At 72.4% G+C, this 41,914-nt stretch carries 33 protein-coding genes (1 of these 33 only partly in view); 25 read left to right on the plus strand and 8 right to left on the minus strand.

Translation table 11 applies throughout. The annotated features are described in order from the left end of the window. From ACPT94_RS24205 to ACPT94_RS24240, 8 genes are all read right to left on the minus strand, one after another. On the minus strand, positions 1–771 hold the 5' portion of the coding sequence (locus ACPT94_RS24205; protein WP_425246809.1) for a cytochrome P450. The gene continues 675 nt to the left of window position 1, outside the view; the window shows 771 of its 1,446 coding nt (coding positions 1–771); the start codon lies at positions 769–771; its stop codon lies beyond the left edge, outside the window. Next, on the minus strand, positions 771–7,190 hold the full coding sequence (locus tag ACPT94_RS24210) for an SDR family oxidoreductase (RefSeq protein ID WP_425246810.1): 6,420 nt from the start codon (positions 7,188–7,190) through the stop codon (positions 771–773). Before ACPT94_RS24210 ends, ACPT94_RS24205 begins: the two co-directional genes overlap by 1 nt. 78 nt (positions 7,191–7,268) lie before the next feature. Continuing rightward, positions 7,269–8,699 (minus strand): acyltransferase domain-containing protein, encoded by a 1,431-nt coding sequence (locus ACPT94_RS24215; protein WP_425246811.1) that lies wholly within the window; start codon positions 8,697–8,699, stop codon positions 7,269–7,271. A 216-nt stretch (positions 8,700–8,915) separates the two neighbouring features. Continuing rightward, the gene (locus ACPT94_RS24220) at positions 8,916–9,227 is read right to left on the minus strand and encodes a response regulator transcription factor (protein ID WP_360338114.1); all 312 of its coding nucleotides are present in this window, start codon (positions 9,225–9,227) and stop codon (positions 8,916–8,918) included. Positions 9,228–9,574: 347 nt separating this feature from the next. Beyond that, positions 9,575–10,786, minus strand: coding sequence for an MFS transporter (locus tag ACPT94_RS24225; RefSeq protein ID WP_360338117.1), 1,212 nt, complete (start codon positions 10,784–10,786; stop codon positions 9,575–9,577). 165 nt (positions 10,787–10,951) lie between these two features. Next, positions 10,952–12,070: an NADH:flavin oxidoreductase gene (locus ACPT94_RS24230; RefSeq protein WP_360338120.1), complete on the minus strand. Its 1,119-nt coding sequence runs from the start codon at positions 12,068–12,070 to the stop codon at positions 10,952–10,954. A 107-nt stretch (positions 12,071–12,177) separates the two neighbouring features. Further along, positions 12,178–13,758 carry an MDR family MFS transporter gene (locus ACPT94_RS24235; protein ID WP_360338123.1) on the minus strand — a complete coding sequence of 527 codons (1,581 nt, stop codon included), beginning with the start codon at positions 13,756–13,758 and terminating at the stop codon, positions 12,178–12,180. Between the two features lie 30 nt (positions 13,759–13,788). Further along, positions 13,789–14,388, minus strand: coding sequence for an NADPH-dependent FMN reductase (locus tag ACPT94_RS24240; protein WP_360338126.1), 600 nt, complete (start codon positions 14,386–14,388; stop codon positions 13,789–13,791). A 118-nt stretch (positions 14,389–14,506) separates the two neighbouring features. On the opposite strand from ACPT94_RS24240, the gene ACPT94_RS24245 reads away from it, so the two are divergent. The 25 genes from ACPT94_RS24245 to ACPT94_RS24365 all read left to right on the plus strand — a co-directional run. Beyond that, entirely contained in the window at positions 14,507–15,244 is a 738-nt protein-coding gene (locus ACPT94_RS24245) for a TetR/AcrR family transcriptional regulator (protein WP_360338129.1), read from the plus strand. Between the two features lie 130 nt (positions 15,245–15,374). Continuing rightward, positions 15,375–16,226 (plus strand): hypothetical protein, encoded by an 852-nt coding sequence (locus ACPT94_RS24250; RefSeq protein ID WP_425246812.1) that lies wholly within the window; start codon positions 15,375–15,377, stop codon positions 16,224–16,226. A gap of 346 nt (positions 16,227–16,572) precedes the next feature. Then, entirely contained in the window at positions 16,573–18,060 is a 1,488-nt protein-coding gene (locus ACPT94_RS24255; protein WP_360338135.1) for an FAD-dependent monooxygenase, read from the plus strand. 13 nt (positions 18,061–18,073) lie between these two features. Further along, entirely contained in the window at positions 18,074–18,400 is a 327-nt protein-coding gene (locus ACPT94_RS24260; protein WP_360338138.1) for a TcmI family type II polyketide cyclase, read from the plus strand. Next, positions 18,397–19,677 (plus strand): beta-ketoacyl-[acyl-carrier-protein] synthase family protein, encoded by a 1,281-nt coding sequence (locus tag ACPT94_RS24265; protein WP_360338141.1) that lies wholly within the window; start codon positions 18,397–18,399, stop codon positions 19,675–19,677. Before ACPT94_RS24260 ends, ACPT94_RS24265 begins: the two co-directional genes overlap by 4 nt. Beyond that, complete coding sequence (locus ACPT94_RS24270) at positions 19,674–20,918, plus strand: ketosynthase chain-length factor (RefSeq protein WP_360338144.1); 1,245 nt, start codon at positions 19,674–19,676, stop codon at positions 20,916–20,918. Before ACPT94_RS24265 ends, ACPT94_RS24270 begins: the two co-directional genes overlap by 4 nt. 99 nt (positions 20,919–21,017) lie before the next feature. Next, the gene (locus ACPT94_RS24275; protein ID WP_360338147.1) at positions 21,018–21,287 is read left to right on the plus strand and encodes an acyl carrier protein; all 270 of its coding nucleotides are present in this window, start codon (positions 21,018–21,020) and stop codon (positions 21,285–21,287) included. Between the two features lie 191 nt (positions 21,288–21,478). Beyond that, positions 21,479–22,264, plus strand: a complete 786-nt coding sequence (gene fabG, locus ACPT94_RS24280; protein WP_360338150.1) for a 3-oxoacyl-ACP reductase FabG — start codon at positions 21,479–21,481, stop codon at positions 22,262–22,264. Between the two features lie 40 nt (positions 22,265–22,304). Beyond that, complete coding sequence (locus tag ACPT94_RS24285) at positions 22,305–23,240, plus strand: aromatase/cyclase (RefSeq protein WP_360338153.1); 936 nt, start codon at positions 22,305–22,307, stop codon at positions 23,238–23,240. 2 nt (positions 23,241–23,242) lie between these two features. Then, positions 23,243–25,231, plus strand: coding sequence for an SDR family oxidoreductase (locus ACPT94_RS24290; RefSeq protein WP_360338156.1), 1,989 nt, complete (start codon positions 23,243–23,245; stop codon positions 25,229–25,231). Between the two features lie 19 nt (positions 25,232–25,250). Next, on the plus strand, positions 25,251–26,462 hold the full coding sequence (locus ACPT94_RS24295) for an MFS transporter (protein WP_425246813.1): 1,212 nt from the start codon (positions 25,251–25,253) through the stop codon (positions 26,460–26,462). Between the two features lie 57 nt (positions 26,463–26,519). Further along, entirely contained in the window at positions 26,520–27,812 is a 1,293-nt protein-coding gene (locus ACPT94_RS24300) for an activator-dependent family glycosyltransferase (RefSeq protein ID WP_360338162.1), read from the plus strand. 27 nt (positions 27,813–27,839) lie between these two features. Next, complete coding sequence (locus ACPT94_RS24305) at positions 27,840–29,054, plus strand: nucleotide disphospho-sugar-binding domain-containing protein (protein WP_360338165.1); 1,215 nt, start codon at positions 27,840–27,842, stop codon at positions 29,052–29,054. Further along, entirely contained in the window at positions 29,036–29,617 is a 582-nt protein-coding gene (locus ACPT94_RS24310) for a dTDP-4-dehydrorhamnose 3,5-epimerase family protein (protein ID WP_425246814.1), read from the plus strand. The genes ACPT94_RS24305 and ACPT94_RS24310 overlap by 19 nt, the downstream gene beginning before the upstream one ends. Positions 29,618–29,619: 2 nt before the next feature. After that, positions 29,620–30,750, plus strand: coding sequence for a nucleotide disphospho-sugar-binding domain-containing protein (locus tag ACPT94_RS24315; RefSeq protein WP_425246820.1), 1,131 nt, complete (start codon positions 29,620–29,622; stop codon positions 30,748–30,750). 25 nt (positions 30,751–30,775) lie between these two features. After that, positions 30,776–31,843, plus strand: coding sequence for a glucose-1-phosphate thymidylyltransferase (locus ACPT94_RS24320; protein ID WP_360338171.1), 1,068 nt, complete (start codon positions 30,776–30,778; stop codon positions 31,841–31,843). Further along, positions 31,840–32,823 (plus strand): dTDP-glucose 4,6-dehydratase, encoded by a 984-nt coding sequence (rfbB, locus tag ACPT94_RS24325; RefSeq protein WP_360338174.1) that lies wholly within the window; start codon positions 31,840–31,842, stop codon positions 32,821–32,823. Before ACPT94_RS24320 ends, rfbB begins: the two co-directional genes overlap by 4 nt. After that, entirely contained in the window at positions 32,813–33,937 is a 1,125-nt protein-coding gene (locus ACPT94_RS24330; RefSeq protein ID WP_425246815.1) for an NAD-dependent epimerase/dehydratase family protein, read from the plus strand. Before rfbB ends, ACPT94_RS24330 begins: the two co-directional genes overlap by 11 nt. A gap of 2 nt (positions 33,938–33,939) precedes the next feature. Continuing rightward, positions 33,940–35,244 carry a lipopolysaccharide biosynthesis protein RfbH gene (rfbH, locus tag ACPT94_RS24335; RefSeq protein WP_360338180.1) on the plus strand — a complete coding sequence of 435 codons (1,305 nt, stop codon included), beginning with the start codon at positions 33,940–33,942 and terminating at the stop codon, positions 35,242–35,244. A 55-nt stretch (positions 35,245–35,299) separates the two neighbouring features. Next, positions 35,300–36,064: an NAD-dependent epimerase/dehydratase family protein gene (locus tag ACPT94_RS24340; RefSeq protein WP_360338183.1), complete on the plus strand. Its 765-nt coding sequence runs from the start codon at positions 35,300–35,302 to the stop codon at positions 36,062–36,064. 156 nt (positions 36,065–36,220) lie between these two features. Further along, positions 36,221–37,195: a hypothetical protein gene (locus ACPT94_RS24345; RefSeq protein WP_360338186.1), complete on the plus strand. Its 975-nt coding sequence runs from the start codon at positions 36,221–36,223 to the stop codon at positions 37,193–37,195. A 94-nt stretch (positions 37,196–37,289) separates the two neighbouring features. Then, a complete protein-coding gene (locus ACPT94_RS24350) occupies positions 37,290–38,690 on the plus strand; it encodes an NDP-hexose 2,3-dehydratase family protein (RefSeq protein WP_425246816.1) in 1,401 nt (466 codons plus the stop codon). Continuing rightward, a complete protein-coding gene (locus ACPT94_RS24355) occupies positions 38,687–39,643 on the plus strand; it encodes a Gfo/Idh/MocA family protein (protein ID WP_425246817.1) in 957 nt (318 codons plus the stop codon). The genes ACPT94_RS24350 and ACPT94_RS24355 overlap by 4 nt, the downstream gene beginning before the upstream one ends. After that, positions 39,640–40,404, plus strand: coding sequence for a 4'-phosphopantetheinyl transferase family protein (locus ACPT94_RS24360; protein ID WP_425246818.1), 765 nt, complete (start codon positions 39,640–39,642; stop codon positions 40,402–40,404). Before ACPT94_RS24355 ends, ACPT94_RS24360 begins: the two co-directional genes overlap by 4 nt. Positions 40,405–40,417: 13 nt before the next feature. Then, the coding region (locus ACPT94_RS24365; protein ID WP_425246819.1) for an acyl-CoA carboxylase subunit beta at positions 40,418–41,914 on the plus strand (1,497 nt) is incomplete at its 3' end.

A 41,914-nucleotide genomic window follows, 5' to 3' on the forward strand; every position in this document is an offset into this window, starting at 1 on the left:
GAACGGCTCGCCGGTGACCTCGTGGGTCGCCTCGAGCAGGTCGGCGACCACGCTGTCGGGGCTGCCCCCGCCGCGCCGGTGGAGGTCGATGATCTCGTCCATGACGTCGTTGAGGGTCCGCTGGTGCCGCTTGAGCCGGCGCTGGTAGGCGGTGGGCACCCAGCGGGGCAGCATCTGCTTGACCTCGCCCGTGAGGATCATGGCCTTCAGGGAGAAGCGGACCGCGGGCAGCAGCCGGTCGGCGTACCGGCGCAGGTCGACGCCGAAGAGCATGCGGCCCAGCACGCCCATCGCCAGCCACATCATGTCGTCGGTGATGTCGACCGGTTCGCCGGTGCGCGCGCTGGGTTCCCAGCGCTCCAGCAGCTCCTCCACCGTGTCGGTGATGGTGCCGGACCGCGCGCGCAGCGCCGCGCGGTGGAAGTGGGGCCGGCTGACCGCGCGCCGGGTCCGCCACTCGGCGCCGTCGGTGGTGAGCATGCCCTGGCCGAAGAAGAGGCGGAAGCCGCGGTAGAACCGGCCGCGCTCGTAGTTGCGCGCGTTGTCCTGCAGGACGTGCTTGACCGCCTCGGGGTCGGTGACCTGGTGCACGAGGTAGGGGCCCATCTTCATCCGGACCACCCCGCCGTACTCGCGCTGGAGCTCCGTCAGCAGGCGCAGGGTGTCCTTCTTGAAGCTGCTGAGCGTGCCGAACAGCACCTTGCCGGTGGGTCCGGGCGCGTGCTCGGCCCGGTCCTTCGCGAAATCCGTGGTCGTCGTCCGGTGCTCCATCAGCCGGCCTTCCTCAGCGTCTCGGGGTCGGCGGGGTCGGGGAGCGGCTGTTTGTCCGGGGAGTACAGGCGCCCGGAGTCCGCGTCCACGTAGCCGACGACGGTGGCGGACACGTCCTTCATCTGGACGACGACCCGGCCGTCGGGGGTCACGGCGACGAACCGGTTGTCGGGTGCGGTGTGCGTCATGTCGAAGGCGGGCGGTGTGGCGTAGAGGTGGAGCCGGCCGTACCGCCTGGTGAGTTCGATGTCGTTGGCCTCCTCGTACAGGTCCACCCGGCGGATGGACAGGGGTGCCGCGATGGGCACGAGCCGGTCGTCCTCCAGGTGCAGGACACCGGTGCGGGCCAGGCCGTCGAGCAGGATCGCGGGGGTGAGGAACCGGGAGAGGACGGGGTCCCGGTCGGCGACGGCGGCGCGGTAGACGGACCGTTTGCCGAGGGGGTGCAGCCGGGTGCGGGCCGTGGAGACGAAGGGTCCCGTCAGGGACACCGGGGACGCCGGTACGTGATAGGGGTCGACGACGGGGGTGTCGTCGGCGTCGTCCCAGTGCTGCCAGGCCGGGGCCTCGGGCGTCTCGGGGCGCAGCAGCACCCGTGCGGAGAAGTGGACCCTGTCCTCGACCAGCAGGACGCCGCCGGGGGCCAGCACGTCGCCGGTGACGCGGACCTCGACCACGGTGAGGTCGTCCTCGCGGTCCACGACCCGGGCGGTGATCTTCTTGGGGGTGGAGCGGACACCCGCGTGGACGCGCAGGAAGTTCTCGAACCGCAGGTCCTCCAGGGCGACGGCCCGGCGGCCGGGTACCAGGTGGCGGGCCGCCTCCGTGGCGATCTCCACCACGAACGTGCCCGGCAGGGTCGGCACGCCGCGGACGGTGTGGTGGGCGAGGTACCCGTCGGTGGCCAGGTCGAAGGCGCAGGCGAAGACGGCCGAGTCGGCGTCCGCCGACAGCGGCTCGCGCAGGTAGAACGTGCCCTTGCCGGGGACGTCGGGCACGTCGGCGCCGGATGCCAGGTAGCCGGGGTAGAACCGCTCGATCGTCTCCCGTTCGGCCGGGCCGATGTGCACCACGGAGGCCGTACGGCGGTCGGCGTGCAGTTCCTGCAGGAAGTGGTGGACGCCCTCGTGGACCGGCATGTGGGTGTAGGACCCCGCGCGTTTGAAGTAGGCCCTGGTCAGTTCGCCGGCTCCCATGCCCACGGCGTCCCAGAGCGTCCAGCCGACGGTGAACTCGTCGGCGCCGTGCGCGGCGGCATGGGCCGCGGCCGTCGCGAGGTGGTCGTTGCCGGCCGCGTAGTCGGCTTCGCCGAGCTGGCCGAAGTGGCCGAGCAGCGAACCGAAGTTGCACCAGGTGCCGGGGGGCCGGCCGGCGAACGCGCGCTTGAGGTTGCGGTGGGCGAGGACCTTCAGATCGCGGATGGCCCGGAACTCGGCGAAGTCCTTGTCCCTGATCAGGGCGGATCTGTTGCGTCCGGCGGCGTTGATGAGCAGGTCCACGGCCGGCTGCTCGGCGAGGACGCGGTCCACGGCCCGCGTGACCGCGGCCGCGTCGCGGACGTCGCAGGTCAGGTAGGTCACCCGGCCGGGGCCGCACAGCTCCTCCAGGCGGCGGACGGTGCGGCGGGCCGCGCGGGCGTCCAGCAGCCGGTCGAAGGCACGGTTGATGTCCGCCACCGTCCGGCCGCCGTCCGCGAGTCGGCTGCGGATGTACGACTGCCGGGTGGCCGCGAAGGTGTCGTCGTCCCCCTCGAAGACGTCGTCGGGGTGGTCGTCCAGCGGGTTGCTGCCGAGCAGGTAGATCCGTGGGCGGAAGTGCTCCGCCAGGGCCGTGACCACCTCGGCCGTGATGCCGCGGGCACCGCCCACGGCGACCACGACGGAGTGGGGGCCGAGACGGGCGGTGACGCTCCCCCGTCCCGGGGCGCCGGAAAGGGCCTGCTCCGGCCGGAGCGTCGGGACGTGGCGGCGGCCGTCCATGTGGACGACCACGGGGAAGGTGCGGACGGCCCGGGTCTCCCGCTCCACGAGCAGGGCGCCCTTGCGCGGCCCCCGTTCGTCGGTGGCGAGGAGGAACGTGAGGGCGTCGGGCAGCTCCAGGCCCGCGCACTTGACCAGCCCCGAGAACAGGCCGGTGCAGGGGTGCACGACGCCGTCCGTGACGGCTCCGAGGAGCAGGGTCAGGAACGACGATCCGGGGCCGGCGAGGTCGGTGTGGGCGGTCTGCAGCACCAGGAACGCCGCGTCGTGCAGGGCGGTCAGGGAGGGAGCCAGGCCGTCCGGGGAGGCGGACGGGCCGGGCTGGGGGCCGGGCGGGGGCGCCGAGCGGGTCAGGTCGGTGGCGATCCGCAGGTGACGTACCGGCCCGTGGTCCGCGAGCGCCGCGCGGATCGCCTCGGGGGTGGGCTCGGGCAGGTGGTGCCAGCGGGGCCGGGTCGCGCTGACCGGCGCGGTGCACAGGACGGTCGCGTCGGCCGGCAGGTGCCGCAGGGACGCGCCCAGGTCGGGCAGGTCGGTGAGGACGACGACACCGGGCGGCAGGAACGCGACCCGCTCGTGGGCCTCGGACGCCGTCACTTCGGTGAGCACCGCCGCGTGACGCACGGTCTGCGGGGCCTCGCCCGTGGCCAGACGGCCGGGGTCGGTGAACCGGGCGGGCAGCGCGAGCGGCGCTGCCCGGGGGCGCCGGGCGGGCGGCGGCAGCGCCTCTCCCCGGGGCCCGGCCGGCCCCTCGGCGGGAACCGCCCCCGCCGGCGCCTCCCGGGACGGGATGCCGAGGGTCAGGCGGACCGTGCTCCGCGGGGTGGGGGCCGCCCATGTGACGTCCATCGTGCCCGCGGGTCCCAGCAGGGCCTGGAGGACGCCCACGGCGCCGGCCGCGCCGAGGTAGCCGGCGGGGGAGGGCGCGGACGGCCTCGCCACCGCCGCCCGGGGCGGGAGGACGTCGATACGGCGGTCCGCTGCCGGAGTGCCGCCGACGGTCAGGTCCGCGACGTGGCCGAGGACCGGCAGTCCCGCGGCGACGGCCCGGGACTCGGTGGTCAGAGCGAACAGGAAGGCGCCCTCGGCGAGTTCGGCCTCACCGCCGCCCTCGGGAAGTCCGGCGAGCAGGCGGGCGTACTCCGGCAGGGCGTTGCCGTTGACTCCACCCGCCAGGGCGAACTCCACCCGGCCGGACCGCAGATAGCGGGCGGCCGTCTCGATGGCGGTCAGGGTCGAGGCGTGGCCGGAGTCGAGCGTGATGTTCGGGCCCTTCAGATCGAAGTGGTTGGCGACCCGGGCCGAGATGACGTTGGGCATCATGCCGGGGAACGAGTCCTCGTTCGACGCCGGTATCTCGTCGCGCACCGACTGCCGCAGTTCCGTGAGCAGTTCGGGCAGTCCGGGCAGCGACGCGGTGGCCGGGTCCTCGGTGAGCGCCGTCTCGACGTCGTCGAGGAAGCAGCGGTTGGCGTACAGCATGGCCGCCCTGGTGGGCCCCATGTGACCGACGAACACCCCGGTCGACGCGGTGGTGGCGTCCCAGAACCCGGTGAGCCGGCCCCGCAGGTCGTGGGCGCACTCCAGGATCATCAACTGGCAGCGGTCGATGGCGCGTACGGTCGCCGGGGGCAGTCGTACCCGGTGCAGGGGCGGTGTCGGGTAGGAGGAACCGAAGCCGGTGGCCGGTCCGCTGCCCCGCCCGCCGATCCACTTCTCGACGCCGTCGCGGTCGAGGCCGGGGACGTGCGCCGACCACCCGACGAAGACCACCGGGTCGTCGCCGGTGCCGGCGGGCACCGCGGGGCGCGCGAGGCTCGGGCGGTGCTCCTGTACGAGCACGTGCGCGTTCGTGCCGCCGAAGCCGAAGCCCGACACGGCGACGGTACGGGGCCGGTCCGTCGGCTCCGGCCAGGGCACGTTCTCGGTGGGGATCTCCAGCAGGCTGTCGTCCAGGCCGAACGACTCCGGTGCCCGGGTGTACCGGAACTGCCGCGGGATCGTCCCGTGTTCCATGGCCAGCAGCGCCTCGATGACCGACACCACGCCCGCGGCCCAACCGGTGTGCCCGATGAGCGACTTGTTGGAGGTGACGTACGCCGGCCGTTCCCTGCCGAAGTGCTCGCGCAGGGTGGTGAACTCGGCGAGGTCTCCGGCCGGGGTGCCGGTGGCGTGCGCGATGATCCAGTCCACGTCGGCGGGTGAGCCGCCGCCGGCGAACGCGGCGCGGACCGCCAGGTCCTGGCCGGCCGCGTTGGGCGCGTAGACCGCCTTGCCCCGGCCGTCGGAGGAGGCGCCGACCGACTTGATCACACCGAGGACCCGGTCGCCGTCACGCCGGGCGTCGCCGAGCCGCTTCAGCACGACGACGCCCGCGCCGTCGGCGAAGATCACGCCGTCCGCGTCCGCGTCGAGCGAGTGGACCGCGCCGCGCCGGGACAGGCCCTGCAGCTTGGAGAAGAGCACGGTGCCCCGCGGGGCCAGGGCGAACGCGCCGCCGCAGACGGCGATGTCGTGCTTGCCGCTCAGCAGTCCCTGGGCGCCGATGTCGATGGCGTAGAGCGAGGAGGAGCAGGCGGTGTCGATCATCTGCACCTCGGTGTCCGCGGGCAGGACGTCCGCCATCGCGAGCTGTCCGACCCGGTGCGGCAGGAACCGCTCCGGGGCGTGGGCGCCGCGCCGGTACCGCCGGGCCAGGGTGTCGTGGACCGCGTCGAGGAGCCGGTCGCGCTGCGGTGCGGTGAGGTCGAGGGACCCGGCGATGCGACGGGCCCGCGTGTCCATGCCCGCGAGGACCCCGGCCTCCTCCAGGTGCTGACTGCCGTCGGGGGTGTAGCCCACCAGGAAGGAGTGGCGGGCTGAGGGGTCGCGGTGCACGCCCCGGAGCGCCTGGACCAGGCTGTGGCGCAGCCAGGTGGTGGTCAGCTCGTGGTCCGCGCCGGCTCCTGCGCCGGTGGGCGCGTTCATCGTCTCGACGGCTTCGGCGACCGGCTGGAAGCCGGTGATGAAGACGGACGTGTCCTGGTACGCCTTGTCGAGTGCCGAGGGGTCGGTCGAGTGGAAGGCCGCGCGCTCCCAGCGGTCCTCGGGCACGGGAACGAACAGGTCCGCGCCCGTGGTGCGCAACTCCCAGAACTCCTCGGGGCTGTTGGCGCCCGCGACGACCAGTCCCATGCCGACGACGGCGATGTCCTCGCCCACCACCTCGCCCGACGCGGCCCCGCCGTCACCCACGACCGCCCCGGCCGACACGGCCCCCTCGTCACCCACCACGGCCCCGGCCGACGCGCCCACGGCGTCACCCGCCGCACTCCCCACCGACACGGCACCACCACCGCCCACACCCTCGGCAGGACCGGCCACGTCACCCACCACAGTCCCGAGCGGCGCGCCCACTTCGTCACCCACGACCGCCCCGCCAGACGCGGCCCCGTCGTCACCCACGACCGCCCCGACCGGCGCGCCCACGGCGTCACCCACCGCACTCCCCACCGACACGGCACCACCACCGCCCCCACCCTCGGCAGGACCGGCCACGTCACCCACCACCGCCCCGACCGGCACCGCCACGTCGTCACCCGCCGGGACGGCAGCACCACCCGCCGCCTGCTCGGCAGGGGCGGTGGTCCGCTCTGCTCGCGGTGCGGTCGTCCCGTCGCGCCGCGGCGGGGACAGCAGGGCGGCCCCCAGGGACAGGCCTCCGTCGGCGAGGATGGTCTGGCCGGTGATCCAGCGGGAGTCGTCGGAGGCGAGGAAGGCCACGAGGGCGGCGAACTCCTCCGGTGTGCCGAGCCGGCCGAGCGGCGTGGCGTCCCGGATCACCTCCTGCATCGCCTCGGCGTCCGGGAACGCGTCCGCGACCTCACTGACCAGCATGGCCGCGGAGGCGGTGTTCACCCTGATGCCGAGCGGGGCGAACTCGACGGCCAGATAGCGGGTGAGCGCCTCGACGGCGGCCTTCGCCGGCGCGCAGGCCAGGTAGTTGGCCATCACCATCTGCGAGCTGCCGAGAGCCGACATCTGGATGATCGAGCCGCCGCCCCGACGGGCCATCAGCGGCGCCGCCGCACGGGCGCAGCGCAGGCTGCCCTTGTAGTTGGTGTCGAGGGCCTTGTCGAGGGCGGCGTCGGTGATCCGGTCGAACGGGAGCAGCGCGCCGTTCGCCGCGTTGTTCACCAGGATGTCGAGGTGGCCGAAGCGTTCGTCGATCTCCGCGAACATCCGGTCGACCTGGTCCTGCCGTGCCACGGAGGCCCTGATCAGGTCGGCCCGGGCGCCCAGCGCGGTCAGCTCCGCCTGGGTGCGTACGGCCTCGTCGTGGGAGTGGAAGTAGTTGACCAGGACGTGGGCGCCACGCTCGGCGAGGGCCCTGGCCACGCTCCGGCCGATGTTCCTGGCGCCACCGGTGACCAGGGCGAGTCTGCCCGTGAGCTGCTGCATCGCGAGATTGCTCCTTGTCGCGCGGTTCGGGACCGGGCGCGGGCGCACAGGCCGCGGCGCCCGGTCGGGGTGAGCCGCTCAGGCGGCGGCGACCGACATGTCGCCGCGCACCAGACGGGCCTGCAGCAGGTCGACCACCTTGCCGACGGTGTCGCAGTCGGACAGCCGGAAGCCCTTGTCGGCGGGCGCGATCCCGTAGCGGGCCGTGACTCGGTTCAGGAGCTCCACCTGCTTGACGGAGTCGATGCCGAGTTCGGCCTCCAGCAGGACGTCCTCGGTGAAGACCTCCTCGGGGTACTCCAGCGCCTCCGCGTACAGCGCGCGCACCGCGGTGAGCAACTCCGCCCGGTCCGGCACCCCGGCCGCGCCGGGCGTCGCCGGCTCCGCCGGGCCCGAGGGTGAGAGGTGCTGCGCGGGCGTCGACGGGCCCGCGGGGGCGACGGCCGGCGCGGGCTCCGCCGGGGTCGCGGGCCCGGTGGCCGCAAAGGGTACGGTGCCGGTGGCCGCGGAGGATCCGGTGCCGGTGGCGGACAGCCGTGTCCGGACTCGCTCGACGAGCTGTGTGCCGTACGAGGTCCAGAACCGCTCGAAGGAGTCGGCGCCGGTGTCGGTCAGCCCGGCGAGGGCCTCCTCCACGCCGAGCCGTCCGCCCGCGTCCAGTGTGAAGGTGGACCGGACGGCGAGGTCCCCGGCGTCGGCGAGGACGCGTTGGACGCACCGGCCGAGGGAGCCGAGTCCGCCCGCCTCGACGAACGTCGTGACGCCGTTGTCGTACAGGCCGCGGATGGTCCCGCAGAAGTCGACCGGGTGGACGAGATGCCGCGCGAGCAGGTCCGCCAGGTCGTCGTCCGCGCGGTACGCCCGGCGCAGGATGGGCGAGTACACCGCCGTGCGCGGCGCCTGCCGGGGCAGGCGGGCGACGCGGGCGGCGAACGGCGCCCGCAGCGGCTCCAGCGCCGGGTTGTGGAACGCGAACGGCGACGCCAGCAGGAGGCCGCCGGCCCCCAGTTCGCGAGCGACGCGCAGCGCGGCCAGCACCGAGCGCTCGGGGCCGCTGATCACCGTCTGCCGGTCGTGGTTCTCGGCGGCCACCGCCAGGGCCGGATCGTCCAGCAGGTCGAGCAGGTGCCGGGTGCGCCGCCCGTCGAGCGCCACGGCCGCCATCCGGCCGGTGGCCGGCTCCGCGTCCCGAAGGATCCGCAGCCGCTCCGCGACGATACGTGCGCCGTCCTCCACGGAGAAGGCGTCGGCGGCGGCGAGCGCCGCGATCTCGCCCAGACTGTGGCCCACGAGGACCCGTGGCCGCAGACCGTTTTCCCGCAGAATGCGCCAGGCGGCCACATCACTGCCGTAAATGGCCAACTGGGACACGTGGTCGGGCTGTTGCAGCAGGTCGTCGACGCTCAGCGGAGAACCTTCGAGGAGTACGGCGGAGACCGTACTTCCGAAGATTTCCTCGGCGACCGCGTCAACGGCCTTGAAAATCTCGTCGACTTGCTGGTACTTCATTCTGGCGGCCTGCAGAGCCGCTCCGTCGAATCCACCCTGACCCGGAAAGAGAACCGCCGTTTCCTCTGCCGTCATCCCCGCTGTGACTCCACTCGAATCGGACCGTCAAAACATTGCGGAACACGAGATCCAAGGAGCTTGCACAAGTACTGCGGCAGTCAATCAGCATCCGCACGGGAAGCGCACCGGACGAAAGTACACTTGACTGCCGGATATCTACTGTGAGCTGAGCGCGACCCAGTGCGTGTAGGCCTGGGCCACCAGGCCGGCCTGGAGGCGGGAGTCGAGTCGCAGCTTGGCGAGGATGCGCGTGATGTGGGACTTGACCGTGCGCTCGGTGACGTAGAGGGAGGCCGAGATGCGCTGGTTCGACAGACCCCGGCCGAGCAGGATGAACACGTCGAATTCCCGGTCGGTGAGTTCTTCGACACGGCTCACCGGGTCGGTGACCCAGTTGGCGCCGCTTTCACCGATGAGTGAGCTGATGCGTCTCCACTCCTGTCCGGACTCCCCTCTGCCGTCCGCCACTTCATGCCAGGTTTCAGAGAGCAGGGCGATCAACATTCCCCCTTTGCTGATCAACGGGTACCCGCGCAGCCGGACGCCACAGAAGCGTGCGTCCTCGTACGAAGGTGTGCGGCAGACCACCGGATCTGCGTCGATCGGGGCCTCTCACGGCCGCGCGGAATAACAGCTCCGTCCGGCCTCGGCGTCGACCGTGCCTCAATGAGTCGATGGCCGCTGGACTCGGCAATTCCCATGAAAGACGGGGAACTTGAACCTGTCCCGTAAACGGAGCTTCGCCTACACCCTAGCAAGACCCGCGCGCGGATTCCATGGGGGAATGGAGAAAGCGCGCCAAGAGGGAAACCCGGTCAACGGACGCTTTCGCCCGGCGCGTCCGGCACGCGCACGGCGTCCTTCGCCGACGTCGCGGAGTCCTCCCGGCTCCGGATGATCCGGTGCGCCAGTTCGGCGGTACACAGGCCCAGGGCGAGGAACACCACGCTGATCAGACCCAGTCGGTGGGCGCCCACGAGATGGAGGCCGGCGGCTCCGACGACGCCGGACAGGCCGACCCCCAGATAGGTCGCGGTCGCGTTGAGCGCGATCGACAGGGGGGCGCCGGCGCCGGACACGGAGATCAGCCGGTGCTGCTGCGGTACGAGCACACCGAAACCGCACACGCCCCACGCCGCGACGGCGACGAGCGCGCCCGGCAGCCCGGCCCCGCTCCAGGGCATCAGGGCGAAGTCGGCGACGCAGACCAGCAGGGCGACGGTGAGCACCCGGCGGGCGCCGAAGCGGTCGGTGAGGCTGCCGGCGATCACATTGCCGAGGGTGGCGGCGACACCGAAGACGACGAGGAGGAGGGCGAGCCGGTTGCCACTGCCGTCGGTGGCCCGGTCGTAGGAGAGACTGATGTACGTGTAGACCGTGTACAGGCCGGTCAGGGTGAACAGGGTCGTCGACAGCACGGTGACGATGCGGATGTCGCGCAGGGGCGCGAGTCGTTGGCGCAGTTTGGTGGCCGGTGGCTCGGGGATCTCGGGGAGCAGCGTCGCGACGCCGAGGGCCGCGACGACGCCGAGAGCCGCCACTCCCCACAGGGAGACCCGCCAGTGGCCCGCGGCACCGATGGCGGTGCCCAGCGGGGCGCCGAGCGCGGTCGCGGCGCTCAGCCCGGCGACGACGACGGCAAGGGCCCGGCCCCGCTGCTCCGGTGGGACCAGGGCGGTCGCCGCGACGGTGGCGACCGGGGTGACGACTGCGGCGCCGACGGCGGCCACCAGCCGGCCGGTCAGCGCGACGCCGTAGGCGGGGGCGAGGGCGACGAGCACGTTGCCCAGGACGAAGACGGCGAGCCCTGTCAGCAGCAGCCGGCGCCGCGGCCAGGACGCCGTGGCCGCGGCCAGCACCGGGGAGAGCAGTGCGTAGGCGAGCGCGAAGAGGGTGACCAGCTGGCCCGCCGCGGAGGGTGAGACGTCGAGGGACCGAGCGATGTCGGGCAGGATCCCCGCGATGAGGAATCCGTCGGTGCCGATGGCGAACGTGGCCGACGTCAGCACGAACAAGCGTGGGTTCACCTGGTTCCTCCAGACTTTCCGGTCGTACGAGCACTCCGGCGGCCGCAGGACACCGGGCGTTGGTCCACACCCGGGGGCCGTGACCCGTCGCTCCGGCGCCGTCCCCGGAGCGACGGGACGCGTCGGCCCCGCGTCGGCCCCCGGTCGGTCGGGGGGCCGGGTGGCTCAGTGAAGGCTGCCGACCAGACCCACGTGGAAGGGAGTCAGCTCGTCGGTGCGCCCGGCGAGGATCTTCGCCAGCCACTCCGGGTCGCCGAGAAGGGCCCGGCCGACCGCGACGAGGTCGAACTCCTCGCGCTCCATGCGGTCGAGCAGTTCCCCGATGTCGGTGACGCGGGACTGCTCGCCCTGGAACACCTGGAGGAACTCGTTGCTCAGGCCCACCGAGCCCACGCTGATGGCGGGCTTGCCGGAGACCTTCTTCGCCCAGCCGGCGAGGTTGAGGTCGGAGCCCTCGAACTCGGGGAGGTGGAAGCGCCGCGTGGAGCAGTGGAAGATGTCGGCGCCCGCCTCGGACAGCAGACCGAGGATGGTCTCCAGTTCCTGCGGGGTCTCGGCGATCCGGGCCTGGAAGTGGTTCATCTTCCACTGCGAGAGCCGGAAGGAGATCGGGAAGTCCTCGGACACGGCCGCCCGGCAGGCGGCCACGATCTCGGCGGCGAACCGCGTACGGCGGGCGACGTCCCCGCCGTAGCCGTCGGTGCGCCGGTTGGTGTAGGCCCACAGGAACTGGTCGACCAGGTAGCCGTGTCCGCCGTGGATCTCCACGCCGTCGAAGCCGAGGGCCTCGGCGGCCGCCGCGGCGGTGGCGTAGGCCGCGACCACGTTGTCGATGTCGGCCTGGGTCATCGCGCGGCCCGACTGGGTGCCGTCCAGGGCGATGCCGGAGGGGCCGACCCGCGGGGCGTCGGGCACGGGCGGGTTGCCGGCGGTGCGGTCCATGCCGACGTGCCACAACTGCGGCATGATCCGGCCGCCCTCCTGGTGGACCGCCTCGGCCACCGCGGACCAGCCGGCCAGCGCCTCGTCGCCGTGAAAGTGCGGGACCCGGGCGCTGGTGCCCGCCGAGTCGTGACCGACGTAGGTGCCCTCGGTGATGAGCAGGCCGACGCCGCCGGCGGCCCGCCGGGCGTAGTACCGCGCCACGTCCTCGCCCGGTACGCCGTCCGGGGAGAACTCGCGCGTCATCGGCGCCATCACGACACGGTTGGGCAGGGTGAGGCCGCCCAGGGAGAAGGGACGGACCAGGACGTCCTTGACACGCTCGACCGGATTCGTGGACATCAGTGTTCGCCTTCGCTAGGAAGCCGACCGCACGGCGACGGGGGAATTGCACCGTGCGGTCGGCGGCTTGGATGGGGTGGTGGTGGCTGGGTGCGGCCGGGCCGCGCTCAGTCCGCGGGCGGAGTGCGGACGGAGTCCTTGTCCGGCGCGCTCCCCGGGGCCGCCGCCGCGGCGGTGTCCGGGTCGGGGACCGGTGTCGCGCGGATGAACCACGCCGTGCCGAACGCGATGACCGACAGCGCGGCCGCGCCGACCACGACACCGTGCAGCCCGCTGCTGACGGCGTCCTCGACGGTGTGGCGCACACCGGCGGACATGTCCCTCAGCAGGGCGGGGGTCAGTTCGCCGCCGGCGGTCAGCCGTTGCTCCGCGTCGGAGCCGAGCCGCTCGGCCAGGACGTCGGCCGTGCGGCTGCTGTGCACGGCGCCGAGGACCGCGACACCGAGGGAGCCGCCGATGGTGCGCACCAGGGTGACGGTGCCGGTGGCGGCGCCCATGTCCCGCGGGGCGGCGTTGTCGATGGTGGTGAGCAGGGTGCTCTGCATCAGGATGCCGACGCCGACTCCGGTGACGAGGGTCAGTGCCGAGGCCGCGACGAGCGGGGTGTCCGTGCCGAGCAGAAGCAGCAGCAGCGCGCCGGCGACGGTGACGGCGCCGCCGGTGAGCGGCACCACGCGGTCCAGTCCCCCGCGGTCCATCAGCCGTCCGGTGACCAGCTGGGCGGTGAGCATACCGAGCATCAGCGGCAGGATGAGCAGGCCGCTGACGGTGGGTGAGGCGCCCTGGACGAACTGCATGTACTGCGGCAGGTAGTTGACGACGGAGATGAGGACGGCGCCGACCAGGAAGCTGAGCACCTGGGCCAGGGTGAACTCCCGGCTGGTGAACAGCCGGGGCGGTGTGATCGGTTCGGCGGCCCGCTGTTCGACGCGGACGAACCAGGCCAGGCAGAGCACGATCACGACGGCGAGCGCGGCGATCTGCCAGGACGTCCAGGCGTATGTGGTGCCGGCCCAGCTGGCCAGCAGGGTGAGGGCCAGGATGCCGCCGGTGAGCAGGGCCGCGCCGAGGTAGTCCACGCGCCCCGTGACGCGTTGGGTGGGCAGCCGTATGCCCTTGGCGACGGCCAGCAGCGCGACGGCCCCGATGGGCACGTTGACGTAGAAGGTCCAGCGCCAGTTCATGTAGTCGGTGATGAATCCGCCGAGCAGGGGGCCGCCGACGAACGCGATCGGCAGCATGACACCCACCATCGACTGGATGCGGCCGCGTTCCTGCGGCGCCGCCAGCACGGCGATCAACGACATCGCCCCGACCATCAGCCCGCCGGCGCCGAGGCCCTGGACGGCGCGGAAGGCGATGAGCTGGCCCATGCTCTGGGCCAGGCCGCACAGCACCGTCCCGATCAGGAAGAGCACCACGGAGTTGGTGTAGGCGCCCTTGCGGCCGTGGAGGTCGCCGAGCTTGCCCCAGAGCGGGGTGGAGGCGGCCATGGTGAGCAGGTACGCCGTCACCGACCAGGAGAAGTGGTCGAGTCCGCCGAGGTCGCCCACGATCGTGGGGAGAGCGGTGCTGACGATCTGTCCGTCGAGCGTCGCCAGGAAGATGCCGAGCATCAGTCCGAAGACGCCCAGCCGGGGCAGGGCGGGCCGGTCGGCTGCGGCGGTGGGTGTCGAGGGGTCGTTCATCGCTGCCCCCAAGGCAGGAGTGGCGGGACGTCAGACGGCGTAGGGGCGGGCACGCCTGGCCTCGCGCAGGGCGTGCGCCCACCAGGTGAGCTGGTCGAGCATGGCCTTGGCCGCGACGTCGCAGCCGGGGTCGGCCGGCTTGCCGTCGGCGCCGAAGATCTCGCCGTAGTTGTGGAAGCTGACGGTGTTGCGGATGGTGACCGCGTGCAGTTCCGCGAGGACGACACGGAGCTGTTCGACGGCGCGCAGGCCGCCGGCGAGGCCGCCGTAGGAGACGAAGCCGACGGGCTTGGCGTGCCACTGCTCGTTGTGCCAGTCGATGGCGTTCTTCAGCGGCGCCGGGAAGCTGTGGTTGTACTCCGGGGTGACGATCACGAAGGCGTCGGCCTCGGCGAGCCGCGGCGACACCGCCCCGAGCTGGGCCACGACCTCCTCGGAGGGGGTCTGGCCGAAGGCCGGGAAGACGGTCGGCAGCGGCGTCTCGACGAGGTCGACCACGTCGGCCGTCATGTCCTCGCGCTCGGCGATGTGTCCGGTGATCCAGTCGGCCACGACCGGGCCGAAGCGCCCGTCCCGCGTACTGCCGATGATCACCGCGGTCCGCAGGGGGCCACCGGTCGCGTCCGTCATGGGAACTCCTCCAGGAGTGTGTACGCCGTATCGTTCACGTACAACGTACACAGCAGCGTGTACGTTGTCCACTCCTGATACGCTGTACACAGCACTGTCGGCGGAAGGAACACCTGCGATGGCCTCCCAGGAGAGACAGGTACAGACCGAGGACAGGGACCACGTCTCCGTGTGGGAACGGCTGGAACGCCCGGCGCCGGCCCCTCGCACCACCCTCACCCCCCAGCGGATCGCCAGAGCCGCGGTCGGCGTCGCCGACACCGAGGGACTCGACGCGGTCACCATGCGGCGCCTGGCCACCGAGCTCGGTGTCGCCCCCATGGCGGCCTACCGCTACGTCACCGGCAAGGACGAACTCCTCGAGCTGATGGTCGACTTCGTCTACGGCGAGCTGGACCTGCCGGACGGCGCCGAGGGCTGGCGCCCGACCATGCGCACGCTCGGCCTGCGCATCAGGGAGGTCCTGCTGCGGCACTCGTGGGTGACCCGTGCGACCTGGTGCGCGCCGACCCCGAACCAGCTGGCCGTGCCCGAGGCCGCGCTGGCCGCGCTCGACGGCCTCGGACTCGACGCGGACACCGCCATGGCGGTCTACAGCACCGTCACCGCGTACGTGCACGGCGCGGTCGACACGGAGATCGCGCTGACCCAGCTGCTGCGGGTGCACGGCTGGTCCAGCCGTGAGGAGGCCCGGTCGGGACTGGCCTCGCAGATGGCCTGGCTCATGAGCACCGGCCGCTTCCCGATGTACGCGCGCTACATCGGCGAGGCCGACCGCAAGGACGACCCGCAGTGGCAGTTCGAGACCGGCCTGGACTGCGTCCTCGACGGCATCGCCGCCCGCCTGGCGGTCTGAGGACATCTCCCGAACAGGTCACTCAGAAAAACAGAAGGCCCGCTACAGAGAAATGACATGTAGCGGGCCTTCGCTTGTCCGCGCCGGAATCCCCGAAATAGGTTCGCCGTACATCGAGGCGGTGGGGGAAATGACAAACGGACGCACGGACACCACGAGGACCGCACCTAGGACGACCGGACCGCTGGAGTGCGAGGGCGCCGCGTGCCGGCGCGGCGGGACGGCGGGCCGGGCCCGCGACATCGCCGCCGCCGGCAGCCGGCTCTGCCCGACCTGCCGGCTCCGGCTCATCCACGACCTGCGGCGGCTGCCACGCCTGTACGACGAGTGCGGCGGGCTGCTCACCGGCGCCGACCGGCCCCGCGACCGCACGTCGGGCGGCCCGCTGCCCGGCATGCCGTTCAACACGGCGGCGGCCGAGGCCCGCTCGGAGATCCTCGGGATCCTGCGGTCCTGGGCCGCCCTGGTGATCGAGGAACGGAGGGCCGGCGCCCCCCGGGACACCCCGGCCGACATCGCCGACTTCCTGCTCCGGCAGGCCGACTGGCTCGGCGCGCACCAGGCCGTCGGCGAGCTGTCCGACGAGGTCAACCGGTGTGTGCGCCGGGCCCGCGGGGTGATCGACCCCGCTCCCCGGCGCCGCGTCCCGGTCGGCGACTGCGTGGTGCCGGGCTGCCGGGGCGCTCTCACGGCGGCCGCAGGGCGCGGCTCGGCCGACACCGCGGTCGAGGTCGGCTGCGACACCGATCCCGCCCACCGATGGTCCGGTCAGGAGTGGCTGCGACAGGGCGCGAGCGCGGCCCAGCGGCAGGAGCCGGCGGTGCGCTGGATGACCGCCCGGGACATCGCCGTGCTGTGGGGCGTCGCGCCGGGCAGCGTGTATCGCCGCGCCAGCGAGGACCGGTGGCGACGGCGCGCGCACAACGGCCGCACGTACTACCACGAGCAGGACATCCACGCGTCGCTCGGCGCCCGCGCCTGACCGGCGCGGGAGGCGGCCGGCGAGGCCGGCCAGTAGCCGACAAGAAGCGGAATAGAAGCTCTGCCAAGGGTGAGACACCCCGGCAGGGCTTCTTTTTTGTTGCCCCTGGAAATGGGACTTGACAAGAGTTTGACACAAGCTTGTTGTCGAGCTGGAAAATCTGCATTGACATCGGACGGGATTCCGAAGAAGCTCTTCATTAGCTTCCGCAGCACTGTGTCGATTCACCCGGCACACACATATCAGGGCCGCATTGCACGGCCTGTCCGAGGCGGCGCACCGATGTCCCATTCCGGTGCGCCGCCTCGTCGTATCCACCACTTCCGACGCCCCGGAGGACACATCCATGGACGCTTCCGTCATCGTCGCCGGCGCGGGTCCCACCGGACTCATGCTCGCCGGGGAACTACGGCTTGCGGGAGTCGACGTCATCGTGCTGGACCGGCTCCGGGAACGCACCGGCGAGTCCCGCGGGCTGGGCTTCACCACCCGGACGATGGAGGTCTTCGACCAACGCGGCCTGCTGCACCGGCTCGGCGACATGGGGACCAGCAACGCCGGGCACTTCGGCGGCCTGCCGGTCGACTTCGGCGTCCTCGACAGCATCCACCAGGCGGCCAAGACCGTCCCCCAGTCGGACACCGAGACGATGCTCGAGGAGTGGGTGCGGGAACTGGGCGCCGACATCCGGCGCGGCCACGAGCTGGTCACCCTGCGCGACCACGGCGACCATGTCGAGGTCGAGGTGCGCGGTCCCGAGGGCGAGGAGAGCCGGCTGACGGCTCCCTATCTCGTCGGGTGCGACGGCGGCCGCAGCACCGTGCGCAAGGCCGTCGGCTTCGACTTCCCGGGCACCGCGGCGACCATGGAGATGTACCTCGCGGACATCAAGGGCGTGGACCTGAAGCCGCGGCTGATCGGTGAGACGTACTCGGGCGGCATGGTCATGTGCGGCCCGCTCGGCGACCGCGGCGTGACCCGCATCATCGTCTGCGAGCACGGCACCCCGCCCCGCCGGCGCACCGAGCCGCCCTCGTACGCGGAGGTCGCGGCGGCCTGGCAGCGAATCACCGGCATCGACATCTCGCACGCCGAGCACGAGTGGGTGAGTGCGTTCGGCGACGCGACCCGGCTGGTCACCGAGTACCGGCGGGGCCGGGTGCTGCTCGCCGGGGACGCCGCGCACATCCATCTGCCGGCCGGCGGCCAGGGCATGAACACCGGCATCCAGGACGCCGTGAACCTCGGCTGGAAGCTGGCCGCCGTGGTCCGCGGCACCGCGCCCGAGGCCCTGCTGGAGACCTACCACGGCGAGCGGTACCCGGTGGGCGAGCGGCTGATGATGAACACCAAGGCCCAGGGTCTGCTCTTCCTCAGCGGAGACGAGATCCAGCCCCTGCGCGACGTGCTGGCGGAGCTGATCCGTTACGAGGAGGTCAGCCGCCATCTCGCCGGGATGGTGAGCGGCCTGGAGATCCGTTACGACGTCGGACCGGGCCGGCACCCGCTGCTGGGGCTGCGCATGCCGCACCTGGAGCTGGTGGGCGACCGGCGCAAGACCAGCAGCACCCAACTGTTGCGCGCGGGGCGGGGCGTGCTGCTCGACCTGGAGGACAACGCCGTCCTCCGCGACCGTGCGGCCGGGTGGTCGGACCGGGTGGACATCGTCACGGCGGAGCCCCACGCCGTCCCGGCCGACAGTCCGCTCTCGGGCACGTCGGCGGTCCTGGTGCGGCCCGACGGTCATGTGGCCTGGGCGGCGCCGGGCAGCCATCACGACCTGCCCATGGCACTGGAGCGCTGGTTCGGTCCGTCCCGGATCCAGCAGTCCTGACAAGGAGAGACTCATGCACAGCACGTTGATCGTGGCCCGGATGGAACCGCACGCGGCCGAGGACGTCGCCCGCCTCTTCGGTGAGTTCGACGGCACGGAGATGCCGCACCGGATGGGTACCCGACGCCGGCAGCTCTTCACCTACCGCGGCCTCTACTTCCACCTGCAGGACTTCGACTCCGAGGACGGCGGCGAGCGGATCGAGGCCGCGAAGACGGACCCGCGGTTCGTCGGCATCAGCGAGGACCTCAAGCCGTTCATCACCGCCTACGACCCCGCCACCTGGCGCTCCCCCGCCGACGCGATGGCGCAGCGCTTCTACCACTGGACCGCGCTGTGAGCGGCCCGCACGCCCGGCGGGTGGTGATCACCGGCATCGGGGTCACCGCGCCCGGCGGCGTGGGCGCCAAGAACTTCTGGAGCCTGCTCTCCGACGGCCGTACCGCCACCCGGCGGATCAGCTTCTTCGATCCGTCCCCGTTCCGCTCGCAGATCGCCGCCGAGGTCGACTTCGACGCCGAACTGCTGGGGCTGGGCGCCCAGGAGGTCCGGCGGATGGACCGGGCCGCCCAGTTCGCGGTGGTCACCGCGCGGGAGGCGGTCGCGGACAGCGGCCTGGAGTTCGACTCCCTCGACCCGCACCGCACCGGCGTGACCATCGGCAGCGCCGTCGGCGCGACGATGGGGCTCGACCAGGAGTACCGCACCGTCAGCGACAGCGGCCGGCTGGACCTCGTCGACCACGAGTACGCGGTCCCGCACCTGTACAACTACCTGGTGCCCAGCTCCTTCGCCGCCGAGGTGGCCTGGGCGGTGGGCGCCGAGGGGCCGACCACCGTGGTCTCCACCGGCTGCACCTCCGGTCTGGACGCCGTGGGCTACGCCGCCGAACTGATCCGTGAGGGCTCGGCCGACGTCATGGTGGCCGGCGCGGCGGACGCCCCGATCTCGCCCATCACCGTGGCCTGCTTCGACGCGATCAAGGCGACCACCCCGCGCAACGACGATCCGGAGCACGCCTCGCGCCCCTTCGACGGGACGCGCAACGGCTTCGTCCTGGGCGAGGGCTCGGCCGTGTTCGTCCTGGAGGAGCTGGACAGCGCCCGGCGGCGCGGCGCCCATGTGTACGCCGAGATCGCCGGGTACGCCACGCGCAGCAACGCCTTCCACATGACGGGCCTGCGCCCCGACGGACGCGAGATGGCCGAGGCCATCCGGGTGGCCCTGGACGAGGCCCGCCTCGACCCCACAGCCATCGACTACGTCAACGCGCACGGCTCGGGCACCAAGCAGAACGACCGGCACGAGACGGCCGCGTTCAAGCGCAGCCTCGGTGAGCACGCGTACGCCGTGCCGGTCAGCTCCATCAAGTCGATGGTGGGCCACTCGCTGGGCGCGATCGGTTCGATCGAGATCGCGGCGAGCGCGCTGGCGATGGAGCACGGCGTCGTGCCGCCCACCGCCAACCTGCACACGCCCGACCCCGAGTGCGACCTCGACTACGTGCCGCTCACCGCGCGGGACTGGCGGACCGACGCGGTGCTGTCGGTGGGCAGTGGTTTCGGCGGGTTCCAGAGCGCCATGGTGCTCGCCCGCCCCGATCGGAGGGCCGCATGAGCGCGACAGGTGTCCGGGTGGCCGTCACCGGGCTGGGCGTCGTCGCCCCCAACGGCCTGGGCACGGAGGCCTACTGGGCGGCGACCCGCAAGGGGACCAGCGGCATCGGGCGGATCTCGCGCTTCGTGCCCGACCGCTATCCGGCTCAGCTGGCCGGTGAGATCGACGGGTTCGTCGCGGAGGAGTATCTGCCGGGCCGGCTGCTGCCGCAGACCGACCGGATGACCCAGCTGGCTCTCGTGGCCGCCGACTGGGCGTTCCAGGACGCCGGGGTGCACCCCGGGGAGCTGCCCGAGTTCGAGATGGGCGTGATCACGGCCAGTTCGTCGGGCGGCTTCGAGTTCGGCCAGCGGGAGCTGCAGGCTCTGTGGAGCAAGGGCGGCCGGTACGTGAGCGCGTACCAGTCCTTCGCCTGGTTCTACGCCGTCAACAGCGGCCAGATCTCCATCCGCAACGGCATGCGCGGCCCGAGCGGTGTGGTGGTCAGCGACCAGGCGGGCGGGCTCGACGCCGTCGCCCAGGCGCGGCGGCAGATCCGCAAGGGCACCCGGCTGGTGATGTCGGGCGCCGTCGACGCCTCGATCTGCCCGTGGGGCTGGGTCGCGCAGATGGCGAGCAACCGGCTGAGCACCAGCCGCGACCCGGAGCGCGCCTACCTCCCCTTCGACGAGGCCGCGCACGGTCATGTGCCCGGTGAGGGCGGTGCCCTGCTCGTGCTGGAGGAACTGGAGCAGGCCCGGGCGCGGGGCGCCCAGCAGATCTACGGCGAGATCGCCGGATACGGCGCCACGCTCGACCCCCGGCCGGGCAGCGGGCGTCCGCCGGGCCTGCGCAAGGCCGTCGAGCTGGCGCTGGCCGACGCCCAGGCGGCGCCCGGCGACATCGACGTGGTGTTCGCCGACGCGGCCGCGATCCCCGAGCTGGACCGGATCGAGGCCGAGGCGATCACCGGGGTGTTCGGGGCCCGGGCGGTGCCCGTGACGGCGCCCAAGACGATGACCGGGCGGCTCTACTCGGGGGCGGCGCCCCTGGACCTGGCGGCGGCGTTCCTGGCCATGCGGGACGGCGTGATCCCGCCGTCCGTCGGTATCTCCCCCTCCCCCGGCCACGACCTGGACCTGGTCGTCGGCCAGGAGCGGACCGCACCGGTGCGCAGCGCCCTGGTGATCGCCCGCGGCCACGGCGGCTTCAACTCCGCGACCGTGGTGCGCGCCGCGACCCCGGCCGTGTCGTCCGCATGATCCGGGGCTCCGTCCCGCCGGCGAGCGACATCGGTCACGACGGCTGCGGAGGGCCGGCCGTGACTTTTCCCCACAACAGCGACGAAAGGACAGCCACCCATGCCTGCCCATGAGTTCACCCTCGACGACCTCAAGCGCATCCTGCGCGAGGGAGCCGGCGCGGACGAAGGCATCGACCTCGACGGCGACATCGCCGACACCGACTTCGAGTCGCTGGGCTACGAGTCCCTGGCGATGCTGGAGACCGGCAGCCGGATCGAGCGCGAGTTCGGCGTCACCCTGGACGACGACACGCTGACCGACGCCAGGACGCCGCGCGCGCTGCTCGACGCCGTCAACGCCCTGCTGGTGCCCGCCCGGATCGGCTGAGCCCAGCCCGGACCGCGCCCGCCGGTTCCCGCCGGCCACCGTCGATGCCCCCGGCGGGGACCGGCGGGGCGCGGTCCCCCCGCCCCGGCCCGGGGGGGGCGCCGGGGTTCCCGTCGCTGCCGCCGCGTGCCCTCCGGCCCGGCGGCAGCGGCCTGTCAGCCGCCGCCCACCGAAGCACGCAGGAGACAGACATGACGCAGCAGAACCCGAAGGTCGCCCTCGTCACGGGCGCGACCAGCGGTATCGGCCTGGCGGTGACCAGGCTGCTGGCCGGCCAGGGCCACCGGGTGTTCCTCTGCGCCCGCACCGAGGCGAGCGTGACCCGTACGGTCAAGGAGCTCCTCGACGAGGGGCTGGAGGTGGACGGCGCCCCCTGCGACGTCCGCTCCCGGGACGACGTCAAGCGGTTCGTGCAGCAGGCGGTCGACCGCTTCGGCACGATCGACGTGCTGGTCAACAACGCGGGCCGGTCGGGCGGCGGAGTCACCGCCGACATCGCCGACGACCTCTGGTACGACGTCATCGACACCAACCTCAACAGCGTCTTCCTGATGACGCGCGAGGTGCTCACCACGGGCGGCATGCGCGCCAAGGACCGCGGCCGGATCATCAACGTCGCCTCGACCGCGGGCAAGCAGGGCGTGGTGCTCGGCGCCCCGTACTCGGCCTCCAAGCACGGTGTCGTCGGCTTCACCAAGGCGCTCGGCAACGAGCTGGCGCCCACCGGCATCACCGTCAACGCGGTCTGCCCCGGCTACGTCGAGACCCCGATGGCGCAGCGCGTGCGCCAGGGCTACGCGTCCGCCTACGACACCACCGAGGACGCCATCCTGGAGAAGTTCCAGGCGAAGATCCCCCTCGGCCGCTACTCGACCCCCGAGGAGGTCGCGGGCCTGGTCGGCTATCTGGCCTCCGACACCGCCGCCTCCATCACCTCCCAGGCGCTGAACGTCTGCGGCGGCCTGGGCAACTTCTGAGACCCGGCCCGGGCAGAACAACGACACGGAGGAGCACGAGATGACGACCCGTCAGGTCGAGCACGAGATCACCGTCGAGGCCCCGGCCGCCGCCGTCTACCGGCTGATCGCCGAGGTGGAGAACTGGCCCCGGATCTTCCCGCCCACCATCTACGTCGACCACGTGGAGCGCGGCGCGGGCGAGGAGCGCATCCGGATCTGGGCCACCGCCAACGGCGAGGCGAAGAACTGGACCTCCCGGCGCACCCTGGACCCGGAGAACCTGCGGATCACCTTCCGCCAGGAGGTCTCCACCCCGCCGGTCGCCGCCATGGGCGGCACCTGGATCATCGAGCCGCTGTCCGAGGCGTCCGCCCGGATCCGGCTGCTGCACGACTACCGGGCCGTCGACGACGACCCGGCCGGCCTGAAGTGGATCGACGAGGCCGTCGACCGCAACTCCCGCTCGGAGCTGGCCGCCCTGAAGACCAACGTCGAACTGGCCCACGCCGCCGAGGAGATCACCTTCTCCTTCGAGGACACCGTGCAGATCGCCGGCTCGGCCAAGGACGCCTACGACTTCGTCAACGAGGCCGGGCTGTGGGTGGAGCGGCTGCCGCACGTGGCCTCCGTGCGCTTCTCCGAGGACACCCCGGGGCTGCAGACCCTGGAGATGGACACCCGCGCCAAGGACGGCTCGACGCACACCACGAAGTCGTACCGGGTGACCTTCCCCCACTACAGGATCGCCTACAAGCAGGTCACGCTGCCCGCGTTGATGACCCTGCACACCGGCTACTGGACGTTCACCGAGAACGAGGGCGGTGTCGCCGCCACCTCGCAGCACACCGTGGTCCTCAACACCGAGAACATCGCCCGGATCCTGGGTCCCGAGGCGACCGTCGCCGACGCCCGGGAGTACGTCCGCGGCGCGTTGAGCGCCAACAGCCGCGCGACGCTCGGTCACGCCAAGGACTACGCCGAGAACAAGCGCTGACCATGGCCGAGCCGGACACCGATGTGATCGTGGTCGGCGCCGGGCCGGTCGGTCTGATGCTCGCCGGGGAACTGCGCACCGGCGGCGCACGGGTGACCGTACTGGAACGGCTGACGCGGCCGACCACCGAGTCGCGGGCCTCGGTCCTGCACGCGCGCACGATGGAGCTGCTGCACGAACGGGGCCTGCCGGCGCGGTTCGGGCCGTTGCCCGACGCCGGTCCCGGGCACTTCGGCGGTATCCGCCTCGACCTGACCGAGGCCGGGGACAGCCCGTACGCCGGACAGTGGAAGGCACCGCAGACCCGGGTCGAGGCCGTGCTGGCGGAGTGGGCGACGGGGCTCGGGGCCGAGGTGCGGCGCGGTCACACGGTGACCGGTCTGGTCGAGGGACCCGACCGGGTCCATGTGGTCGCCACCGCCCCGGACGGCGAGCGGCTGCGGCTCGGCGCCGCGTACGTCGTCGGCTGCGACGGCGAGGAGAGCGCCGTACGCCGGCTGGGCGGCTTCGACTTCCCCGGGGCCGGTCCCACCAAGGAACTGCTGCGCGCCGATCTGGCGGACATCGACCTGCGCGAGCGGCGCTTCGAGCGGCACCCGGAGGGCGTGGCCAACGCCCGCCGCGGTCCGGACGGCGTCACCCGCATCATGGTGCACGCGTTCGACCGGGTCCCCGGCACGGCCCGCACCCCCGCCTTCGCGGAGGTCTGCGCCGTCTGGGCCCGCGTCACCGGCGAGGACATCAGCGGCGCCCGGCCGGTGTGGGTCAACGCCTTCCACAACGCACGGCGGCAGGCGGCCCGTTACCGCAGGGGCCGGGTGTTCCTCGCCGGGGACGCCGCGCACGTCCAGCTGCCGGTCGGCGGCCAGGCCCTCAACCTCGGTCTGCAGGACGCGATGGACCTCGGCGGGAAGCTCGCCGCGCATCTGGCCGGCCGGGCCGGCGCGGACCTGCTCGACACCTATCACGCGGTCCGCCACCCGGTGGGCGCGCGCACGCTCGCCAACATCGAGGCGCAGGCGCAGCTGCTGTTCGGCGGGCCCGAAGTGGACGCCCTGCGGGCGGTGTTCCGGGAGCTGCTGGACATCCCGGCGGCCCGCCGCCACCTCGGCGCGATGATCAGCGGGCTCGACGGCGGCGGCCCCGCCGCGGCACGGTCCGGCCGGCCGGCCGGGTCCGACGCTCCCGCACCGACTCGTCAGCACCTCACGCACAGGAGGATCACCATGGGCAAGCTCACCGGAAAGACCGCGCTCGTCACCGGCTCCAGCCGGGGCATCGGGCGGGCGACAGCCCTGCGGCTGGCCCGCGAGGGCGCGCTCGTCGCGGTGCACTGCTCCAGCAACCGGGAGGCCGCCGAGGAGACCGTCGCCGCGATCGAGAAGGACGGCGGCCGGGCCTTCTCGGTGCTGGCCGAGCTCGGCGTGCCCGGCGACGTCCACGAGCTGTTCCTGGCCCTGGAGCGGGAGCTGAAGGAGCGCACCGGCGCCACCACCCTCGACATCCTGGTGAACAACGCGGGCGTCATGGGCGGGGTGAACCCCGAGGACCTGACGCCCGAGCAGTTCGACCGGCTCTTCGCCGTCAACGCGAAGGCGCCGTACTTCCTGGTGCAGCGCGCGCTGAGCAACCTTCCCGACGGCGGCCGGATCATCAACATCTCCTCGGGGCTGACCCGGGTCGCCAACCCGCAGGAGGTGGCGTATGCGATGACGAAGGGCGCCATCGACCAGCTCACCCTGCACTTCGCCAAGCACCTCGGCCCGCGCGGCATCACCGTGAACAGCGTGGGTCCGGGCATCACCGACAACGGCACGCCGATCTTCGACGACCCGGAGGCGGTGGCCGCCATGGCGGGCTACTCGGTGTTCAACCGGGTCGGTGAGGCCCGGGACATCGCCGACGTGGTGGCCTTCCTCGCCGGGGACGACGCCCGCTGGATCACCGGCTCCTACCTGGACGCCAGCGGCGGCACCCTGCTCGGGGGCTGAGCGGACGGACGGCAAGCGCATGACGACGCTCTCCCCCCGCTCCGCCTCCCGGACCGGCGCCGGACAGCGGGCCCTGCTGTTCGTCCTCGCCGGCAACATGCTCATCGACGCCCTCGAGGTCTCCGTCGTCCTGGTCGCGCTGCCCGCCGTGGAACGCGACCTCGGGCTCACGACGGGGGCGGGCCAGTGGGTGATGAGCGGCTTCGCCGCCGGGTTCGCGGCGCTGCTGCTCCTCGGTCCGCGTCTGATCGCCCGCTGGGGCCGGCGGCGCGTGTACCTCGCCGCGCTGCCGGTGTTCATCGCCGCCTCGGTGGCCGGCGGGCTGGCCGACCAGGGGGCCGTACTGATCGCCACCCGGGTGGTGAAGGGCATGTGCGCGGCGCTGACCGCGCCCACCGGCCTCGCGATCATCAGCACCACGTTCCGCCCCGGACCCGAACAGCGCCGGGCGGTGTCGGTGTACTCGCTGTTCGGGGCGGCCGGGTTCACCGTGGGCCTGCTGTCCTCGGGCGCGCTCACCGAACTGAGCTGGCGCTGGAACCCGGTGTTTCCCGCACCGGTCGCCCTGCTCCTGCTCGTGGCCGGCCTGCGCCTCATCCCCCGGGACAGCGCGCCGACGGCCGCCGTGCCCCTTCGGGTGACCCTGGCCCGGCTGGTGCGCAACGGCCCGTTCGTGCGGTCGGCGGTGTGCGCGGCGACGCTGAACGGCACGTATCTGGGACTGCTGCTGCTCCTCACCCACTGGCTGCACGACCAGTGGGGGTGGAGCTCCTGGCGTACGGCGCTCGCCTTCCTGCCGGCCTGTGTGCCGCTGGCGGTCGCCCTGCCGTTCAGCGGCCGGACGGTGGCGCGCTTCGGCACCGAACGGCTGATCGCGGCCGGCGGCTGCGCGACGGCCCTCGGCTGCGCGACCGCGCTGCTGACCGGAGCGCCGGGGTCGTACGCCACCGGGGTCCTGCCGGTGCTGCTGTGCGTCGAGGCCGGCTTCGTCCTGTCCTTCGCGGCCCTCAATCTGCAGGCCTCGTCCGGTGTCCCGGCCGAGCACCGGGGAGCCGCCGTGCCGGTCTACCAGACGGCCGTACAACTCGGTCCCGTGCTGGCCCTGCCGGCCGTGGCCGCGACCGCCGCCACCGGCTACCGCGCGGCCCTAACGGTCCTCACCGCGCTGTCGGTGACGGGAGCCCTGATCGCCTGCGCGTCCCGCGGGCGCGGCACCGACGCCACCGCGTGACACCACACCCCTCAGCCCTGCACACCTACGCGCACGAGACGCGAACGGAGATCGACGATGCGTGTCCTGTTCACCATCTTCCCGGCGACGGCACACCTGTATCCGGTCGTACCACTGGCCTGGGCGCTGCAGAGCGCCGGGCACGAGGTCGTCGTGGCGAGCCACGCGGGTGTGATGGACCCGGGGGTGATCGAGAACATCGGCAAGGCGGGGCTCACGGCCGTGCCGCTCGGCACGGCGGACGAGCTGCCGGAGGCGCTCGGCCCGCACACCGGTGACACCGAGCCGGACCGGCCCTCGCTCGGCTTCGACGCCCACGAGCCGGAGGAGACGAGTTCCTGGCGCACGACGCGCGCCATCCTCACCGGCATGTTCCGGCTGTACTACCCGGAGCCGGCCCAGCCGGGCGCGCCCCGGCCGGTGCTGGACAAGCTGGTCGACTTCGCCCGCGCCTGGCGCCCCGACCTGGTGCTGTGGGACCCGCTGGTGTTCCCCGCGCCGATCGCCGCGCAGGTCAGCGGCGCCGCGCACGCCCGCCTGATGTGGGGCACGGACAACGTCGCGGTGATCCACGAGCGTACGAAGAGGGAACTGGCCGATCCCGGCTCGGAGCTGACGGAGCACCCGTGGCTCGCCTGGTTCGGCCCGGTGCTGGAGAAGTACGGGCTGGAGTTCAGCGACGAGATGGTGCTGGGCCAGTGGACCCTCGACCTGACCCAGTCCCGGATGCGGGCGCCGCTGGACCTGACGCACATCCCGGTGCGGCGGGTCCCGTACACCGGCGCGGCCCCGCTTCCCGACTGGCTGCACTCACGCCCCGAGCGGCCGCGTGTGGTGCTGTCCCTGGGGGTGAGCCGGCGCCGGATCTTCGGCAAGTTCAGCGGCTTCCCCATGCGGGAGTTCTTCGACTCGGTGTCCGACCTGGACATCGAGGTCGTCGCCACGCTCAACAGCCAGCAGCTCGACGCGGTGGGCACGCTGCCCGGCAACGTCCGCGCCGTCGAGTACGTCCCTCTCAACCAGGTCCTGCCGACCAGTTCCGCGATCATCCACCACGGCGGCGGCGGCACCTTCGCCTCCGCCGTGGCTTTCCAGGTGCCGCAGCTGGTGATGCCGCTGGTCATGTGGGACGAGATGGTCACGGCCCGCTACGTGGCGGACATGGGGGCGGGTCTGGTCGCCGATCCCGACGCCTTGGACGTCCCGGGGCTGCGCAAACAGCTCGTGCAGCTCCTTGAGGAACCGTCGTTCCAGCTGGGCGCCCGCCGGCTGTACGAGGAGATGCTCGCCGCGCCGGCGCCGAAGGACGTCGTTCCGCTGCTGGAGCGGCTGACCGCCGAGCGGCGCTGACCGCGCCCCGAGAGGACTGTCCGTCAGATGCGCGTACTGGTGATCTCCACCCCTGTACCGACCCACTTCCAGCCTCTGGTGCCGCTGCTGTGGGCGCTGCGCGGGGCCGGGCACGAGGTGACCGTCCTCGGCCAGCCCGACGTGTTCGGCGCCGTCCGGGCCTGCGGGCTCACGGGTGTCCGGGTGGGCGAGCCGTTCGACGTGAACGCGATGCTGCTGAAGGGGCTGCCCGAACAGCAGCGGCCGCTCCAGGCGCGGCCCCGGCCGGCCCCCGAGCTGATCGGCGGATACGGCAGGGTGTGGTGGGCCCACGCCACCTCGCTGCTGGACCGCTACACCGACGTGGCCGAGGAGTACCGGCCGCAACTGATCCTCGCCGACCCGCTGGAGTACTGCTCCCTGGTCATCGGGGCGCGGCTGGGGGTGCCGGTGGCGCACCACCGGTGGACGGTGGACGCCATCTCCGGCCCCGCCCGGCGCTTCGTCCGCCCGGACTTCCAGGAGCTGTGCGAGAAGCTCGGTCTGTCGGGTCTGCCGGACCCGGACGTGCTGCTCGACCCGTGCCCGCCGTCCCTGCGGATCCCGGACGGCGAGCCGGGCGTGCCGATCCGGTACGTGCCGTACAACGGGGGCGGCGAGGTGCCGGCCTGGGTGCGGGCGGACCGGGGCCCGGGGGCCGGACGACGCCGGGTGGCGGTGTCGCTGGGCAACACGCTCGCCCTGCACGGCGAGCGCTTCACCCGCGCTCTGCTGCGCGCCCTCGCCGCGCGGCCCGGCACCGAGATCCTGGTGACGCTGCCCGAGCCGTACCGCACCGCGATCGGGCCGCTGCCCGACGGCGTGACGGCGATCGACCCGCTCCCCCTGCACCTGTTCCTCGGGACCTGCGACGCGATGGTCCACCACGGGGGTGCGGGCACGGCGATGACCGCCACGGCGTTCGGGCTGCCGCAGCTGACGCTTCCGCAGCTGGCGGACCACTTCCCGCTGGGCGACCGGCTCGCCGCGACCGGGGCGGGGTTGTCCCTGGAGACGGCGGCGCGGCAGGACGACCCGCGGGTCGTCGGCGAGGCCCTGGACGACCTGCTGTCCGATCCGCGGTACGCCGAGTCGGCGCGCGGTCTGGCCGCGGAGATGGCCGCGATGCCGTCCCCGGCCGCCGTGGCCGCCGATCTGGAGGACCTGGCCCGGGCGGCCGCAGTACCGAGAGAGGCGAGCGTGCAGTGCGCATCGAGGAAATGACCATTCCCGGGACCTTCCTGATCACACCCGACCAGATCCCCGACGAGCGGGGGACCTTCTACGAGGCCATGCGCGGTGACGCGCTGGAGGAGGCCACCGGCGTCGCGTTCCGCCCCCAGCAGATCAACTACTCCGTGTCCAGACGTCACACGCTGCGCGGGATCCACAGCGTGCGCATTCCGCCCGGACAGGCCAAGTACGTCACCTGTGTGCGCGGCGCGCTGCGCGACATCGTCGTGGACCTGCGGATCGGCTCCCCGACCTTCGGCGAGCACCAGGTCAACGTGCTGGACGCGGACTCCGGCAGATCGGTCTACGTGCCCGAAGGCGTGGGCCACGGCTTCCTCGCGCTCAGCGACGACGCCTGCATCTGCTACGTCGTCTCCACCACGTACGTGCCGGGCACGCAGATCGACATCAATCCGCTGGACCCGGATCTCGATCTGCCGTGGGACTGCCCGCAAACCCCTCTCATCTCGGACAAGGACGCCAAGGCGCCGACCGTGGCCGAGGCCGTACGGGCAGGTCTGCTGCCCCGATTCGACAAGGCAGGGACAGCGTGAAGATGCTCTTCGTCGCCGCGGGCAGCCCGGCGACCGTGTTCGCCCTGGCCCCGCTGGCCACCGCCGCCCGCAACGCGGGCCACCAGGTCGTCATGGCCGCGAACGACGACATGGTCCCCTACATCGTCTCGTCGGGCCTGCCCGGCATCGCGACCACCGACCTGCCGATCAGGCACTTCATCACCACGGACCGGGCGGGCAACCCCGAGACGATCCCCTCCGACCCGGTGGACCAGGCATTGTTCACGGGGCGCTGGTTCGCGCGCATGGCCGCCTCGAGCCTGCCCCGGATGCTGGAGTTCGGCCGGGCCTGGCGGCCCGACCTGATCGTCGGCGGCACGATGAGCTACGTCGCCCCCCTGCTCGCCCTGCACCTCGGGGTGCCGCATGTGCGGCAGGCCTGGGACGCCATCGAGGCCGACGGGATCCATCCCGGCGCCGACGCCGAACTGCGGCCGGAACTCGCGGAGTTCGGGCTGGACCGGCTGCCCGACCCCGACGTGTTCGTGGACATCTGCCCGCCCAGCCTGCGCCCGGCGGACGCGGCCCCCGCGCAGCCGATGCGCTACGTCCCGGCGAACGCCCAACGGCGGCTGGAGCCGTGGATGTTCCGCAGGGGCGAGCGCCGCCGCATCCTCGTGACCTCCGGCAGCCGGGTCGCCAAGGAGAGCTACGACAAGAACTTCGACTTCCTGCGGGGCCTCGCCGAGGACGTCGCCTCCTGGGACGTCGAACTGGTCGTCGCCGCACCCGACCAGGTCGCCGACGCCCTGCGCGACGGACTGCCGGGCGTGCGGGTCGGCTGGGTGCCCCTCGACCTCGTGGCGCCCACCTGTGATCTGCTCGTGCACCACGCCGGCGGGGTCAGCACCCTGACCGGCCTGAACGCCGGGGTGCCCCAACTGCTCATCCCCAAGGGGGCCGTGCTGGAGAAGCCGGCCCTCCGCGTCGCCGACCAGGGGGCCGCGATCACACTGCTGCCCGGCGAGGATTCGGCCGACGTCATCGCGGACTCCTGCCAGGAGCTGCTGTCCAAGGACGGATACGGCGAGCGGGCCCGTGAGCTGTCCCGCGAGATCGCCGCCATGCCCTCACCCGCGAGCGTGGTCACCGCGCTCGGTCAACTGGCATGAATACACGAACCGAGAGGACCTCTCGATGAAGGCTCTGGTGCTCGCAGGCGGGTCCGGTACCCGGCTGCGGCCTTTCAGTTATTCGATGCCCAAACAACTCATCCCCATCGCCAACACGCCCGTCCTGGTCCATGTGCTGAACTCCGTCCGGGAGCTGGGGGTGACCGAGGTCGGCGTCATCGTCGGCAACCGCGGTCCCGAGATCGAGGCGGTGCTCGGCGACGGCTCCCGGTTCGGTGTGAGCGTCACCTACATACCGCAGGACGCGCCGCGCGGACTGGCCCACACCGTGGTCATCGCCCGTGACTTCCTCGGCGACGACGACTTCGTGATGTACCTGGGCGACAACATGCTGCCCGACGGAGTGGCGTCGACCGCCGAGGAGTTCGGCCGGCACCGTCCGGCCGCGCAGGTCGTCGTGCACAAGGTCGCCGACCCGCGCTCGTTCGGCGTCGCGGAGCTCGGCCCCGACGGCGAGGTGCTGCGCCTGGTGGAGAAGCCGCAACGGCCGCGCAGCGACCTGGCCCTGATCGGCGTGTACTTCTTCACCGCCGCCATCCACGAGGCGGTGGCCGCGATCGAACCCAGCGCCCGAGGCGAACTGGAGATCACCGACGCCATCCAGTGGCTGGTGACCTCCGGCGCGGACGTCCGCGCCAGCCGGTACGACGGCTACTGGAAGGACACCGGGAAGGTCGAGGACGTCCTGGAGTGCAACAGCCACCTCCTGGACGGCCTGACGCGGCGCGTCGAGGGACAGGTCGACGACGCCAGCGTGCTCGTCGGACAGGTCGTGGTCGAGGCGGGCGCGCGCATCGTGCGGTCCCGCGTCGAGGGACCGGCGATCATCGGCGCGGGCACGGTGCTGGAGGACAGCCACGTCGGCCCGCACACCTCCGTCGGGCGGGACTGCCTGGTGACGGACAGCCGGCTGGAGGGCTCGATCGCCCTGGACGAGGCGTCGGTCACCGGCGTCCGCGGCCTGCGCAACTCGCTCATCGGGCGCGCCGCGTCCGTGGGCACCACCGGCCGGGGCACGGACCATCACTGCCTGGTCGTCGGAGATCACACCCGAGTGGAGGTCGCGGCATGAGGATCCTGGTCACCGGAGCAGCGGGCTTCATCGGCTCGCACTTCGTGCGCAGCCTGCTGGCGGACGAGTACAGCGGCTGGGAGGGCGCCCAGGTCACCGCCCTGGACAAGCTGACCTACGCGGGCAACCGCGACAACCTGCCCGCCTCGCACGAGCGGCTGGTGTTCGTGCGGGGCGACGTCTGCGACCGGGCTCTGCTGCGCGAACTGCTGCCCGGCCACGACGCCGTGGTCCACTTCGCGGCCGAGTCCCACGTGGACCGCTCCCTGGAGGGCGCCGGCGAGTTCTTCCGGACGAACGTCCTGGGCACGCAGACCCTGCTGGACGCCGTGCTGGACAGCGGGGTCGAGCGGGTCGTGCACGTCTCCACGGACGAGGTGTACGGCTCGATCGAGGAGGGCTCCTGGACCGAGGACTGGCCGCTGGCGCCCAACTCCCCGTACGCCGCCTCGAAGGCCGGCTCGGACCTGGTGGCGCGGGCGTACTGGCGCACCCACGGCGTGGATCTGTCGATCACCCGCTGCTCCAACAACTACGGGCCGTACCAGCACCCCGAGAAGGTCATCCCGCTGTTCGTCACCAACCTCCTCGAGGGCCGCCAGGTTCCGCTGTACGGCGACGGGCGCAACGTCCGGGAGTGGCTGCACGTGGCCGACCACTGCCGTGGCATCCACCTCGTGCTCAACGGGGGAAAGCCCGGCGAGATCTACAACATCGGCGGCGGCAACGAGTACACCAACCTCGCGCTGACCCAGAGGCTTCTGGAGCTGACCGGCGCGGGCGAGGAGATGATCCGTCGGGTCGCCGACCGCAAGGCGCACGACCTGCGCTACTCGATCGACGAGTCCAAGATCCGTGAGCAGCTCGGCTACGCGCCGCTGATCACCTTCGAGCAGGGCCTGGCCGACACGGTCGCCTGGTACCGCGACAACCCCGACTGGTGGAAGGCCGTCAAGCACGGAACGAGCCGTGCGACCTGAGGACCGGCCGGTGGCCGGGCTCTCGGTCGTGGTCCTGGGCGGCACCGGGTTCCTGGGCCGCCACCTCGGCGCGGCGTTCGCCGCGCGGGGCGCCCGGGTACGGCTGGTCTCCCGCACCGCGCGGCCCGCCCTCGCTCCGGCCCACCCGGAGTCGGCCACCGCCGCACCGTCCGCCGCCGCACCGCCCGTCTCCGCGTCGGCTCACCTCGTCCCGGCCGACGCCCGCGGGGTGGCCGCCGCGCACCTGGACCTGCTCACGGCGACCGCGGAGGAGATCACCGCGGTCCTGGCCGGCGCCGACGTCGTGGTCAACGCGGCCGGCCGGGCCTGGCGGGCCGACGAGGCGGAGATGACCGCGGGCAACGCCGAGCTGGTCGACCGGCTCGTCACGGCGCTCGCCGCACTGCCCGGCCCGCCGGTACGGCTGGTCCAGCTCGGCAGCGTCCACGAGTACGGGGCCGGCGCCCCCGACGGCGCCACCGGCGAGGAGCACGTACCGGCCCCGGTGACACCGTACGGCCGTACGAAGCTCCTCGGCACCCGCGCCGTGCTGCGCGGCGCGCGGGAGCCGGGCGTCGACGGGGTGGTGCTCCGGCTCGCCAACGTGATCGGTGCCGGAGTGCCGCAGGGCAGTCTCTTCGGCCGGGTCGTGGGCCATCTCGGCGATGCGGCCCGGGCCGAGGCGCGCGGCGAGAAGGCCGCCGCGCTGCACCTGCCGCCGCTGCGTACGGCCCGCGACCTCGTGGACGCGGGCGACGTCGCCGCGGCGGTGCTGGCCGCGGCCACGGCGCCGGCGGCGGCCGTCGGCGGCCAGGTGATCAACGTGGGCCGTGGGGAGGCGGTCCCGATGCGCGGGCTGGTCGACCGGATGATCGCGCTCAGCGGTCTGGAGGTCCCGGTGGTCGAGGCGGCCGAGGCGCCGGCCTCGCGCACCGACGTCCCCCGGCAGTGCCTGGACGTCTCCCGCGCCCGCAGCCTGCTCGGCTGGCGCCCGCTGCGCAGCGTCGACGACTCCCTGCGCGACCTTCTCGCATCCGTACTGCCGCCGGAGCGCCCGCCGCACGGCACACCACTCGGCATCACGGCCGGCGCACCGGCCGAGGAAGGGGAATGACCATGAGCGACCGCAAGGATCTCATTCTGGAAGAGGTCCGCAAGTACCACCAGGAGGTCTCTCCGGCACGCGAGTTCGTGCCGGGGACGACGGAGATCTGGCCGTCCGGCGCGGTCCTGGAGGACGCGGACCGGATGGCGCTGGTGGAGGCCGCCCTGGAGATGCGCATCGCGGCCGGGCCCAGTTCCCGCAAGTTCGAGTCGCAGTTCGCCCGGCGCCTGAAGCGGCGCAAGGCTCATCTGACGAACTCCGGTTCGTCGGCGAACCTGCTGGCCGTGTCGGCGCTGACCTCCCACGTCCTGGAGGACCGGCGGCTCAAGCCGGGCGACGAGGTCATCACGGTCGCGGCGGGCTTCCCGACCACGGTCAACCCGATCCTGCAGAACGGCCTGATCCCGGTCTTCGTGGACGTGGACCTCACCACCTACAACGCGACCGCCGACCGCGTCGCCGCGGCGATCGGTCCCAGGACCCGGGCCATCATCATCGCGCACGCCCTGGGCAATCCCTTCGAGGTCACCGAGATCGCCCAACTCGCCCAGGAACACGACCTGTTCCTCATCGAGGACAACTGCGACGCGGTCGGCTCGCTGTACGACGGGCAGCTCACCGGCACCTTCGGCGACATGACCACCGTCAGCTTCTACCCGGCGCACCACCTCACCATGGGCGAGGGCGGCTGCGTCCTGACCTCCAACCTGGCGCTGGCCCGGATCGTGGAGTCGCTGCGGGACTGGGGGCGGGACTGCTGGTGCGAGCCGGGCGAGAACGACCGGTGCCTGAAGCGGTTCAAGTACCAGATGGGCACGCTGCCTGCCGGCTACGACCACAAGTACATTTTCTCGCACGTCGGTTACAACCTGAAGGCCACCGACATCCAGGCCGCGCTCGGTCTGACCCAGCTGGCCAAGCTCGACTCCTTCATCGAGGCGCGGCAGCGCAACTGGCGGCGGCTGCGGGAAGGCCTGGACGGCGTTCCCGGTCTGCTGCTGCCCGAGGCCACACCGCGCTCCGAGCCCAGCTGGTTCGGCTTCGTGATCACCGTGGACCCCGAAGCGCCGTTCAGCCGGGCCGAGTTGGTGGACTTCCTGGAGGACCGCAGGATCGGCACCCGCCGTCTGTTCGCCGGCAACCTGACCCGGCACCCGGCCTACATCGACCAGCCGCACCGGATCGTGGGCGAACTGACCAACAGCGACATCATCACCGAGCACACCTTCTGGATCGGGGTCTACCCGGCGCTCACCGACGAGATGCTCGACTACGTCACCGCCTCGATCAAGGAGTTCGTGGCCGCGCGCGGCTGAACCGGACCGGCCCTTTCGGGCCCTCATCCTCCTCCAGAGATCGGGACGACGACGTATGGACATTGTGGGAACCGGTTTCCTGGCGCGGAACCTGCGCCCGCTGGCCGGCCGGCATCCGGACACCGTGGCCCTGGCGGCCGGGGTGTCCTGGGCGAGCGGTACCTCCGACGAGGACTTCGCCCGCGAGGCGGCACTGCTGCGCGAGGTCGCGGAGCGGTGCCGGGACACCGGCCGACGGCTGCTCTTCTTCTCCACTGCGGCGACCGGCATGTACGGACTCGCCGAGGGGCCCGGGCGGGAGGACACCCCGGTGACGCCCTGCACCCCCTACGGCGCGCACAAACTCGCCCTCGAGGAGCTGCTGCGCGACTCCGGCGCCGACCACCTGATCCTCCGGCTGGGTCATCTGGTCGGCCCCCACCAGCCCGAGCACCAGCTGCTGCCCACGCTGGTACGGCAGCTGCGCGAGGGCGTGGTCCGCGTGCACCGGGGCGCGGCCCGCGACCTGATCGACGTCGGCGACGTCATCACGGTGATCGACCATCTGCTCGCCACGGACCTGCGGGCCGAGACGGTCAACGTGGCGTCGGGCTTCGCCGTGCCGGTGGAGGACATCGTCGACCATCTCGGGCGGGCCCTCGGGCTTCGGGCGCGCCGGGAGTTCGTCGAGACCGGTGGCCGCCAGCACGTCATCTCGACCGAGAAGCTGCGCGCCCTGGTACCACAGGTCGCGTGGATGGGCTTCGGCCCGGACTACTTCCGGCGGATCCTCGGCGACTTCACGTCCTCCGTGTCGTCCGACGCGTCCGCGCACGCCTGAGCGTCCGCCCCGGCGGCCTCTCCGGGCCCGCGCACCCGACCGGGCCGCGTGAGCCCGATCCCCGTACGTGCCTCACCCTCCGCGCACGTGCGGCGACCGCCCATGCCTCGGCACCCGTGCCCGCCTGACACCGGAAAGGCCAGTGAGGTTCCCGCGATGAACCACGACAGCCAGAACACGACCGAGCGCCCGAAGCACATGAAGGGCGCGGAACGCAGGAGGCGCACCCTGCGCACGGCGACCGCGCTGGCCGGCGCCGCGCTGCTGCTGGCCGGCGTCCAGGGGCCCGCCGTCGCGGCCCCGTCGCCCGCCGGCCCCACCACCGCGGCCACCGCCGAGACGTCCCACACGGTCGAACTCACCTCGACCGCCGAGGCGTTGACGGCACCGGCGACCACCCGCCCCGGGCTGACCACGTTCCACGCCTCGACCACCCAGGCGGGCAAGGGATGGATCGGGCTGGCCCGGCTGAAGGACGGCAAGAGCTGGGACGACTTCCGCGACGTCCTGTCCCGCGCGCTCTCCAACACGCCGTCCGACGTTCCCCAGGGCGCGAAGGACCTGGACGACACCGCCACCCTGCTCGGCGGGCTGGTGATCCATCCCGGGCAGCCGGGGTCGTTCACCCAGCGCCTCCAGCCGGGCACCTACCTGCTGTTCGACTACCTGACGGTGGGCGACGCCCAGCCGCGCCACCGTCCGCTGACCGTCACCGGCGACGCCGTGGACCAGGGCCTCGCACCGACCGCGACGATCGTGTCGAGGAACGTGCCCGGCGCCGGACCGCGCTTCGAGATCCGCGGCGCCCTGCGCGCCGGCCGCCCCCTCCGCTACGTCAACGAGATCCCCGGCCAGGTCAACGAGCTGCTCTTCGTGAAGATCGCGGACGGCACCACCGAGGCCGACCTCAGGGCGTACTTCGCCTCCATGCCCGACGACGGCACCTTCCCGCCGAATTCCCCGTTCACCTCGGTCAGCCTGGGCAGCCTGCACCTGTCCACGGGCCGGTCGTCGGTGGTGCAGGTCCCCCTGGAGCGGGACCGGTACGCCGCGATCACCTGGTCGAAGGACGCCACCGACGGGATCAAGCTCGTCAAGAAGGGCCTGTTCACCATCGTGGACGTCGGCTGAGCCGTCAGCCGCACGCACGCGGACCCATCGGACTCGGACCATCGGACTCGGACCCATCGGTCCCGGACCCAACGCACACGGGGAGTTCTCTCTGATGCTGCCTCTGACCCTTCAAGCGCGCGACACGGCCCAGCAGTTGGCGGACCGACTGACACGGTCGGCCGCCACCACCCGGGGCGTGCACCTGTCGACCGACGACTTCCAGGACTGGCTCGCCGAGCGCGGCCGCGTCAACGCCTTCCGCGTGGACCGGATCCCCTTCGCCGACCTGGACGGCTGGTCGTTCGAGGAGAACACCGGGAACCTCGTGCACCGCAGCGGCCGGTTCTTCACGGTCGAGGGCCTGCACGTCACCGAGCGGGACGGCCCCTACGGCGACGGCCCGTACGCCGAGTGGCACCAGCCCATCATCAAGCAGCCCGAGGTCGGCATCCTGGGCATCCTGGCCAAGGAGTTCGACGGGGTCCTGCACTTCCTGATGCAGGCGAAGATGGAGCCCGGCAACCCGAACCTGCTGCAGCTGTCCCCCACCGTGCAGGCCACGCGCAGCAACTACACCAAGGCCCACCGGGGCGCGGACGTGAAGTACATCGAGCACTTCGTCGGTCCGGGGCGCGGCCGGATCATCGCGGACGCCCTGCAGTCCGAACACGGTTCCTGGTTCTACCGCAAGTCCAACCGCAACATGATCGTGGAGGCGGCCGGCGACGTGCCCCTCCTCGACGACTTCTGCTGGCTCACCCTGGGGCAGATCGCCGAGCTCCTGCACCGCGACAATGTCGTCAACATGGACTCGCGGACGGTCCTGTCCTGCCTGCCCGTCCCGGAGACGGCGCCCGGCGCCCTGCACTCCGACGCCGACCTGCTGTCCTGGATCACCGGTGAGCGCGCCCGGCACGACGTGCACGCCGAACGCGTCCCGTTGGCCGGGCTGCCCGGCTGGCGGCGCCACGAGATGGCCATCGAGCACGAGGACGACCGCTACTTCAAGGTGGTGGCGGTGGCCGTCCAGGCCGGCAACCGCGAGGTGACCAGCTGGACCCAGCCGCTGTTCGAGCCGGTGGGCCTGGGCGTCACCGCGTTCCTCACCCGAACCTTCGACGGCATCCCCCATGTGCTGGTGCACGCCCGGGTCGAGGGCGGCTTCCTGGACACCGTCGAGCTGGGTCCCACGGTCCAGTACACGCCGGGCAACTACGCCCACCTCCCGGAGAAGGAACGCCCGTTGTTCCTGGACACCGTGCTCGAGGTGCCGGCGGACCGGGTCCGGTACGAGGCGGTGCACTCGGAGGAGGGCGGCCGGTTCCTCAACGCGGAGAGCCGGTATCTGATCGTCGACGCCGACGAGCGGGAGGCCCCGCTCGATCCGCCGCCCGGCTACGCCTGGGTCACCCCCGACCAGCTCACCTGGCTGGTCCGCCACGGCCACTACCTCAACGTCCAGGCTCGTACGCTGCTGGCCTGCCTCAACGCCACCCGGGCGGGCGTCCGATGAGCACGCCGGTACGCATCGGGGTGCTCGGCTGCGCGGACATCGCGGTACGGCGGATGCTGCCCGCCTTCACCGCCTCCCCCGACGTGGAGGTGGCCGCCGTCGCCAGCCGCGACCTGAGCAGGGCCGAGGAGGTCGCCGGGCGCTTCGGATGCCGTGCCGTCCAGGGGTACGCCGAGCTGCTCGACGCGGACGACGTGCAGGCGGTGTACGTGCCCCTCCCTGCCGCGCTGCACGCCCCGTGGGTGGAGGCGGCGCTGAACGCGGGCAAGCACGTGCTGGCCGAGAAGCCCCTGACGACGGACCCGGAGAGCACCGAACGGCTCCTGGACCTCGCGGCGAAGCAGGGTGTGGCCCTGATGGAGAACGTGATGTTCGTCCATCATCCCCGGCACGAGGCGGTGCGGCGCCTCGTCGCCGAGGGGCGGATCGGTGAACTCCGCTCCTTCCACGCGGCGTTCACCATCCCCCCGCTGCCCGACGGCGACATCCGCTACGACCCGGAGCTCGGCGGTGGCGCTCTGGCGGACGTCGGTCTCTACCCGCTGCGGGCCGCCCTGCACTTCCTGGGCCCCGCGCTGGAGGTCGTCGGCGCCCGACTCACCCGGGGCGCCGGGCGGCGCGTCGAGACGTCGGGGGCCGCGTTGCTGGGCACCCCTGGTGGGGTCACCGCGCACATCACGTTCGGCATGGAGCACGCCTACCTCTCCCGGTACGAGCTGTGGGGCAGCGAGGGCCGGATCACGGTGGACCGCGCGTTCACCCCGCCGGCCGACTTCGTGCCCGTGATCGGTCTGCACGGGCGCACCACGGAGGAGCTCCGGCTGGAGCCCGCCGACCAGGTCGCGGCCACGGTCGCCGCCTTCGTCGCCGCGGTGCGCGCCGGGTCCGCGCCGGCCGGGGACACCCTGCGGCAGGCCCTCCTGCTGGACGACGTACGCCGCCGGTCCGCATGACCGGGCTCCGTGTGCGCACAGGTCGGCTGGATCTCTGGCAGCTGACCCCGCCCGGAGGCGCGCCGCTCCCCCTCGACGAACTCGACGAGGCCGAGCGGCGCCGCGCGGACGCCTTCCGGCGGCCCGCGGACCGCGCGCTGTACGTCGCCGCGCACATCGCGCTGCGCCGGCTGCTCGGTGCCCGTCTGGGCACCCCCGCGAAGGACGTCGCGTTCGCCCGTGCGGACTGCCCCCGGTGCGGCGGCCCGCACGGCCGCCCCGTGCTGGCCGGCGGCGGACCCGGCGCCCCGCACTTCTCGCTGTCGCACAGCCGGGGCGCGGTGCTCGTCGGCGTGGCCCCCGCGCCGGTGGGCGTCGACGTCGAACGGGTGCCGCACCCGGAACGGGTCACGCTGTGCCGGTCGGCACTCCACCCCGGGGAACAGGAGGAGTTGGCGCGCCGCGCGCCGCCGGAGCGTCCGGCCGCCTTCGCCCGCCTGTGGGCACGCAAGGAGGCGTATCTCAAGGGGACGGGCGAGGGGGTAGGTGGCTGGACGTCCGACGTGTACCTCGGTGACGGCGGCCCCGGGGCCCCGCCGCGGCCGGACGGCTGGAGCGTCCTGGACGTGCCGTGCGGTCCCGGCCACGCGGCGGCCGTGGCGGTCCGTGGGCCGGTCCTCGAGACGGTCGTGCGCCGGCTCCCGCCCGAGTGGGTGCTGAGCGACGGCCGCATCCCCGACAGCCGTACGACGGCGGCTCGTACGAGCCTGTCCTGCTCGTGAGGAGGAAACTCGCATGACCGCAGTGGACGACAGGCCCCTGACGACGGTCGAACCCGTCGACGCGCGCGGGCGCGTGGCCGAGCTGCACGAGATCCGTGCGCAGGCGTTGGCCGGGCCGAGCGAGAAGGCGACCCAGGCGCAGCACGCCAAGGGCAAGCTGACCGCCCGGGAGCGTATCGAGCTGCTCCTGGACGCGGGGTCCTTCCAGGAGGTCGAGCAGTTGCGCCGGCACCGGGCGACCGGTTTCGGCCTGGAGGCGAAGAAGCCGTACACCGACGGTGTCATCACCGGCTGGGGCACGGTGGAGGGCCGTACGGTCTTCGTCTACGCCCATGACTTCCGTATCTTCGGCGGTGCGCTGGGCGAGGCCCACGCCACGAAGATCCACAAGATCATGGACATGGCCATCGCGGCCGGTGCGCCGCTGGTGTCGCTGAACGACGGCGCGGGCGCCCGGATCCAGGAGGGTGTCTCGGCGCTGGCCGGCTACGGCGGCATCTTCCAGCGCAACACCAGGGCCTCCGGCGTCATCCCGCAGATCAGTGTGATGCTCGGTCCGTGCGCGGGCGGCGCCGCCTACAGCCCGGCGCTGACGGACTTCGTGTTCATGGTCCGTGAGACCTCGCAGATGTTCATCACCGGCCCGGACGTGGTCAAGGCCGTCACCGGTGAGGAGATCACCCAGAACGGCCTGGGCGGCGCCGACGTGCACGCCGAGACCTCCGGTGTGTGCCACTTCGCCTACGACGACGAGGAGACCTGCATCGCGGAGGTCCGCTACCTCCTCTCCCTCCTGCCGCAGAACAACCGCGAGAACCCGCCGCGAGTGGAGTGCACCGACCCGGCCGACCGCCGCTCGGACGTCCTGCTCGACCTGGTCCCGGCGGACGGCAACCGCCCGTACGACATGACGAAGGTGATCGAGGAGATCGTCGACGACGGCGAGTACCTCGAGGTCCACGAGCGGTGGGCGCGCAACATCATCTGCGCCCTCGCGCGACTCGACGGGCAGGTCGTCGGGATCGTCGCCAACCAGCCGCAGACCCTGGCCGGTGTGCTGGACATCGAGGCCAGTGAGAAGGCCGCCCGCTTCGTGCAGATGTGCGACGCCTTCAACATCCCGATCATCACTCTTCTGGACGTCCCCGGCTTCCTGCCCGGCGTCGACCAGGAGCACGGTGGAATCATCCGCCACGGCGCGAAGCTGCTGTACGCCTACTGCAACGCGACCGTGCCCCGGATCTCCCTGATCCTGCGCAAGGCGTACGGAGGTGCCTACATCGTCATGGACAGCCAGTCCATCGGGGCGGACCTCACCTACGCCTGGCCGACCAACGAGATCGCCGTGATGGGCGCCGAGGGCGCCGCCAACGTCATCTTCCGCCGCCAGATCGCCGAGGCCGAGGACCCCGAGGCCATGCGGGCCCGCATGGTCAAGGAGTACAAGTCCGAGCTGATGCACCCCTACTACGCGGCCGAACGCGGCCTGGTCGACGACGTCATCGACCCC

Source organism: Streptomyces aurantiaciflavus (assembly GCF_049808595.1).
Taxonomy (GTDB): Bacteria; Actinomycetota; Actinomycetes; order Streptomycetales; family Streptomycetaceae; genus Streptomyces.

Bases quoted from the DNA above. Each gene is read 5' to 3' on its own strand.
- ACPT94_RS24210 (WP_425246810.1), bottom strand. From the start codon at position 7,190: ATGCAGCAGCTCACGGGCAGACTCGCCCTGGTCACCGGTGGCGCCAGG.
- ACPT94_RS24215 (WP_425246811.1), bottom strand. From the start codon at position 8,699: ATGAAGTACCAGCAAGTCGACGAGATTTTCAAGGCCGTTGACGCGGTC.
- ACPT94_RS24230 (WP_360338120.1), bottom strand. From the start codon at position 12,070: ATGTCCACGAATCCGGTCGAGCGTGTCAAGGACGTCCTGGTCCGTCCC.
- ACPT94_RS24235 (WP_360338123.1), bottom strand. From the start codon at position 13,758: ATGAACGACCCCTCGACACCCACCGCCGCAGCCGACCGGCCCGCCCTG.
- ACPT94_RS24240 (WP_360338126.1), bottom strand. From the start codon at position 14,388: ATGACGGACGCGACCGGTGGCCCCCTGCGGACCGCGGTGATCATCGGC.
- ACPT94_RS24245 (WP_360338129.1), top strand. From the start codon at position 14,507: ATGGCCTCCCAGGAGAGACAGGTACAGACCGAGGACAGGGACCACGTC.
- ACPT94_RS24250 (WP_425246812.1), top strand. From the start codon at position 15,375: ATGACAAACGGACGCACGGACACCACGAGGACCGCACCTAGGACGACC.
- ACPT94_RS24255 (WP_360338135.1), top strand. From the start codon at position 16,573: ATGGACGCTTCCGTCATCGTCGCCGGCGCGGGTCCCACCGGACTCATG.
- ACPT94_RS24260 (WP_360338138.1), top strand. From the start codon at position 18,074: ATGCACAGCACGTTGATCGTGGCCCGGATGGAACCGCACGCGGCCGAG.
- ACPT94_RS24270 (WP_360338144.1), top strand. From the start codon at position 19,674: ATGAGCGCGACAGGTGTCCGGGTGGCCGTCACCGGGCTGGGCGTCGTC.
- ACPT94_RS24275 (WP_360338147.1), top strand. From the start codon at position 21,018: ATGCCTGCCCATGAGTTCACCCTCGACGACCTCAAGCGCATCCTGCGC.
- fabG (WP_360338150.1), top strand. From the start codon at position 21,479: ATGACGCAGCAGAACCCGAAGGTCGCCCTCGTCACGGGCGCGACCAGC.
- ACPT94_RS24285 (WP_360338153.1), top strand. From the start codon at position 22,305: ATGACGACCCGTCAGGTCGAGCACGAGATCACCGTCGAGGCCCCGGCC.
- ACPT94_RS24290 (WP_360338156.1), top strand. From the start codon at position 23,243: ATGGCCGAGCCGGACACCGATGTGATCGTGGTCGGCGCCGGGCCGGTC.
- ACPT94_RS24295 (WP_425246813.1), top strand. From the start codon at position 25,251: ATGACGACGCTCTCCCCCCGCTCCGCCTCCCGGACCGGCGCCGGACAG.
- ACPT94_RS24300 (WP_360338162.1), top strand. From the start codon at position 26,520: ATGCGTGTCCTGTTCACCATCTTCCCGGCGACGGCACACCTGTATCCG.
- ACPT94_RS24305 (WP_360338165.1), top strand. From the start codon at position 27,840: ATGCGCGTACTGGTGATCTCCACCCCTGTACCGACCCACTTCCAGCCT.
- ACPT94_RS24315 (WP_425246820.1), top strand. From the start codon at position 29,620: ATGCTCTTCGTCGCCGCGGGCAGCCCGGCGACCGTGTTCGCCCTGGCC.
- ACPT94_RS24320 (WP_360338171.1), top strand. From the start codon at position 30,776: ATGAAGGCTCTGGTGCTCGCAGGCGGGTCCGGTACCCGGCTGCGGCCT.
- rfbB (WP_360338174.1), top strand. From the start codon at position 31,840: ATGAGGATCCTGGTCACCGGAGCAGCGGGCTTCATCGGCTCGCACTTC.
- rfbH (WP_360338180.1), top strand. From the start codon at position 33,940: ATGAGCGACCGCAAGGATCTCATTCTGGAAGAGGTCCGCAAGTACCAC.
- ACPT94_RS24340 (WP_360338183.1), top strand. From the start codon at position 35,300: ATGGACATTGTGGGAACCGGTTTCCTGGCGCGGAACCTGCGCCCGCTG.
- ACPT94_RS24345 (WP_360338186.1), top strand. From the start codon at position 36,221: ATGAACCACGACAGCCAGAACACGACCGAGCGCCCGAAGCACATGAAG.
- ACPT94_RS24350 (WP_425246816.1), top strand. From the start codon at position 37,290: ATGCTGCCTCTGACCCTTCAAGCGCGCGACACGGCCCAGCAGTTGGCG.
- ACPT94_RS24355 (WP_425246817.1), top strand. From the start codon at position 38,687: ATGAGCACGCCGGTACGCATCGGGGTGCTCGGCTGCGCGGACATCGCG.
- ACPT94_RS24360 (WP_425246818.1), top strand. From the start codon at position 39,640: ATGACCGGGCTCCGTGTGCGCACAGGTCGGCTGGATCTCTGGCAGCTG.